52 protein-coding genes and 2 pseudogenes are annotated in these 57,671 nt (G+C 54.0%); 27 read left to right on the forward strand and 27 right to left on the reverse strand.

Annotated elements, in window-relative coordinates; genetic code table 11:
• From ACTHYN_RS00005 to ACTHYN_RS00020, 4 genes are all read right to left on the reverse strand, one after another.
• A partial coding sequence (locus ACTHYN_RS00005; protein ID WP_441810434.1) for a ThiF family adenylyltransferase occupies positions 1-1,411 on the reverse strand: 1,411 nt, incomplete at its 3' end.
• Positions 1,408-2,547 (reverse strand): CBASS cGAMP synthase, encoded by a 1,140-nt coding sequence (locus ACTHYN_RS00010; protein WP_441810435.1) that lies wholly within the window; start codon positions 2,545-2,547, stop codon positions 1,408-1,410. The genes ACTHYN_RS00010 and ACTHYN_RS00005, both read right to left, overlap by 4 nt.
• Complete coding sequence (locus tag ACTHYN_RS00015) at positions 2,541-3,542, reverse strand: CBASS cGAMP-activated phospholipase (RefSeq protein WP_441810436.1); 1,002 nt, start codon at positions 3,540-3,542, stop codon at positions 2,541-2,543. Before ACTHYN_RS00015 ends, ACTHYN_RS00010 begins: the two co-directional genes overlap by 7 nt.
• 6 nt (positions 3,543-3,548) lie before the next feature.
• A complete protein-coding gene (locus ACTHYN_RS00020; RefSeq protein ID WP_441810437.1) occupies positions 3,549-3,773 on the reverse strand; it encodes a DUF2188 domain-containing protein in 225 nt (74 codons plus the stop codon).
• Between the two features lie 279 nt (positions 3,774-4,052).
• Between ACTHYN_RS00020 and ACTHYN_RS00025 the strand changes: the two genes are divergently transcribed.
• Together ACTHYN_RS00025 and ACTHYN_RS00030 are read left to right on the forward strand one after the other, a co-directional pair.
• Positions 4,053-4,445, forward strand: coding sequence for a helix-turn-helix domain-containing protein (locus tag ACTHYN_RS00025; RefSeq protein ID WP_441810438.1), 393 nt, complete (start codon positions 4,053-4,055; stop codon positions 4,443-4,445).
• Positions 4,446-4,447: 2 nt separating this feature from the next.
• Positions 4,448-5,317: an ImmA/IrrE family metallo-endopeptidase gene (locus tag ACTHYN_RS00030; RefSeq protein WP_441810439.1), complete on the forward strand. Its 870-nt coding sequence runs from the start codon at positions 4,448-4,450 to the stop codon at positions 5,315-5,317.
• Between the two features lie 32 nt (positions 5,318-5,349).
• Here the strand turns inward: ACTHYN_RS00030 and ACTHYN_RS00035 are convergent, their stop codons facing one another.
• Both ACTHYN_RS00035 and ACTHYN_RS00040 read right to left on the reverse strand, forming a co-directional pair.
• Positions 5,350-6,519, reverse strand: coding sequence for a PDDEXK nuclease domain-containing protein (locus ACTHYN_RS00035; RefSeq protein ID WP_441810440.1), 1,170 nt, complete (start codon positions 6,517-6,519; stop codon positions 5,350-5,352).
• A complete protein-coding gene (locus tag ACTHYN_RS00040; protein WP_441810441.1) occupies positions 6,516-7,715 on the reverse strand; it encodes a tyrosine-type recombinase/integrase in 1,200 nt (399 codons plus the stop codon). The genes ACTHYN_RS00035 and ACTHYN_RS00040 overlap by 4 nt, the downstream gene beginning before the upstream one ends.
• A gap of 177 nt (positions 7,716-7,892) precedes the next feature.
• Here ACTHYN_RS00040 and ACTHYN_RS00045 point away from each other — a divergent pair.
• From ACTHYN_RS00045 to ACTHYN_RS00075, 7 genes and pseudogenes are all read left to right on the forward strand, one after another.
• A pseudogene (locus tag ACTHYN_RS00045) lies at positions 7,893-8,243 on the forward strand (succinylglutamate desuccinylase/aspartoacylase family protein); the annotation flags it as partial.
• A 201-nt stretch (positions 8,244-8,444) separates the two neighbouring features.
• Positions 8,445-9,533, forward strand: coding sequence for a pyruvate dehydrogenase (acetyl-transferring) E1 component subunit alpha (gene pdhA / locus ACTHYN_RS00050; RefSeq protein ID WP_441810442.1), 1,089 nt, complete (start codon positions 8,445-8,447; stop codon positions 9,531-9,533).
• Positions 9,530-10,510: an alpha-ketoacid dehydrogenase subunit beta gene (locus tag ACTHYN_RS00055; RefSeq protein ID WP_441810443.1), complete on the forward strand. Its 981-nt coding sequence runs from the start codon at positions 9,530-9,532 to the stop codon at positions 10,508-10,510. The genes pdhA and ACTHYN_RS00055 overlap by 4 nt, the downstream gene beginning before the upstream one ends.
• A 25-nt stretch (positions 10,511-10,535) precedes the next feature.
• Complete coding sequence (locus ACTHYN_RS00060) at positions 10,536-11,906, forward strand: dihydrolipoamide acetyltransferase family protein (RefSeq protein ID WP_441810444.1); 1,371 nt, start codon at positions 10,536-10,538, stop codon at positions 11,904-11,906.
• A gap of 43 nt (positions 11,907-11,949) precedes the next feature.
• On the forward strand, positions 11,950-13,242 hold the full coding sequence (locus ACTHYN_RS00065) for a citrate synthase (RefSeq protein WP_441810445.1): 1,293 nt from the start codon (positions 11,950-11,952) through the stop codon (positions 13,240-13,242).
• 31 nt (positions 13,243-13,273) lie between these two features.
• Entirely contained in the window at positions 13,274-13,699 is a 426-nt protein-coding gene (locus tag ACTHYN_RS00070) for a secondary thiamine-phosphate synthase enzyme YjbQ (RefSeq protein ID WP_441810446.1), read from the forward strand.
• A gap of 103 nt (positions 13,700-13,802) precedes the next feature.
• Positions 13,803-14,243 (forward strand): universal stress protein, encoded by a 441-nt coding sequence (locus tag ACTHYN_RS00075; protein WP_441810447.1) that lies wholly within the window; start codon positions 13,803-13,805, stop codon positions 14,241-14,243.
• An 80-nt stretch (positions 14,244-14,323) separates the two neighbouring features.
• Here the strand turns inward: ACTHYN_RS00075 and ACTHYN_RS00080 are convergent, their stop codons facing one another.
• From ACTHYN_RS00080 to betI, 8 genes are all read right to left on the reverse strand, one after another.
• Positions 14,324-15,610: a PQQ-dependent sugar dehydrogenase gene (locus ACTHYN_RS00080; protein WP_441810448.1), complete on the reverse strand. Its 1,287-nt coding sequence runs from the start codon at positions 15,608-15,610 to the stop codon at positions 14,324-14,326.
• A 237-nt stretch (positions 15,611-15,847) separates the two neighbouring features.
• On the reverse strand, positions 15,848-17,467 hold the full coding sequence (locus ACTHYN_RS00085; RefSeq protein WP_441810449.1) for an alkaline phosphatase: 1,620 nt from the start codon (positions 17,465-17,467) through the stop codon (positions 15,848-15,850).
• 57 nt (positions 17,468-17,524) lie between these two features.
• Entirely contained in the window at positions 17,525-18,706 is a 1,182-nt protein-coding gene (gene choV, locus ACTHYN_RS00090; protein WP_441810450.1) for a choline ABC transporter ATP-binding protein, read from the reverse strand.
• Positions 18,703-19,551, reverse strand: coding sequence for a choline ABC transporter permease subunit (gene choW, locus ACTHYN_RS00095; RefSeq protein ID WP_441810451.1), 849 nt, complete (start codon positions 19,549-19,551; stop codon positions 18,703-18,705). Before choW ends, choV begins: the two co-directional genes overlap by 4 nt.
• A gap of 131 nt (positions 19,552-19,682) precedes the next feature.
• A complete protein-coding gene (locus ACTHYN_RS00100; protein WP_441810452.1) occupies positions 19,683-20,612 on the reverse strand; it encodes a choline ABC transporter substrate-binding protein in 930 nt (309 codons plus the stop codon).
• 35 nt (positions 20,613-20,647) lie between these two features.
• Positions 20,648-22,330, reverse strand: coding sequence for a choline dehydrogenase (betA, locus tag ACTHYN_RS00105; protein ID WP_441810453.1), 1,683 nt, complete (start codon positions 22,328-22,330; stop codon positions 20,648-20,650).
• A 48-nt stretch (positions 22,331-22,378) separates the two neighbouring features.
• Entirely contained in the window at positions 22,379-23,842 is a 1,464-nt protein-coding gene (gene betB / locus ACTHYN_RS00110) for a betaine-aldehyde dehydrogenase (protein ID WP_441810454.1), read from the reverse strand.
• On the reverse strand, positions 23,842-24,438 hold the full coding sequence (gene betI / locus ACTHYN_RS00115; protein WP_441810455.1) for a transcriptional regulator BetI: 597 nt from the start codon (positions 24,436-24,438) through the stop codon (positions 23,842-23,844). Before betI ends, betB begins: the two co-directional genes overlap by 1 nt.
• Before the next feature lie 408 nt (positions 24,439-24,846).
• On the opposite strand from betI, the gene ACTHYN_RS00120 reads away from it, so the two are divergent.
• The 4 genes and pseudogenes from ACTHYN_RS00120 to ACTHYN_RS00135 all read left to right on the forward strand — a co-directional run bounded on the left by ACTHYN_RS00120 (position 24,847) and on the right by ACTHYN_RS00135 (position 30,358).
• On the forward strand, positions 24,847-26,769 hold the full coding sequence (locus tag ACTHYN_RS00120; protein WP_441810456.1) for a methyl-accepting chemotaxis protein: 1,923 nt from the start codon (positions 24,847-24,849) through the stop codon (positions 26,767-26,769).
• Positions 26,770-26,841: 72 nt separating this feature from the next.
• Positions 26,842-27,654, forward strand: coding sequence for a substrate-binding periplasmic protein (locus ACTHYN_RS00125; protein ID WP_441810457.1), 813 nt, complete (start codon positions 26,842-26,844; stop codon positions 27,652-27,654).
• Positions 27,655-27,823: 169 nt separating this feature from the next.
• Positions 27,824-28,093 (forward strand): CRISPR-associated endonuclease Cas3'', encoded by a 270-nt coding sequence (locus tag ACTHYN_RS00130; RefSeq protein ID WP_441810458.1) that lies wholly within the window; start codon positions 27,824-27,826, stop codon positions 28,091-28,093.
• A gap of 569 nt (positions 28,094-28,662) precedes the next feature.
• Positions 28,663-30,358, forward strand: a pseudogene (locus ACTHYN_RS00135) (methyl-accepting chemotaxis protein).
• A gap of 53 nt (positions 30,359-30,411) precedes the next feature.
• Here the strand turns inward: ACTHYN_RS00135 and ACTHYN_RS00140 are convergent.
• Positions 30,412-31,767, reverse strand: coding sequence for a PhoH family protein (locus tag ACTHYN_RS00140; RefSeq protein ID WP_441810579.1), 1,356 nt, complete (start codon positions 31,765-31,767; stop codon positions 30,412-30,414).
• A gap of 251 nt (positions 31,768-32,018) precedes the next feature.
• On the reverse strand, positions 32,019-32,759 hold the full coding sequence (locus ACTHYN_RS00145) for an START domain-containing protein (RefSeq protein WP_441810459.1): 741 nt from the start codon (positions 32,757-32,759) through the stop codon (positions 32,019-32,021).
• 138 nt (positions 32,760-32,897) lie between these two features.
• Here ACTHYN_RS00145 and ACTHYN_RS00150 point away from each other — a divergent pair, with 138 nt between their 5' ends.
• Positions 32,898-33,905, forward strand: a complete 1,008-nt coding sequence (locus ACTHYN_RS00150) for a DUF2804 domain-containing protein (RefSeq protein WP_441810460.1) — start codon at positions 32,898-32,900, stop codon at positions 33,903-33,905.
• A 58-nt stretch (positions 33,906-33,963) separates the two neighbouring features.
• Here ACTHYN_RS00150 and minE read toward each other — a convergent pair whose 3' ends face one another.
• The 4 genes from minE to ACTHYN_RS00170 all read right to left on the reverse strand — a co-directional run bounded on the left by minE (position 33,964) and on the right by ACTHYN_RS00170 (position 36,194).
• Complete coding sequence (minE, locus tag ACTHYN_RS00155) at positions 33,964-34,218, reverse strand: cell division topological specificity factor MinE (RefSeq protein WP_441810461.1); 255 nt, start codon at positions 34,216-34,218, stop codon at positions 33,964-33,966.
• A 3-nt stretch (positions 34,219-34,221) separates the two neighbouring features.
• On the reverse strand, positions 34,222-35,034 hold the full coding sequence (gene minD, locus ACTHYN_RS00160) for a septum site-determining protein MinD (protein ID WP_441810462.1): 813 nt from the start codon (positions 35,032-35,034) through the stop codon (positions 34,222-34,224).
• Positions 35,035-35,113: 79 nt separating this feature from the next.
• Positions 35,114-35,875 (reverse strand): septum site-determining protein MinC, encoded by a 762-nt coding sequence (minC, locus tag ACTHYN_RS00165; RefSeq protein ID WP_441810463.1) that lies wholly within the window; start codon positions 35,873-35,875, stop codon positions 35,114-35,116.
• A gap of 40 nt (positions 35,876-35,915) precedes the next feature.
• Complete coding sequence (locus ACTHYN_RS00170) at positions 35,916-36,194, reverse strand: DUF1244 domain-containing protein (RefSeq protein WP_441810464.1); 279 nt, start codon at positions 36,192-36,194, stop codon at positions 35,916-35,918.
• Positions 36,195-36,309: 115 nt separating this feature from the next.
• Here ACTHYN_RS00170 and dinB point away from each other — a divergent pair, with 115 nt between their 5' ends.
• The 7 genes from dinB (at position 36,310) to glpK (ending at position 45,163) form a co-directional block, all read left to right on the forward strand.
• Positions 36,310-37,374 (forward strand): DNA polymerase IV, encoded by a 1,065-nt coding sequence (gene dinB, locus ACTHYN_RS00175; RefSeq protein WP_441810465.1) that lies wholly within the window; start codon positions 36,310-36,312, stop codon positions 37,372-37,374.
• Positions 37,375-37,613: 239 nt separating this feature from the next.
• Complete coding sequence (locus ACTHYN_RS00180; protein WP_441810466.1) at positions 37,614-37,937, forward strand: hypothetical protein; 324 nt, start codon at positions 37,614-37,616, stop codon at positions 37,935-37,937.
• A 214-nt stretch (positions 37,938-38,151) separates the two neighbouring features.
• Positions 38,152-40,362 carry an acetyl-CoA hydrolase/transferase C-terminal domain-containing protein gene (locus ACTHYN_RS00185; RefSeq protein WP_441810467.1) on the forward strand — a complete coding sequence of 737 codons (2,211 nt, stop codon included), beginning with the start codon at positions 38,152-38,154 and terminating at the stop codon, positions 40,360-40,362.
• Positions 40,362-40,832 carry an FKBP-type peptidyl-prolyl cis-trans isomerase gene (locus ACTHYN_RS00190; RefSeq protein ID WP_441810468.1) on the forward strand — a complete coding sequence of 157 codons (471 nt, stop codon included), beginning with the start codon at positions 40,362-40,364 and terminating at the stop codon, positions 40,830-40,832. Before ACTHYN_RS00185 ends, ACTHYN_RS00190 begins: the two co-directional genes overlap by 1 nt.
• 172 nt (positions 40,833-41,004) lie before the next feature.
• Positions 41,005-41,745 (forward strand): response regulator, encoded by a 741-nt coding sequence (locus tag ACTHYN_RS00195; RefSeq protein WP_441810469.1) that lies wholly within the window; start codon positions 41,005-41,007, stop codon positions 41,743-41,745.
• A gap of 64 nt (positions 41,746-41,809) precedes the next feature.
• Positions 41,810-43,375: an ATP-binding protein gene (locus ACTHYN_RS00200; protein WP_441810580.1), complete on the forward strand. Its 1,566-nt coding sequence runs from the start codon at positions 41,810-41,812 to the stop codon at positions 43,373-43,375.
• Positions 43,376-43,681: 306 nt separating this feature from the next.
• Positions 43,682-45,163 carry a glycerol kinase GlpK gene (gene glpK / locus ACTHYN_RS00205; RefSeq protein WP_441810581.1) on the forward strand — a complete coding sequence of 494 codons (1,482 nt, stop codon included), beginning with the start codon at positions 43,682-43,684 and terminating at the stop codon, positions 45,161-45,163.
• Between the two features lie 19 nt (positions 45,164-45,182).
• On the opposite strand, the gene ACTHYN_RS00210 is transcribed toward glpK, so the two are convergent.
• Together ACTHYN_RS00210 and argF are read right to left on the reverse strand one after the other, a co-directional pair.
• Positions 45,183-46,256, reverse strand: coding sequence for an ABC transporter ATP-binding protein (locus ACTHYN_RS00210; protein WP_441810470.1), 1,074 nt, complete (start codon positions 46,254-46,256; stop codon positions 45,183-45,185).
• A 5-nt stretch (positions 46,257-46,261) separates the two neighbouring features.
• Entirely contained in the window at positions 46,262-47,176 is a 915-nt protein-coding gene (gene argF / locus ACTHYN_RS00215; RefSeq protein ID WP_441810471.1) for an ornithine carbamoyltransferase, read from the reverse strand.
• A gap of 232 nt (positions 47,177-47,408) precedes the next feature.
• Here argF and grxD point away from each other — a divergent pair, with 232 nt between their 5' ends.
• On the forward strand, positions 47,409-47,735 hold the full coding sequence (gene grxD / locus ACTHYN_RS00220; protein ID WP_441810472.1) for a Grx4 family monothiol glutaredoxin: 327 nt from the start codon (positions 47,409-47,411) through the stop codon (positions 47,733-47,735).
• Positions 47,736-47,752: 17 nt separating this feature from the next.
• Here grxD and ACTHYN_RS00225 read toward each other — a convergent pair whose 3' ends face one another.
• The 5 genes from ACTHYN_RS00225 to ACTHYN_RS00245 all read right to left on the reverse strand — a co-directional run bounded on the left by ACTHYN_RS00225 (position 47,753) and on the right by ACTHYN_RS00245 (position 53,947).
• Positions 47,753-48,535, reverse strand: a complete 783-nt coding sequence (locus tag ACTHYN_RS00225) for an energy transducer TonB family protein (protein WP_441810473.1) — start codon at positions 48,533-48,535, stop codon at positions 47,753-47,755.
• 81 nt (positions 48,536-48,616) lie between these two features.
• The gene (locus ACTHYN_RS00230) at positions 48,617-50,824 is read right to left on the reverse strand and encodes a DUF1631 domain-containing protein (RefSeq protein WP_441810474.1); all 2,208 of its coding nucleotides are present in this window, start codon (positions 50,822-50,824) and stop codon (positions 48,617-48,619) included.
• Positions 50,825-51,019: 195 nt separating this feature from the next.
• Positions 51,020-51,622 (reverse strand): Yip1 family protein, encoded by a 603-nt coding sequence (locus ACTHYN_RS00235; protein WP_441810475.1) that lies wholly within the window; start codon positions 51,620-51,622, stop codon positions 51,020-51,022.
• 152 nt (positions 51,623-51,774) lie between these two features.
• A complete protein-coding gene (locus ACTHYN_RS00240) occupies positions 51,775-53,058 on the reverse strand; it encodes an HlyC/CorC family transporter (protein ID WP_441810476.1) in 1,284 nt (427 codons plus the stop codon).
• Between the two features lie 82 nt (positions 53,059-53,140).
• The gene (locus ACTHYN_RS00245) at positions 53,141-53,947 is read right to left on the reverse strand and encodes a cytochrome C assembly family protein (RefSeq protein ID WP_441810477.1); all 807 of its coding nucleotides are present in this window, start codon (positions 53,945-53,947) and stop codon (positions 53,141-53,143) included.
• Between the two features lie 181 nt (positions 53,948-54,128).
• Here ACTHYN_RS00245 and ffh point away from each other — a divergent pair, with 181 nt between their 5' ends.
• From ffh to rplS, 5 genes are all read left to right on the forward strand, one after another.
• Positions 54,129-55,517, forward strand: a complete 1,389-nt coding sequence (gene ffh / locus ACTHYN_RS00250; protein ID WP_441810478.1) for a signal recognition particle protein — start codon at positions 54,129-54,131, stop codon at positions 55,515-55,517.
• A 164-nt stretch (positions 55,518-55,681) separates the two neighbouring features.
• Complete coding sequence (gene rpsP / locus ACTHYN_RS00255; protein WP_441810479.1) at positions 55,682-55,921, forward strand: 30S ribosomal protein S16; 240 nt, start codon at positions 55,682-55,684, stop codon at positions 55,919-55,921.
• A gap of 24 nt (positions 55,922-55,945) precedes the next feature.
• Complete coding sequence (gene rimM, locus ACTHYN_RS00260; RefSeq protein WP_441810480.1) at positions 55,946-56,473, forward strand: ribosome maturation factor RimM; 528 nt, start codon at positions 55,946-55,948, stop codon at positions 56,471-56,473.
• Positions 56,474-56,476: 3 nt separating this feature from the next.
• A complete protein-coding gene (gene trmD / locus ACTHYN_RS00265; protein WP_441810481.1) occupies positions 56,477-57,223 on the forward strand; it encodes a tRNA (guanosine(37)-N1)-methyltransferase TrmD in 747 nt (248 codons plus the stop codon).
• A gap of 37 nt (positions 57,224-57,260) precedes the next feature.
• Entirely contained in the window at positions 57,261-57,617 is a 357-nt protein-coding gene (gene rplS, locus ACTHYN_RS00270) for a 50S ribosomal protein L19 (protein WP_441810482.1), read from the forward strand.
• Positions 57,618-57,671: the final 54 nt, after the last annotated feature.

Below are 57,671 nucleotides of genomic sequence, written 5' to 3' on the forward strand. Positions count from 1 at the left end.
AAGAACTACTGGAATGCTCAAAATTCGGTGGCCAAAAACACTTGACCACTACACATCGGTAGCATGCGCCGGAGGCATTCATCCTTAGGAGCGCACGAACAGCCGTTCCCGGCCCCTCGATCCAGACCGAAAGCATGGGCGTCGGAGACGGATAGTGGCCGCACAGCCAATGCCCGAGAGCTTCCTCCCCGGTGGCATCTATGAGCAGATCCAACTCTCCCAATTGAGCTTGCCTAACATCCACGGGCAGCGCACGAATCTCGGCACCTGGGGCCAAACGCTTGAGTTCTTTCGCCATGGCCTCTGCTTTGTTCGACAGCAAGTCCGGGAACCCCAGGCGATGACGCCCAATGTTTTGCGGGAGAAGGCAGTCGAAATCCACCAACGTAAGCTTGCCGCCGCATGTCCCCGCCCCAGCCTTTACCAGCATGTCTGACAGATAGCCGCCGATCGTGCCGCACCCAATGATGGTGATGTTTTTCCCTGCAAGCGTCTTTGAATTCGGTATGTTCCGTTGGGCAAGATATCGATCGTCAATTCTGACCACCGAGACGGGTATCACCTTCAACCCATAGCTCGAATCCCTGCCACCCGTGGGTTTGCTTTTTTGGTCAGGATGCTGGCGGTCATAGAGAACCACAAAACCATACGTCATCAATGGTGACTCAATAACGACCAGAACGCCGCCAGCCTTCTTCCTTTTCCCCTCCTTGATGCGCTTGTGAATCTTGCGCCGACAACGAGAGTCAAGGGTGCTTTGCCACGCCAGGACATCCCCAACTGTTTCGGGAGGCCAATGGCTTGTCATCGGGCGAGGTTGAGCATCAGTTTTTATCCGATAAGTCAGTATCGTGCTATCAGTAATTTGATAACCGAGCGATTTTATCTTCTCGGTTGTGCGATCTTCGTTGTCGGTAATGAACCACAAAGAAAGCTCGTTAGCCTGCGCGACTATACAATGCTGTTGCCCCAGGTTTTCTCCCTGCATGTCCACAAGACAAAACCAGCCACCCCAATACGCAAAGAACTCTTCAGTGAGATCTTCGATCATCTCTCCCTTCACGATTTGCCCAAACACAAAGGACGCTCGCTGCAGGCATGCCAGTGACTGCCCGACAGGGTCGTAGATGTCTAGGATGACAGTGCCCTTGTCGAGATAACAAAGCTCACCACCTGCGCCAAGATGAGGAACCGTTGCAGGTAGCTCCGGGGGAATTTCCAATAGTCGAATGCGAGGCAAGTCGAAGAACGTGGGATCGAGCTGAACTTCGCACCGACAGCCTTTATCCATTTGGGGCGGGCCCAAATTCCCGTGCAACCGGAACCAACCGTCATCCGTTTTGCCAACGAACTCGAAGCCTCGTTGCTTGAAGGCCTCAATTACGTCTGCGACCGCTACGGTATTGTTCATCCTGCCTTTGTTCGTCCTACAAGTTCGCTCGGTCCGGCGGCGGCAGGGGTAGCGGCAATGGTTGCAGCAACGGATACCACCTTGACCCGATTCGGTTCATTCGGAAAGCGCGGGCCGAATTCTCCACGCATCCAGATGCAGGCCTGTGAAGGACTGCCGGCGCCGGTGGCGCCGCGAAGCACCTTCTCAAATTCTTCGAATGCCTTAGCCGCATCTTCAACACCCGCTTGGCCAAGTCGCTCGGTGAGCGATTCGGACTCTTCCACGGGATTCTTCACTTCCCCACGCAAGCGGGCTGGCAGTGCCGCTACGACATCCAGCAGAGCTAGGTCGTCACGCCTATCGCGTTTCTCAAAGAGCGGGGCCGCAGCTGCCATCAGCAGGATCGAGGCAGGTCCTCCGCTGGACCACCTCCAATCACGGAAGGCTTTCAGGTAGCGCACCACACGCCGGAACTGCTCCCCCTTGGCAGCCACTTCTGCCAAGAACCACTCCTTCACTGGCCTAGGATCGGAAGGCATCCAGTCGCATTCACGATGAGCAAGCAGCACCTTGTCAGCGGGAAGCGCTGTCCAGATATCCTGCTCCGCCATGTTTATAGCTTCTGATAACGAATCGAAGCCTCGCTGTTCCATCGACGCCTTTAGAACCGCAAACTCTTCGTCTGGGATGGCATACAGCGGAATATCAATATGGGCATACGCAGCGATGATAATGCGGATGCACGTCGGCTTATCGGTGACAAGCGTCCACCGCTTTTCCTCGACCAACGGCTTTAATGCTTCTTCTACAGCGGCAAAGAACACCGTCGCAGCAGTACTGGGACGCTTCGTCTGTGAAACGAAGCTCATTGGCAGATAGCAGCCATCATCGACATCCGCCTGCTGAGGGCGTTGTGCCGGGGAGTTCAGTGTCCTATATGCCCACGACCCCTGCGTGAAGAAGCGCGGCTGGGGAACGTCATCAGTGTAGCCGCTAGCCCTCAGTACGCGGGGGATACCTGTACGCAGACAATCTCTGGCATCATCGCGTGCGCTGGCGATCTGGGCGCGTTGCTCAGGAGTCAGATCCAACTCGCCGTGCATGCAGGATTCGTCATCAAGAGTAGTGAAGAAGAGCGGACTTAGGTTTAGCATGTGGCCTCCGAAACATTCTTGTGGGGGCCGTGATAGAAGGTGGGAGCGCCGGCCTGGTGCGCTCGAAACGGTTGGAAAAGGGGATCGCCGAGCGCACGCTGCGCTGCATGGCTACCACGATCCTTGAGCGTATTCGTGGCACCAACAGAGACCCGGTCCAGTGCCTTCACGTCTTTGCTCTGATCAGGCGTCGCTTTATCATCGATCTGGAAGTAGTTGCTCCCCAAGGATTGCCGCAGCATATAGTCCACTGACGACTCCTGGGCGGAGATCACCAGATCGAAGAGCCCTCCGCGCCACTTGCCAAATCCGCGGTCAAGGCTGGCGCCGCCACGGACGGTCGCACCGATCGTCATCGTGCCTATGGAGAGAACCCGAATCAGCGCATTTTGATGCGGCGCCAAGAATGTCTTGACTTCGTGCAACCCGAATAAGCCCGGAGCATTGCCCACCAACCCCCCATCTGCGAAAACGCCACGATCATTGCGCGCCAGCGGAAAGTAAACGGGTGCGGCGGCTGTCGCCACCGCAACATCAACGACCCTCATGCGATAATCCAACTCAAAAGACGGATGGTGAGGCGTCTTGAAGAACTGCCCGCGACCTGTTGAGTAGTTAACTGCTGGTATGAGAACACGATGCTTCAGGTCGCCGATCATGGCCTCTTGAAAGCGCTCAGTCAGAACTTCTCTCAGCCCCGCTGAGTTATGCTTCGCGGTCAGCCAAAATCCCAGAAGACGCCGTGGAAGGCTGCGGCAACCAAAGATTCGGCTGCCTTCGTTTTCAAATAGTGCTTTGAGTTCATAGGCCGGAATTTCCGCAGCCAGCCCCAAAGCCAGCATCCCTCCCGCCGATGTACCGCAAATTAGATCAAAGTGCGAAGCAATAGGACGGCCCAGCGTAGATTCGAGTTCTGCAAGGACCGTCGCCGTGTACAGACCTCGATAACCGCCCCCCGATAAAGCGAGCACATGATAGGTAGGGATGTCAGTCATGGCGTTTCACCCCTTCGGAGGAAAGGAGTCGTTACCGTGGCTATCCTTGTCACGGATACGACCATTTGGACGATGGATGACGAGTTCAGACTTCTGGTGGCGTGCAATATCCCGACCTGCGTCTATTGCTTTCTGCTGCGTGTCATGTACAGAGGTCGCCCGCTGGTTGCCAGCACCTTTGACAGCCCAACCCTCTTGATGAGGAACAACATGCTGGTTTTTTCCGGCCATGATGGCTCTCCTACAGTGGAACTTTGGAAATCCCAGCCAGCCGGCCGGGTTGTCAATGGCCGTCCGCTGTAGCACAATACGTTGCCCGCTCAGACAACGGGGAGGCCAAGCCAATCCAACCTGGAACAAGCGTAAAACCTGCGTCCGTTGTCTGGCTAAACAACATCGTATCAGGGCATATGTGCCGGCGCAACATGCGCCTTTGAACTCGACTGGATGTGGGGTTGATGTAACAGGGGACTTATGGCCCTCTTCCCGCAACCGCAAGGACCAGAACTCATGCCGCAAACAGGCTTAGGCGTCGCTATCAAGACGCTACGCGAACGCAGAACCCTTTCCCTGCGTGAAATTGGCCAACTATCGTCAGTGGACCATGCGTATGTCTACCGCCTCGAAACGGGCGAAAAAACAAATCCATCTCAAGATCTAGTTGAAAAGCTATTGAAGGTTCTTAAACCGACAGAGAGGGATGCTGCGCTCGTAACTTGGCTGGTTGACCATGCAGACGCTGATGCGAGCCTTGTCGAGTTTGTACTACAAGATCCTTCTGTCAGTATTGACGTATTTACAGCAGCAGCCGGAGTTAGGCATCGAGGTAATGCAAGGCCTGACCCCGCAACATTGATTGCCCGAATAAAAAGGGCCTTCGAGGATGACGACGAGGACGATTGAATATGGACGAGACGGATGTCAGGCAGAAAGCACGCTCGTTTGTTGCGAAAGTCGATATTTCCAACATCCGAGAGGATCTTTCCCCCTACGTGACCGTAGCTAACGCCAAGATCAAGAAAGATGAGCTTGGCAAGGGGGAGTCTGGCTACACGATTACGAAACCAAACGGGAAGCACATCATCACGGTAAACTCCCTAGAGACTGATGAGCGCCAGCGTTTTACCATCTGCCACGAAATAGCCCATATCGTGCTCGATTTAAAGTCGAGTCACGAGGAAGTCCCGTCCTGGTCATATGCCAAACGACATCCTAACGAGATTGCCTGCGACACATTCGCCGCTGAACTCCTGATGCCCTATCGGCAGTGGCTTTCTGTCGTTCCCAAGGAAGAGCCTTCTCTGGAGTGTATCCAGCACATGGCCGATTTGTTTGGCACTTCGTTCCCCGCCGCTGCGTCGAGATTCGCCAGTCTCAGCGATGTACCGTGTGCCTTCGTCACCATGGAGCACGACGCAGTACGGTATGCCGCACGCTCCATGTCTTTGAGACAAGCCGGGGCCTGGATATCACCCAGATCGGTGATCCCGGCTGGCTCAGTGGCTCATCGAGTCAGATCCTCCAGGAACAGTACAACTGATACGGGGGAAGTCTCTCAGGATATATGGTTCGACAACTGGGAAAAGGGCTTAGATCTCTGGGAACTTTCAAGGCACTACGCACGCACTGATACCACTATTTCATTGCTATGGTTTGACGGCGAAGACTTACCGGAGATTGAGGTGAACCGCTTCGGCGTACGAATCGAAGACGACAGCGGCCTGTCGGAACTTACAGGTGAACTGCCATGGCCAGGGCGCAGCAAGCGTCGCTAGCTACGCCTGACAGCATCAGGCCTTAACTACCTCTATCTTTTGCGCGGTGTATTGGGCCGTATCGCTCCACGGGATTCAAGTAGACGCCGCGTGTCCTCCAACTCTTTTTGCAGCAACTCGGCATCCGGCAGTACCATCCGGTAATTGGCTGCCATCACCTTGTTCGGCAGGCCATCCAGCGCATATCGCGCCAGGGCATGCCCCTTGTCGGCACACAGAATCAGCCCCACTGGTGGGTTCTCACCCAGGTAGGCCCAGTGCTCCTTGGCGTAGTTGCAGTACATGTGCATCTGGCCCACATCAGCATGGGTCAGGCTACCGAGCTTCAGGTCGATAATGACCAGACAACGTAGCTTACGATGGAAGAACAGCAGATCCACCCGATACCATGTCTGGTCGATGCGCATCCGGCGTTGCCGCCCGACGAAGGTAAAGCCTTCGCCCAGTTCGAGCAGGAAGTCCTCCAGCCGCTGGATCAAGCCCGCCTCCAGGTCAGACTCCGAATACTCGTCCTTGAGGTCGAGGAACTCCAGCACGTACGGGTCTTTGATTGCGTCGTTGGGCGTGACGGCATCCTCGGGCTTGGGCACCGCCCCTTTGACCAGCATCGCAGCCTTGTCCTTGGACAACGCCGTGCGCTCGTAGAACTGGCTTCTGATCTGCCGGTCGAGCTGGCGCACGCTCCAGCCACCGCGCAAGGCTTCGATCTCGTAGAACCGGCGGGCATGGTCGTCCTTGACCGACAGCAGCCGGACGTAGGCCGACCACGGCAGCGCGAAGACCTGAGCCAGCTCAGAGAGGTCGAATTTCCGAGACACTGTCTCGGAATTCTCTGCGGGCAGCCCTTCTCCAGATTTTTGAGACAGTGTCTCGGAAATTGCAGCCAGGGGATATGCGAGGAAAAAACGCCGCATGTTCTCCAAGTTGTCCGGGCTGAACCCGCGCCCGAATCGGGCAGTCAGATCGGCTGACAATCGAGCTATCAACTGCTCGCCGTAACCGGCTCGCCGCCTGCCTTTCTGCTCGGCCTCGACAATCCGACGGCCAATCTCCCAATAGCTGGCGGTCATCAAGGCGTTGACACTGCGCGCGGCTGCCTGGCGCGCGGCATCCAACAGCTCCACGATGCCGCCATGAATGCCAGCGTAGCCGGTCGGTAAGGCGGCGGGGTTCCCCGCCGCCACAGGCGCCTTCCTTGTCATGCTGTCACCTCCATAGAACGGGATGCCCCGGTAATCGCCTGCCGCTGGCTCGCCACCAGTTCGGCTGCGTCCCGCACCGGCTTGTCCTCGGTATGGACGTAGTGCATGAACATCGCCACGGTCTTGTGTCCGGTCAGTGCCATGCCAACCTTGATCGGCACCCCCGAATTGGCAATGTCGGTCGTTGAGCGGTGACGGATGCCGTGTGTGCCGACATGCGGCACGCTGGCCGCCTTGAGCACACGCGTCCAGCCGCCATAGTGCTCGCCAAAGGTCAGATGTCGGGTCGGATCATTGGGCGACGGCAGGACGTAGGGACACCCCTCTCGTCGAGGCGCCGTCGAGAACAGCCGATAGGCTTCCTCGCTCATGGGCTTGGAGATGTCGCCGGTCTTGCTATCGGGCCAGATCACCCGGCGCTTCTCTAGGTCAATCCAGTCCCATTCGAGCGGGCAAATTTCGGAGCGACGGGCGGCAAACTCGAATTGCAGGCGGATCGACAGCGGGATGACGTAGTTCTCCAGCCCTTCCGACTCCAGATACTCCAGGTGACGGAATATCCGTACCAATTCATCGTCAATGATGAACCGGGTTTCCTCGCCGGGCGGGTACATCGGGACGTGGCGGCACGGATTCGTGCCGTCGGGGCGCAGTCCCCATACTTCGGCCAGATTGAACATCTTGCGCAGCACGCTAAAGGTACGGTTGGCCTCGGCCGGCTTGTAGGCCAGCTTCTTCATCAGCGCGGCCACGTCCGGGCGCTTCACGTCCTGCACCTTCATCCGGCCCATGATGGGGATGATGTTACGGTTGATGACGCCCCAATAGCCGCGTTGGGTGTTGGGCTTGTTGCGCTGCTTTGAGTAGTCCTCCATGAAGGTGTGGCAATACTCCTTCATGGTCTGCGCCTTGCGAGCGGCGGCCTTGGCCGCGCTCGGGTCGCCGCCCCGGCGCACCTCGGCCAGCCACTCCTGTGCCATGACGCGGGCCTGCTCGACGGTCAGTTCACCGAACTGGCCCAAAGAGGGCTTACGGCGTTCACCGGCGTTTGTGCGGTACTGAAGCATGAACACCTTGCGACCCGCCGGGGTGATCTTACACAGGAAGCCGGGCACCATGGTATCCCGCAGTTCGACAGCCTTAGCCTGGGGTTGCGCCGCATCGACTGCGGTCTTGGTGAGCTTGATCTTTGCCATGATGACTCCTCGGAAAGCCCGGTTTCCAAGAGCCGCATGGGAGCCACGCGAGGGGAAGCCGGGTCAAGTTTCGGAAAGCACCGGCATATGATGAACTCGCTTAAGCAATTGATAAACTTGCTGTATCTAACCTTGGCGTAGTCCAGCGAATTGCGGTACTGGAGTCATCGTGAAACAAAAAAACGCTCGGAAATTGCAGCGAGCTCCCAATGGGTGAGGGCCGAGATAGACGGCATCATGCGGCCGGTGGCCAAACTTGGGCAGAAAGTACGCAAAGGCCAGAAGCTGGCTATGGTGGCAGACCCTTTTGGTGAATCCGAAACGGCGATTGTGTCACCTTGTTCGGGCATCGTGATATGTGTGAATAACCTGCCGCTGGTTAACGAAGGCGAAGCCATTTACCACATAGCCCGATTCGACGAGCTTAACGAAGCCGAAAAAGCCATGGACTACTTTCGTAGCTCTTTTGAGGCGGACGTGGGCGAAGCTGCTGTTCCCATGCACCCGTGGGATGAGCTTCGGAAATAAGCGCAGTGAGCCTGGCGACTAACCATAATTTACGACAGAAAGCCCGATAATGTTTGATACGGCTTCACGATGACGCCGCTTTTTAAATGGTAAATTTACGTGCTGTTACGTACTTCTCCTTATATGATTAACAGAGCCAGCCTTTCAGCCTTTAGTTTGACCAGAAAGGATAACTGTTGTTCATTAGCGAGGTGACACCGTATGCCACGCAACAACCTGGACCCGGAATATTCGGTCGAATACCTATCGATACTGAACGAGAAGGGCGACCTGGACGAGGAGCTCGCGCCGGACATCGATGACGATCTGCTGAAGCGCATGTTTCGCTCCATGTTGCTTTCGCGTCGGTTTGATGAGCAGCAGTTGCAGCTGCAGCGGCAAGGTCGCATTGGTACGTTTGCGCCAGTGAAAGGTCAGGAGGCATGCCAGATTGGAGCCATGGCCGTTCTTCATGACCGAGACTGGTTCGTGCCCGCGTTTCGCGAATTCGCAGCCATGATCTGGCGCGGTTTCCCGCTGACCGATATGCTTCTCCATACCGCCGGTTACAACGAAGGCGGCGCCATTCCCAAAGACAAACACGACCTTCCGATCTCAGTACCCGTGGCTTCTCAGGTGCCGCACGCTGTCGGCCTTGGCTATGCGAGCCAATATCGGGAGCGGGATGAAGTATCCATCGTTTTCTTCGGTGACGGAGCCACCTCGGAAGGCGATTTCCACGAAGGCATGAACTTCGCCAGCTTGCTGCAGACCCCCACTATTTTTCTATGTCAGAACAATCAATGGGCGATTTCTGTTCCTCGGGAGGAGCAAAGTAAATCCAGAACCCTGGCTCAAAAAGGTCTGGCATACGGCATGCCCAGCCTGCAAGTGGATGGGAATGATATTCTGGCTGTTTATGCGGCAGTGAGTGAGGCGGCGCAGAGGGCGCGCGATGGTAAGGGCCCGACAATGATTGAGTGTGTGACATATCGGTTGGGTATTCACACCACCGCCGATGACCCAAGCAAGTACCGTGACAAGAGCGAAGTGGAGAAGTGGGAAAAGCGTGATCCATTGCCCCGCTTCAAGAACTACCTGTTGGGGCGAGATCTGCTTTCTGATGATGAGATCAAGACCATGGAAAGCGAGATCAAGGATCAAGTTGAACAAGCCTGGAAGGACGCAGAAGGCCGGATTGAAAAACTCGCCGGGGCGGACGTGATGTTCGATTACATCTATGCAGAGCGTCCGGCTTATCTTGAAGCACAACGTGAATCGAACCGGAGTGCGGGGGGGGCGAAACGATGACTGAGCTGAACATGGCAGAGGCTATCAACCTGGCACTCACTGAGGAGATGGGAAACGACGACGACATTATTGTCCTCGGCCAGGACGTGGGTGTTGATGGTGGCGTGTTTCGCATTACTGATGGCCTGCTTGATAAATACGGTGAGCGACGTGTGATTGATACGCCAGTCGCCGAGGCCGGCATTGTCGGGCTTTGTGTCGGTATGGCTGCGGGAGGTCTCAGGCCCGTTTGTGAAATGCAGTTTTCGGGGTTTTCATACATGGGGCTGCACCAGCTGGAGATGCACGCAACGCGATTCCGTTGGCGTACCCGCGGGCGCTATCCGATGCCAATAACCGTACGTGTCCCTTTCGGGGCCGGCGTGCATGCGCTGGAGCACCACTCCGAAAGCAAGGAGGTAATCTACGCTCATATCCCCGGGCTCAAGGTGGTTGTCCCGTCTGGGCCCCGCAATGCCCGTGCCCTGATGCTATCCGCCATTCGTGATCCGGACCCGGTCGTATTTCTCGAGCCCAAAGCAAGCTACAGAGCGTTTCGCGAAGAGGTGCCGGACGACGAAGAAACCCTGCCGATCGGTACCTCACAAACTGTGCGCGAAGGCGCCGACCTGACGGTGATCAGTTATGGTGCCATGCTGCCCAGAGCCTTGCAGGCCGCTGAAACCCTTTCCGAGGAGGATGGCGTAGAAGCCGACGTTATTGACCTGCTTAGCCTGTCACCGCTGGATCATGAAGGTTTTGCGGAGTCTGCGAGACGCACCGGCCGAGTGTTGATCGTGCACGAAGCGCACCGCAGCTATGGACCGGCAGGTGAAATTATCGCGCGGTTGAATGAAGAGTCTTTCTGGTACCTGGAGGCGCCGATACGCCGAGTAACAGGTTTTGATACCCCGGTGCCATTTTTTGCGCGTGAACAGGAATATTTGCCCGACGTTGACCGCATTTTGAGTGCGGCGCGCGCCACCATCAACGACTAGCCAACTTATCGGGAGCGAGTGTGCCATGACTGATGAATTCAAATTCAGCGATCCTGGCGAAGGGCTCCAGGAAGCTGAAGTTCTTGAAGTGCTTGTGAGCGACGGCGACACGGTTACCGACGGCGATACGGTGCTAGCCGTGGAAACCGACAAGGCGAACACAGACCTGCCAGCTTCGTTTTCAGGAAAGATAAAACAGGTGAAGGTCGCCGAAGGAGATATGATTGAGGTCGGCGATGTACTGATGACCTATGACGCGGCTGATGACTCGGGCGACGACACGGAAGATAAGAAGGAATCAGAGAAGAGTAAGAAAGCGGGAGACAGTGCAGAAGAGAGCAAGGAAGCAGAAGACGGCAAGGAAAAGGAAACGGAAGACAGCAAGGAAACGGAAGACAGTACTGAGAACGAAAGCCGTTCTGAAAAAAACAGCACCAGTCGCGAGCCGGTACCTGCCGCGCCGAGTACCCGGCGTCTGGCGCGGGAAAAAGGTGTCGATTTACACAACATTGAGCCCAGCGGAAAACATGGCCGTGCCACCGCCGAAGATGTTGAAGCGGCCGCCAGCGTGAGCAAAGGCCAGAAACACAGCAAAAAACAAAACAAAGGCGGCCAGCAAGAGGGCTCGGCGCTCATACCTTCGCAAACCCGATTACCGCCATTGCCGGATCTGAGCCAATGGGGCGAGGTGACGCGCACGCCTCTGCGCTCAATTCGTCGTGCTACAGCCCGGAATATGGCGCTTTCCTGGGGCCAGATTCCCCACGTTTACCATCAGGACATCGCGGATATCACCGAGTTGGAACGCTTCCGCCGTTCCCACGAATCGGCCGCTGAGGCGCAGGGTGGTAAACTCACGCTCACGGTATTGGTCATGAAGGCCCTGGTGGCTGCGCTGAAACAGTTCCCACGCTTCAACGCGAGCCTTGATGTGGAGAAACAGGAACTCGTATACAAGCGCTATTTCCATATGGGCCTCGCGGTCGCGACGGATCGCGGCCTGTTGGTACCGGTCATCCGTGATGCAGACCAGAAAAGTCTGATCGAATTGTCTACGGAATCGGGTGACATCGCCCGCAGGACACGCAACGGCGAGGTATCCCGTGAGGACATGCAAGGCGGCAGCATAACCCTGACCAACCCGGGCGCCATGGGCGGCTCTGCGCTTAGCCCACTGATAAATCATCCGCAGGTAGCAATACTCGGGATGGGCCAGGCCCGATTGGAGCCAGTCGTTCAGGGCGACCTCGATGACTATGAGATCAAACCGCGGCTACGCCTGCCGTTGGTACTTGGTTTCGATCATCGCGTCAACGACGGTGCCGAAGCAGCCCAGTTTGTCTCTACACTGATACACACCTTGGCTGATCCTGAATCTTTGTTGCTGAACATCTAGTCAGGGCGCGATAACCCGCCCCTAACCAAGTCGGGAGAGCATCATGTCAAACGCATACCAACTCAGTCACCCGAAAGACGACCAGAGCACCGAACTCCCCCTTATTGAAGGCAGTATGGGCACTCCTGCGGTGGATGTGCGCGGGCTCCATAACCGGGCCGGCGTGTTCACCTACGATCCGGGATACACCGCCACCTGTAGCTGCGATTCTACTATCACCTTTATTGATGGCGAAAACGGCAAGCTGCTTTACCGTGGTTACTCAATCGAAGATCTTGCCGAGCACTCCAACTTTCTTGAAGTCTGCTTTTTACTGCTTAACGGAGAGTTACCCAATTCGGCCGAGATGGAGAGCTTTAGCGAGACAATCACCCGTCACACCATGCTTAACCAGTCGCTGATCAAATTCTATGACGGCTTTCACCACGACGCCCATCCAATGGCGATATTGCTTGGTGTAGTGGGTTCCTTGTCGGCGTTCTACCATGACACCACTGACATCAGTAACCCGGAGCACCGTCAGATCTTTGCCGAGCGCATGATTGCTAAAATGCCAACCATTGCTGCCGCAGCCTATAAACATGCGATAGGGCAGCCAAAGATCGGCCCGCGTAACAATCTGGATTACACCTCCAATTTACTGCGCATGATGTTCTCAGTGCCGGCGGAGGAATACCAGGTCGACCCGGTGGCCGCTCGCGCAATGGATGTGCTGTTCATGCTGCATGCAGATCACGAACAGAACGCTTCGGCCTCGGCAGTACGCATGGTCGGCTCAACCGGCGCAAATCCTTACGCTGCAATGGCCGGTGGCATAGCAGCACTCTGGGGCCCCGCCCATGGTGGTGCGAATGAAAGCGTTTTGAATATGCTTGAAGAAGTTGGCGATGTTTCGAACGTGGCGAAGTATGTCGACAAAGCTAAAGACAAGAATGACAACTTCCGACTGATGGGGTTCGGTCACCGGGTTTATAAGAACTTCGACCCCAGGGCGAAAGTCGTTCGCAGCTATTGTCACGAGGTGCTCGAACATTACGGCATGAAGGACGATAGACTCTTCGAGATCGCACTGGAACTCGAAAGCAAAGCGCTGGAGGAAGATTATTTCACCGAACGCGGGCTTTACCCGAACGTGGATTTCTATTCCGGTATTATTTACCGTGCGCTTGGTGTGCCGGTCAATATGTTTACGCCCATGTTTGCCATTGCGCGCACCGTAGGCTGGGCCGCACACTGGATGGAAATGATGAACGATCCGGAATTCCGTATCAATCGGCCACGTCAGATTTATCGTGGCTATAAACTGCGTGACTACGTGGGTATCGACAGCCGTTAAGCGGTAACTATACCATCAGAGGCAAAAAAACATGATCTGGGAGCAATCCTTCATAGAGTTGGCGCCCCTCACGCGGGGTTTTCATCTAATAACTAGTGAACTACTCGCACAGGCTCCCGACCTTAAACATTGTGAAGTGGGGCTACTGCACCTGTTTATACAACACACCTCTGCATCGTTGGCAGTGAACGAAAATGCCGACCCGGATGTGCGTGGCGATCTGGAACGCCACTTCAATGTGATGGTGCCAGAGCGCGCGCCGCATTATGAGCATGTTCTGGAAGGCCCTGACGATATGCCAGCCCATATCAAAAACGTTCTTGTTGGCCCGTCACTGACACTGCCCGTGCGTCAAGGACGCTTGGCGCTTGGGACCTGGCAAGGGTTGTATCTGTGTGAGCACAGGGATAACGCCGGTGTCCGTCGTATTGTTGCAACGTTACAGGGGCGCTGGTGATATCTGGCCCTACGAAACCCTTTCCCGGGTTAATTTTAGTCAACTATAAGGTGTGCGCGTCGGTGATACGCTGGCGTTAAACCCATTAGCAAAGGAACGTGTCATGGCTAACGTTACTCAACAAATCGTGGTTGCTTGTGATGGTTCAGCTCAATCGTTACAGGCAGCGAAAATGGCAGCCGATCTGGCAAAAGCCACCGCTCAACCCTTGAAGCTATTAGCCGTATTCCCGCAGTTAACAGTGGAGAGGATGGTTATCAGAGGCGTATCGCCCAGCGATCTTGAGGAAGAACAGAACAAGTATGGGCGCTCAGTTTTCGACGCCGCGAAAGAAGCCGTGAGCGGGATACTTGATCCAACCGAAGAGATTCTGCTTAAAGGTGACCCGGCTCAGGAAATTATTGAATACCTGGAAGCCGATCCGGGTACTCATTTGGTTTTGGGACGGCGCGGCCATTCTACGTTGCGCAGCCTGACCTTGGGCAGTGTCAGTGAAAAGGTGGTCAGGCACGCCACCAGCCCGGTTACCGTTGTAAACGATTAACACCGGCGCACCCGCTTTATCTCATTCGGTGACCGGTCGCATCATCACCCAGCCCGGTTTAAAAAGTTTGAGCCAGGCCCTCACTTAGCGCTAAACCGGTGAACCTGGCCTTCATCAGTCGTCACGTAGAGATCGCCATCCGGACCCGTCACCAAACCACGGAAACGGGCAGAACCCGCCGGCATCGGCATTTCGGTGATGTCCTGAACGGTTGGCCCATCGGCCGCCAGGTCAATCACGTTGATACGCTGACCTACCGGTGTGCCGCCAAAACCGATTCCCATAAAGCTGACCACCAGGCGGCCGTTCCAGTCACCCCACTGTTCACCTTCCAGAAAGGCGGCACTGCTGATGCCCTGGGATTTACTGTTGTTATTCCATAGCGGCTCCATGGCATCCGGATAGGTTTCAAGATCGGTCATGGGCATATAGGCCGATCGCTTCTCCGGGTCCATTCCTTCGTTTTGGTTGGGCTGGTAACCGCAATAATCATCCGGACAATCTCCCCGGCCTGCCATGTTTGGGCGCGGATCCCAGCCGCTGTTGCCGCCGGGCACCAGGGCGTTTACTTCATCCGAATGCCAGGGGCCGTGCTCTGTGATTATTGGCTGGTGGCTTTCCGGGTGAAATGCGATGCCCTGAACGTTGCGATGACCGTAAGTGAAAATGCGCGGATCGAAATCCTCCGGTGTGGCCTCGGCATTGCCAGGAGCCGCATCGCCATTACCATCAACGCGCAGAACCTTGGCGCCTAAATTATCCCCGAATTGCGGCAGGCTGCTGTTGTGGTTGTCGCCGGTGGTTACGTACAGAAAGCCATCATCCGGGCTGAACCGGATGCGCCCCCCGTTGTGAGCGCCGGAGTCACCAAACGGATGGTCTGTGGGAGCCTGTTTGTAAGGAATTTTTGTCACTATGTCTTGGCGATCAGACACGGCGGCCAGGTCATCGCCCACTTTTAGCCGTAACACCCGGTTGGAAGTCGGGTTGTCACCAACACGATACGCGGAGTAGACGTAGATGGTGCGGTTGTCTGCAAAATCCGGATCCAGCGTAACGCCGTTCATACCGGCCTGTCCGGAGCAGAACAAATCGTCGGTGGTCATGGCGTAGCCTTCGGAACCGCTCATGCCCAACAGTTTGTTCACCGTGCCATCGGGCAACTGTACCGAGAGGCCCTTGCATTTTTCAGTGAAGAACATGGTGCCGTCGGGCAGGAAAGCCAGATCCCATGGGCTTTCCAGTCCGTCTGAATACACCTCCTGGCTTACCTCAGGCGCTTTAGCCTGCAGGGCCAGCGGAAAACCCACCAGAACGACCGAAGCCGCCGCCACACGGAGCGAACGAAGGGATGATTTATGACTCATGATGGCCGCCCTTTGATGTTGTTGTCGTGACTTTTTGTTACCCCATGAATTGAGTGTAGATCCTCACTGAAAATGGTCAATTTTTAATCAGATCGGCAAGCTGCAGGAGCACCTGAGCATTTAATGTCGAGCGCAAAAAGCTTTGGGGCAGGATGTGCATCAGGAACCGTCGAATGAGCTCCTTTCAAGCCGGCCGCCGATGTGAATCGGGGCCGGCGCGGTCATCACAGGTGGGAATCAGTCGGTCAACGCTTCAATAGCTTGCTGGCCTACGTCTGTATGGTGCAACACTTTGCCGAAGGGAGCCGTGGTGTCTCCGGGGCCCTGGGTGAATACCAGTACCGGGGTGTTGGTGTGGGTGCCGGTGGCCCAGACCACGTTTTGCTGTTCGGCTACTTCGCGGGCTAGCAGGTTCTGGCGGTTGTCGTCAGTCTGGTAGGCAAAGAAGGCACCGTTAACGTCCATTTTGGGAACGGTTTTGGCGCTCAGATAAGCATGGCCTTCGGTGTAGTAGGGGTTATCTTCGGTTGCAAGCACCCGTGCAGCCTGAGCTTCAGTGATGTTGAAGCCGGTTTCGGCGTTCACAATGCTGGCCAGGTTGGCGGGTGTTTGCTGGTCTGCGTCCAGCGCGTCGAACTGGCTGTAGAAGATGTCGCCGTAGGAGGACTTCTGCTCGTACAGGGTGTCCAGAGTTGCTACGTCGCCGAAGTTAAAGCCGGGCTGAAACTGCTGGTCTTTGAACACATCGCCCGGAAGGTCACGGCTGTGGGGCAGGTTGCTGGCGGAGTAACTGAAGCCAAAGCCTCCGGTTTCGTGATCGGCTGTTACAACAATCAGGGTGTCGTCACGGCCTTCAGCCCAATCGAGCACGTAATTAAGGGTTTCGTTCATCCGCAGCATTTCATGCAGCATGGTGCCTGTGTCGTTGTAGTGCGCGGCCCAGTCGATTTGCCCGGCTTCAATCATCAGGAAAAAGCCTTCGTCGTTCTGTGATAGCGAGCCAATGGCCTTTTCCGACATTTCTTTCAGGGTCGGTATGGTGCGGGCGGGGTCGTTCTTTGTTTGCGTTTCAATAATGCCATTTGGCAGCGCGGAGTAAGCAAACAGCCCAAGAATTTTGCCATCGGCCTCGTTCATCTGTGAGCGGTTGAACGCCAGGTCGTAATTCTTCTGCTGCGCTTCAGTGATCAGGTTGCGGTTGTCTTTACGCTTGGATTTGATGCGCACACTGCCTTCAGATAGCGCTTCCAACTCTTGGCGAGCGGCTGATTGCTTGTTGTTTGCGGATTCGGGTATCCAGTAGCGCAGGCCGCCCGAGAGCATCACGTCTACGTTATTGTTTAGCAGATCGACTGCGATTTCATTTTCCAGGCTACGGTGGCTCTGATGTGCAGCGAAACCGGCGGGAGTTGCATGGGTAATGCGGGTGTCGGAAACCAGGCCGGTGGATTTGCCCATCTTTTTTGCTTTTTCCAGGATGCTCTCGGCGCGGTTGCCGTCTTTATCAGCACCAATCATCTCTGCACCGGCAGACTGGCCGGTGGCCAGTTGTGTGGCGGATGCGGCGGAATCTACCACCAGATTTTTGTTGGCGTGGGTCATGGAAATGCCCAGGTTACCGTTTGCCGCTATCCGGTCAAAAGCGGTGTTGCCATCGGTGATCACCGAGTTTGGCGCCTGCTTGGCGTACGCCAGTAGCAGGCCAATCTGTTGTGGCCCCATGCCGTCGCCCACAATCATGATGACATTTTTTGCCTTTTCCGGCTCTTTTGGTGCGGATTGCATGGGGGCGCATGCCGCCAATATAAGGGAGGATGTTACCAACCCTGCGGCTACAGTGGTTTTGCGGAAGTTCATATGTGCATCCTTTTACTGTCGATATTTTATGATTATTCGGGGTTAACGATTGTTGTTCTAGCTGTCGTCCAGGTGTTTGCCCAGCATGGCGTGATATAGCTCACGGTCGCCGATGGCACCGGTAATCTGGCCATTTTCTTCCACCAACAAGCTATGACCGGTGAAATACCGAATCTCCACGGCGTCCCGCAATGGAGTTTGTGGGGCGATGCGGGTGGGCTGCTGGGCCAGGCTTTCGATGGCTTGGCCTTCTTGCCAGGTTTGGGTCTGGAAGGTTTGGCCACCGCTGGTAACCACGGCTTTTTCCGCCACATTGGGTGTATGCAGCCAGGTGCCATAGCGTTTGTTGAGGCAGCGATTGCCGTTGGCGTCTTCCTGTATTTGCCCAATGGGCAGCGCCAGTGAGCGTGCGGCCAGAACGTTGAGCGGGTTGGTACTGGCCACAAAGCTTTTAACGTAATCGTTCGCCGGTTCCAGCACGATGGATTCTGGCTTGCCATGCTGAACGATTTGGCCGTCTTTCATGATCGCGATGTGTGAGCCCAGCTTCAGTGCCTCATCCAGGTCGTGGCTGACAAACACAATGGTTTTCTGAAGCTCTTCCTGCAGGGTTAGCAGCTCATCCTGCAGTTGGTGACGAATCAACGGGTCAAGGGCGGAGAAGGGCTCATCCATCAGCAGGATTTCCGATTCCGTAGCCAGTGCCCGCGCCAGGCCTACGCGCTGGCGCATACCACCGGATAGCTCATCAGGCCGGGATTTGGCCCAGCCATCCAGGCCAACCAGTTCCAATTGACGCGCAACCTTTTTGCGGCGTTCGGCCTTGCCTATGCCTTGCAGTTCCAGGCCGAAAGCAACGTTGTCTTCCACTGTTAGCCAAGGCATCAGGGCGAAGTTCTGGAACACCATGGAGATGCGACGGGTGCGAATGTCTCGCTGCACTTTCTCGCTGGCTTGAGTGAAATCCATCATCTCGCCATCGTGTTGAACGTGAATGGAACCACTGGTGACTTCATTCAAGCCGTTAACACAGCGCAACAGGCTGGATTTCCCGGAGCCGGACAAGCCCATCAGTACGCAGATCTCACCCTTTTTTACCTTCAGGCTGGCTTCTTGAACACCAACCACAAGCCCGGTCTGATCATGGATTTTCGTCCGGTTCAGGCCTTGCTCAATCAGTGGGAGTGCACGCTTGGGCTGTTTGCCGAATACGACGTTTACATTCTCAAATTCGATCATGATGACGTCTCCTTGGCATCACTTTGGCGGAAGAAACGGTCCATCCAGATAGCCAGCAGTACAATCGCCAGGCCTGCTTCGAAGCCTTTGCCTATATCGACCGTGTTCAGGGCCCTGACCACTGGCACGCCCAGGCCATCGGCACCGACCAAAGCAGCGATAACAACCATTGAAAGCGAGAGCATAATGCACTGGGTAATACCGGCCCCGATGGAGCTCATGGCGGCGGGCAGTTCAACCTTGAACAACAGCTGGCGCTTGGTGCAGCCAAAGGATTTGCCTGCCTCAACCAGTTCTTTGGGTACCTGGGAGATACCAAGATGAGTCAGTCGTACCGGGGCGGCGATGGCGAAAATAACTGTAGAGATTACGCCGGGAACCACGCCCAGGCCGAATAGTGTCAGCGTCGGGATCAGGTACACAAAGGGTGGGATGGTTTGCATCAGGTCGAGCACCGGCTGCAGAAACTTGTACAACCAGTTGCTGTGGGCAGCGTAAATGCCCAGGGGAATGCCGATGGCCACACACATCAGGGTGGCGTACAGCACCAGCGACAGTGTCGCCATGGTGTCTTCCCAGTAACCAATGTTGTAAATCAGTAAAAAGCTGAAGGCGGTAAAGGCGGTCAATCCCCACCGGCGATGACGAAGGTGCGCTGCCACGGTCAAAATTACTACCAGAACGGCGGGCGGTACCCATAAAAGGCCGTCGGTGAGGCCGTGAATCATCCCCCTCAAGGTTTCGGAAACGGCGTCAAAAAAGCCGCTGAAATTGATGACCAGAAAATCAACAACGTCTTCCATGAAGTCGCCGAAAGGCAGTTGATGCTCAGATATCCAGTTCATGGTGTTCAGTCTTTTTGGGTGCGGGCTCAGGCCAGCACTGAAAATGGGAGGTGTTGGTATTCAGAAACAAACACTCCGGGCTGCTCCGCCCAGAGTGTTTGCAAGGTGCTTTTGTCAGCACTTTTCCGGGGCTACTTCAAGGAAGCCTTAACCGCAGGCAGGGCCGCCTCGCCGTTCAGGGTTGTGATGCCTTCCAGCCAGTCTTCCAGTACCGCCGGGTTGTTGGCTAACCAGCTGTGGGCCGCGTCCCGTGGCTCTTCGCCATCATTCAGAATGGCGCCCATTACTTCGTTTTCCATGGTCAGTGAAAACTTCAGGTTGTTCAGCAGGGCGCCCACATTCGGGCATTCGTTCAGATAGTTCTTGCGCACGTTGGTGTGTACGGTTGCGCCGCCGTAGTTAGGGCCGAAAACATCATCGCCACCATCCAGGTAGGCCAGGTCGTGATTCGCGTTCATCGGGTGCGGCTCCCAAGCCAGGAAGACCACCCACTGATTGCGGCGTACCGAGCGGCTAACCTGGGACAACATGCCGGCTTCGCTGGACTCGACAACCCGGAAATCGCCCAGGCCGAATGTGTCCTCATCAACCATGCCCTGAATCAGGCGGTTGCCGTCGTTGCCAGGCTCGATGCCATAAATACGGCTGTTAAACTTGTCGGCGTTCTTGGCGATGTCGGAAAAACTGGTTACGCCCGCGTCGTAGACATACTGGGGTACTGCCAGTGTGTATTTGGCGCCTTCCAGGTTGGTGATCACCTCTTCAACGTCGCCACTTTCCAGGTAAGGGCGCACATCGCCTTCCATAGTGGGCATCCAGTTGCCAAGAAACACGTCTATGTCTTTGTTCTTGAGCGATCTGTAGGTAACAGGCACTGATAGTACTTTCGCCTGTGGCTCGTAGCCCATGCCTGCCAGCACTTCTGAAGCAAGCGCAGTGGTGGCGGTGATGTCGGTCCAGCCGACGTCGGCAAATTTAACGGTTTTACATTCGGTGTTCGGGGCAGCCACGGCGGCGCCACTGATTGCAAGGCCAGCACAGGCCAGAATGAGCTTTTTCATTTTTGGTTCTCCTTTCTCGGTTATCGGTCACAGCGTTAACGTTGTGCGTTCTTCCAGTCAGGGTGCTCCCATACGGGGGCAGATGAAGGTGTTAGCGGCGCCAGGCCACGAATATGATCCGCGCATTTTTCCGCCAGCATAATGGTGGGGGCATTCAGGTTGCCGCTCACTACACTAGGCATGATGGAGGCATCCACTACGCGTAAATTCTGAACGCCATAAACCCGGGCTTGCTCGTCTACCACGGCCATAGGATCGTCTGCTGCACCCATCTTGCAGGTGCAGGAAGGGTGGTAGGCGCTGTCTGCGTATTCACGAACGAAGGCATCGATATCTTCGTCGGAGGTGGCTTTGGCCCCTGGCCGAAGCTCTTCGCCCCGGAACGGATCAAATGCCGATTGGGCAAAAATCTCCCGGGTCAGTTTGATGCTCTCGCGCATTTCCCAGCGGTCCCGCTCGGTGCTGAGCAGGTTGGGCTGAATGATCGGGTGGTCCCCCGGCTTGGCAGATTTCAACTTCAGATAGCCTCGGCTGGTGGGCCGCATGGGGCCAACATGAACCTGAAAGCCGTGGCACTCTGCGTCTTTGCGGCCATGGTCCAACACCTGCGAAGGTAGGAAGTGGAACTGAATATCCGGGTGCTGTACGCCTGCCTCTGAACGGATGAACCCGCCGGCTTCAAGGTGGGCGGTGCGACAGGCACCCCAATCATTGTTCAGGAACCATTTCATCCCGGCGAGAGTCTTGCCCGGTTGAGTGGTGTATTTGTAGAGCGTGACCGGTTGGGTTGATTTGTGTTGAACGTATATCTCCAGGTGGTCTTGCAGATTTTTGCCTACACCAGGGCGGTCCGCCACCACCGGAATATTGTGTTCGGCCAACTCTGCTGCCGCGCCAATGCCAGACAGCATCAAGAGTTGTGGCGAGTTGATGGCGCCACCACTCACAATCACTTCCTTACGGGCCGCCACGCGGACAGTTTTGCCTTTCTGGATGTATTCAACCCCGACCGCCTTATTGCCATCAAACAGGATGCGCGTGGTCATGGCACCGGTTTCGGTGGTCAGGTTGGTACGCTTGAGCACCGGCCGCAGGTACGCCTGGGCCGCACTCCAGCGCTTACCGTTGCGGATGGTCATGTCCATCTCGCCAACGCCTTCCTGCTGAAAGCCATTCATATCTTTGGTGTAGGGGTAGCCGGCCTGTTGGCTGGCTTCCAGAAAAGCACCAAACAGCGGGTTTGGCTCGTCGCCGGTGTGTACATTGAGCGGGCCATCGCCGCCACGATAGTCGTCTGCACCTTTTTCCCGGCTCTCTGCTTTTTGAAAGTAGGGCAGCACATCCTGGTAACGCCAGCCAGTAGCGCCCTCATCGTGCCAGCGGTCATAGTCGTAGGCGTGGCCACGAATATAAACCATGGCATTCAGGGTGGAGCCCCCGCCCCATACCTTGCCGCGAGGCCAGTACAACTTGCGGTTGTTGAGGAACGCCTGCGGCTCGGTGTGGTAATACCAGTTGTACTTCTCGTCCATCAGGTTGAACATCAGTGCCGCCGGCATGTGGATCTTCCAGGTGTCATCCCGGCGCCCGGCTTCCAGCACCAGTACCTGGTCTTGTCCGCTCTCACTCAAACGGTTCGCCAATACACAGCCTGCCGAGCCGGTACCTACAATCACATAGTCAAATTCATGATCAAACTGCAAAACTGTCTCCTTCATACAAGCGCAAGCGAACAATCCGCAGCGACGATGGGTTGAATAGTGCCATCAGAACGGCGACTCGAGTGGTGCCATGCCCACATACACTGATTTGGTCTGGGTATATTGAGCCAGCCCTTCGCGGCCGTTCTCACGGCCAAGCCCCGAGAGCTTGTAACCGCCCACCGGCATTTCGGCGGGAGAAGCACCAAAGCTGTTGATCCAGCAAATACCGGCTTCCAACTGATGAATTACGCGGTGAGCACGGGTGATGTCAGTGGTGAAAACGCCGGCGGCCAGGCCGTATTCTGTGTCATTGGCGCGCTGGATAACTTCGTCGTCGGTATCGAAAGGCAGCACGGCCATCACCGGGCCAAAGATTTCTTCGCGCACAATGGTCATATCATCGGTGCAATCGGCAAACACGGTGGGTGCCACAAAGTAGCCGCCCTCAAAACCAACAGGCTGTAGTGCGCAGCCACCGGTCAGTAAGCGGGCCCCCTCGGTTTTAGCACTGTCGATATACTTCAGAACCAGGTCTCGATGGCCGGCACTGATCAGCGCGCCGAAGTTGGTGTTGGGGTCTACGGGGTCGCCGGCAATGATGTTGTTCTCGGTGCGCTCGGTTAGTTCGGCCAGAAAGGCGTCATAAATGTTGCGCTGGACAAACACCCGGGTGCCGTTGGTGCAGATTTCGCCCTGAGTATAGAAGTTGCCCAGCATCGCGGCTGATACCGCCTGTTCCAGATTGGTATCGTCAAAAATAATCAGTGGCGACTTGCCCCCAAGCTCCATGGTTACGGACTTGAGTGTGCGTGCAGAATCGGCCATCACGGTGCGGCCGGTTTTCGCTTCGCCAGTAAAGGACACTTTGGCGATGGCGGGGTCTGAGGTGAGCATTTGGCCGACCCTGTAATCACCCTGCACCACGTTAAACACACCGGCGGGCACGCCTGCGGCGAGATAGATTTCAGCAAGTTTGATGGCGCCCAGCGGGGTTTCCTCAGACGGTTTGAATATCATGCTGTTGCCGCAGGCCAGCGCCGGTGCCGACTTCCAGCAGGCGATCTGCAAAGGGTAGTTCCAGGCGCCAATGCCGGCGCATACGCCCAGGGGGTCCCTGCGGGTATAGAAAAAGTCTGGCCCGATTTGCTGGCTTTCGCCGACAATGCTGGAGGCCTGGCCAGCACAATACTCGACCGCATCGGCGCCGGTCACTACGTCAACCTCACTGGCTTCTTGCCAGGGTTTGCCGGCATCTTGCACTTCTATCATGGCCAGTGCGTCGTTTTGTTCCCGCAACATGGCAGCAGCTCGGTTGAGGATGCGGCCACGCTCCATGCCCGTCATGGCCGACCAGGCTTTAAAACCTTCCCTGGCGCTTGCCGTGGCGGCCTGCATGATCGAATGATCGGCCTGTTCTACTTGATAAATAACCTGGCCGGTAGCCGGATTCACCACGTCGAATCGCTCACCACTCTGGTTTGCCATGGGTTTGCCGTTGATAAACGATTGATAGATGGGCAGCGTCATTACTTGGCTCCGTTATTCGCGTGAATAGCTTGGTCTATGTAGGTTTTGCACAAGGCAACAGCCTGGTTCGGTTCAATGCGGCCCTCACTCATGGCCGCACGCAGCCAGAACCCGTCGATGAGCGCGGCAATGGTTTGCGCTGTGGCGCGAGCCTGTTCAATGGGCATCAAACGGCGCAGGTGGAACATCAGGTTAGATAAAAGCCGGCGTTCGTTTACTCGCTGCAACCGCATTAAATCCGGGCTGTGCATGGCCTGGGTCCAGAACGCCAGCCAGGTTTTGGCCGATTGGGCGTTGGTTTGGGCGCCAGAGAAGTTGGCATCCACTATGGCCATCAGGCGTTCACGGGGCGCATTGGGGCGCTTTGCCATCAGCGTGGTGACATCCTGCTGCAGCGACGACAACAAATACCGCATGGCTGCCTCCAGCAAGCCCTGTTTGCCGCCAAAGTAGTGGCTGACAATACCAACCGACAGTTCGGATGCGCCTGCGATTTTGCCAATCGTGGCTCCCTGGAAACCGTGTTCTTCAATCACTTTCAGCGTTGCATCGATCAGTTGCTGACGCCGAATGGACTCCACCCCTAATCTTGCCATGCCGTCTCCGAGCCACTCTCTCTTGCTTGAATGAATATTCAATTTATTGAACAGGTATTCAATGAAGCGAAGGTAATGGTTTGAAGACTAAATATCAAATAATCGAAAGAAGCTCGGGCAAGGCGGCTGTGTCGGTGACGACTGCCAGCAGAAGGCAAATAAACGGTAAAATTTGTTTAGAAGACAAAGAAAGAAATAGTTTCAGCCGAAAAACGTGCGCCTGGAAACAGGAGATGTTGGGGTGAGCGGTCGATAAACAAACGTAACAAGTTATACATTGATGTACCAGGTTCAGTTGCTAAGGTGTATACAGTCAATCGCCTTATCGAGTGAGTTCCGAGACATAGTTGCAAGCTCCGAGGAGGTCGGGAATATCAAATATTAAAGGCTTGTTGCGCCGGAGAATTAATGAGCATTCGCTTAAAATTAATAGCAGGAATGGGAGCCGCATTGCTGGCCAGTACGCTGGTTCTGGTTGCGCTTAACATTTTCCAAATGCGGGATCTTGTTAACCGGTACCTACTAAATTCAGCCCTTCCGGCTAGCTTGGAAGCCATTGCAAACTCCGTTGAGCGAGACCTTCAGGTGCCGATCACCATGTCTCGGATGATTGCGGAGAACAGCTACCTGAAAGACTGGCTCCGTAACCAGGAGCCTGAACAGCAACTTGATGCTGTAACCCGCTATCTGGAAGGAGTTCGACAAAGTGAAAATGCTCTCTCAGCGTATGTGGTGTCGGAAAAAACGGGTAAATATTATTACAACAAAGGCATGGATAGAGTTATAAGCCGTGCGGAGGATCCCTGGTTCTTCAATTTTCTGCAAAGTGGCGAAAAAATGGAACTGTCACTGGATGTGGACAATACGACGGGCGTTCTCAGTCTGTTTATAAATATGCGCATGGAAGTGGATGGTCAATCCGCTGCCGTGACAGGGATCGGGCTGCACCTGGATCAACTCGCTGCGCAGATCAGAGACTTCCGCTTCGCAGAAACCGGCATCGTTTACCTTGTGTCTTCCAGCGGTCGGGTCACTATTCACCCGGATGTAGAGAAAACCGATCAGCCCCTATCGAACATTATTCCTGCAACGGTAGCCAAGCCGTTGATGGCAAGCTCCGCCTTTCAGTTGACCGAGTTTGATCGTGATGGAAGCCGTTACATCGCCGCCAGCCTACCCCTATCCGTAGCAGATGAGCGTGTTGTTGTAGAGGTGCCCTACGCCGAAGTATACGGAGGGGTCAGTAAAGCCAACACCCTCTCGCTGCTTGTAGGTGGTTTTGTTGCTCTTGTGTTTTTGGGCATCGTGGCGCTTGTAGCTACCCGCATGACACGGCCAATCACAAGAATTACCAACGCGCTGTCTGACATAGCCAAAGGCGGAGGCGATTTAACGCAGGAACTGGTAATCGACAGAAAAGACGAGCTGGGTCAGTTGGCTGATGGCTTTAACCGCTTTGTGGGATCGCAGCGGGAAATGATTCGAGATCTTCTGGCAACCTCCCTTTTACTTAAGCAGTTCGTCGAACAAACATCGGATGCAATGGCCACAAACACTCACCGGGCCAAAGAAGGCAGTGAGTTGACGGACTCTGTGGCGACCGCCGTATGCGAAATGGAGGCCACCGTGCAGGAAGTGGCCAAAAGCGCGACGGAGACCGCAAGCCAGCTGGAATATGTTGGCAAGGCTACAAATGATATTCGCGAAGGCATGTCCCGCTCGATAACCCAGGTAGGAGGCATGGCAAACGATATCCGTGAATCGGCTTCTGCCATTCAAAAACTGGCGGTGGAAGTGCAGGACATCGGGCAGGTGATTGATGTAATCAATGCCATATCAGACCAAACCAACCTGCTGGCTTTAAACGCGGCAATAGAAGCTGCGCGCGCCGGGGAGCATGGGCGGGGCTTCTCCGTGGTCGCCGATGAAGTGCGTAGCCTTGCGCAGAAGACGCAAACCTCTACCCAGCAAATCCGAAGCATTATTGAACGACTTCAAGACGGGTCGGAGCGGGCAGTTGAGTCAATGGCGGCCAGCGAAAAGGCAACAGAGGAAACTACCCGCACATCCGAGAGCATGGGTGAAGCCCTGGAAGGAATTGTTGAAAGCGTTGACCGGATTGTGGAAATGGGTCACCAGGTGGCGGCCGCGAACGAAGAACAAAGCGCGGTTAGCGAAGATATCAGTGCCAGCGTGCAGACTATTTCCGGTTTGAGCGCGCGCTCAGCTGAAGACATGGTGGCGGCTAGCAGTGGGGTTGAAGAGTTGCGGGCCATGGCCGAGAAACTTGAGGCCCAAATGAAGGCGTTCCGTCTTGACCGTGAGAGTTGAGCACCACCGGGTTTTTCACTTATACAGCGCTACCATGGCGTAGATTTATCGACTGCTATTCAGGAGCAACCAATGAAGCGAATACTCACTTGCATCGCTTTACTTTTTTCATCCTATGCTGCTGCGCAAACCTATACGGTTGGCGTAGAGAAAGATAACTTCATGCCTCACTTTGGTTTTGATGAGCAGGGGCAATACAGCGGTTTTGCCCGCGACGTGCTGGATTTGTTTGCGGAGCATGCCGGTATTGATTTTGTGTATGAGCCGCTTCCAGTGGCCGATCTGGTACCCGCGCTGGCGCAGGACAAGATAGATTTCAAATACCCGGATAACCCCAAGTGGACCCATCCCGAAAGCATTGCTGATGCGATGCATTACAGTCAGCCGGTAGTAGAGTATGTGGATGGTGTTCTGGTTTCACCCAGGCGTAAAGGTCTGGGGCTGGATCATTTGAAGCGGCTTGCTGCAGTAGAGGGGTGGACGCCCCGGGGGTATCAGGAAAAGATTGATGCTTCCCAGATACTTCTGGTGCGTAATGAAAGCTTGCCAGAGATGATTCGCGAAGCGCTGCTCAAAAATAGTGACGGAGCGTATTACAACGTGGTTGTTGCTTTGCACTATATTAACAATATACGGGCAAGGCCGAGTGTTCTTGTGTTTGACCCGGACCTCCCTTATATCCGCGGTAATTTTCGACTTTCAACGCTCAAATACCCCGAGCTGATCGAGCGGTTTGATGACTTTCTGATCGAATACCAATCAGAAATAGAGGCGCTCAAGACTGAATATCAGATAGAGGCACACATTAATTCTGAGTACCTTGGCCTTGAGCAGTGGAAAATCGATTTTCTTAAGCGGCAGAAAGAAAAAGAGGCAAGTCAGTGATTTGCTAGTTTGGCTTTCCTGGCCGTCAAGACCGTTAACGGCCTCGCGTGATAACCGGGTGAAAGGGCGCGGGTAACGTTATGTAAAATAACAGTACATACGGTAGCTTTTTGGGGGATAAGTGGTAGTGTTTGCTGGTACTGGATAGGGATTACAGTAAGGGAAAGTTGTGACCCGAGAAAGCATCTACGTCGCCCACGCTGCACAGGATGCAAATGGCACTTGGCTTGAGCCACATTTGCTTCATGAGCACCTAGAGAAAGTAGCCCGAATAAGCGCACGTTTTGCAAGGCAGTATGAATCACAAGGCTGGGCATTTGCTGCAGGGCTTTGGCATGATCTGGGCAAGTATCGTCATGGTTTCCAGGCATACATTCGTGACGCTTCCGGTTTTGAACGAGAGAATGCGCGTCGCACCCCACGCGGGTGCGTGGATTGAAACACCTGGCTTTGCAGTGGGTGCGGTATCATTTCCTGTCGCACCCCACGCGGGTGCGTGGTTTTAGGCAACCACGTGAATTGTGGCGATAGGTGTGCGGATAAAAAATTCAGACCGGTATAGTCCTAACAACCATTCGCAGATAGCGCTTGTTTTTATTGGCGGAATCCAGCCCATATGCCCCTATTAATGGGTGAAAAATACACCCATTTTCCTGCATTAAATCCCCAGATTTTTAGAAAGTCTCTGTATTATAAGAACTTTTTCTATTTGGCCCACTCCTTGCCTTCTCCCTTTTCATCGAAGCCCTCCGGGCTCCGTTGAGCACCCAATAAACAAAATGAATCAGGGAGCAATTCCGTTTGTTGCCCAGGATAAGGGGGGGATGGCCGGATAACTTTACCGTGGGAACGGCCAGCCAGGAGTCTATGGATTACAGTTACATTTGATATACAAACTACGCAGTACCCTCAATGATAATTTGCGATAGCACTCTGTAATATCCTATTCCTATGCTACGGGCGGACGCTATCGCCTATCCTCTGTAAAAGATAGAAGACCTACCAGACATGAAAAACCTGACCATTCAAACAGCGAGTGCTGTTGTTGGCACTGGTGCCAGTTATCCTGCTAACGGTATTCCTGACGACTTATAATTTGAATCAAGCCCAGAGCATTGGTGAGGGAGCCGTTGCGGATTTTTCATCGGATATGGAAGCGAGTAAACGCCAGGAGCTGAAGAACTATATCGAGTTGGCGCGTACCTCCATTGCCCATCTTTATAACAAGCCGGGCTCGGCTAATGATCCTGAGGTTCGTGGGCAGGCCTGGGATATCTTGCGACAGTTGCGCTTCGACGATGCTGGCAGTGCCGGTTATATTTTCGCCTACGACACAAGCGGCGTGAATGTAATGCACGGAATGAATCCTGACCTGGAAGGCAAAAACCTTTGGGGATTTCAGGATCCCAATGGCACTTACCTGATCCGCGAACTTTTAGCAGAAGCCCGCAGTGGCGGTGGTTATATTCACTATGACTGGAAAAATGAGAACTCAGGGGAGGTGGCTCCCAAACTTGGTTATGCCGTGATGCTCCCCAAATGGGACATCATGATAGGCACAGGGTTTTGGGTAGATGGTCTGGAAAAGCAGGTTGTCGCCATGGACAAAAAGGTTGGCGACTCTCTGAGTGGTGCAGTAATCGGCTCTGTAACCACCTCTCTGATCGCGCTGGCCGTTATCGTATTTTTAGCCTTGGTTGTTGTACGCAGCATAATCCGGCCGCTGAAATCAGCCGTGTCTGCGATGAACGATATTGCCAGCGGTGATGGCGATCTTACCCGCCGATTGGAGGTGAGCGGCAAGGACGAGTTAAGCCAGTTGGCCGTTGCCTTCAACAGTTTTGCGGATCAGGTGCACGGGTTGGTGGAGCGGGTTCTCTCTTCCACCGGCACGCTTAATTCTGCCTCTGAAGAGTTGAACCAGGTAATGGATGAGGCGGGTCAAGGCGTGGAGCGGCAAAAATCTGAAAGTGATCAGGTGGCAACCGCCATGAACGAAATGACGGCGGCGGCGCAAGAAGTCGCAAACAATGCCAGCGAGGCTTCTGATGCTGCGGATCACGCAAATGCTCAGGTGTGTGATGCCCAGGGCTTGGTGCACCAGACCATTGAGGTGATTGGTGGTTTGTCTGAGCAAGTTGAGCAAGGCGTCAAGGTAATTAAAAAGCTCGGTGCCGATTCTCGCCAGATCGACACGGTATTAGAAGTAATCCGCGAAATTGCTGATCAAACGAACCTGCTGGCCCTTAACGCGGCGATTGAAGCGGCTCGTGCCGGTGAAGCAGGGCGGGGGTTTGCAGTGGTTGCGGACGAAGTTCGCACGCTGGCCAGCCGGACTCAAAAGAGCACTCAGGAAATTCAGGAAACGATAGAGCGGCTGCAATCAGGAGCCGATAACGCGGTAAAGCTGATTGGTTCGATCAGTGAGCACAGCGAAGCCACCATTGCCGAAACCCGTCAGGTGGATGAAGCCCTGCAGCGGATAAACCAAGCGGTTGGCACTATAAACGATATGAACAGCCAAATTGCCAGTGCAGCAGAAGAGCAGACCAGCGTGTCTGAGACCATTAACCAGAATGTTCACGAGATAGTGGCGATCACAGAACAGACTGCTCAGGGAACGCATCGGGCCGGAGCCGCAACACAAAGGCTTAAGGCACTGGCAGGAGACATGTCGGATCAGGTTAGTCGTTATCGCGTTTAATCTGTGGAGCATACAAAAAACCGGGCCTTGGCCCGGTTTTTTGTATGCCTATATCAAAGATTGGCTTCCGCAAATTCTGCCAACGGTGAGCGCGGCACGCCTTGCAGATGAATGTGGCCGCCATGGTTGAAGCTTTTGAAGCGTTCCGTCATGTAAGTTAAGCCCGAACTGAGGGCGCTCAGGTAGGGCGTATCAATCTGTGCCAGGTTGCCCAGACAGATCACTTTGGAGCCGTTACCTGCACGGGTAATGATGGTTTTGATCTGGTGCGGGGTGAGGTTCTGGGATTCATCAATAATAATCAGGCTATGCTGAAAGCTGCGACCCCGAATGTAGTTCATGGATTTAAAGTGCAAAGGCACCTTGCTGAGAATGTAATCCACGCTGGCGGTCATGTTTTCGTCGTCTTCGTGCAAAGCCTCCAGGTTATCCACAATGGCGCCCAGCCAGGGCTCCATTTTCTCCGCTTCGGTGCCAGGCAAAAAGCCGATGTCTTCGTCCAGGCCCTGGGTTGACCGTGTTGCAATAATCCGCTTGTAAAGCTTGCTGGCAACTGTCATCTCGATGCAGGCTGCCAGTGCCAGAATGGTTTTACCGGAGCCAGCTGACCCGGTGAGGTTAACCAAATGAATATCCGGATCAAGCAGCAGGTTCAGCGCCATGGCCTGATAAATATCCCGTGGCACCAGCCCCCAGACTTCTTCGTTCATTAAATCATGCTGGTGCAGGTCCCGGATAACCAACTGGGTGTCGGTGATACGAACCGCTTTGCCCAGGAAGCCCTGCTCATCAAGCACAAACTCGTTGATATTGACCTTTGCCAGCCGGCCTTCGCGTTTGAGGATATGTTCGGTGGCGCCATCCTGCTGCACGGTTTCCACTTTGGCGATGGTGTCCCAGAAGGAGTTCGGGAATTCGTGATAGCCCTTGGGTAGAAGGTCAATGTCGTCAAGCAGTTGATCGTTTTGGTAATCCTGGGCTTCAACGCCAAAACCACGGGCTTTAAGCCGCATGTTGATGTCTTTGCTTACCAGAATAATATCCCGGGAGGGGTGCTGCGCCTGAAGCGCAGCCAGCGAGTTGATGATCTTGTTGTCGTTCAGATGTTCCGGTAAAGAGTGATTGCCGGTATGCTCGGCGCTCATCAAAATAGAGAGCGCGCCCAGAGGCTTTGCCATTTTGGCCCGAACGATGGGTACGCCTTTCTCTATGTCTTTGGGGCTGGCATCGCCAAGCAGTCTGTCGATGGTGCGAATAGCCTGGCGACAATCAGCCGCCACACTTTGCTTGCCGGATTTCAGACTGTCCAGCTCTTCAAGAACAGTCATCGGGATGATGACATCGTGTTCTTCAAAATTGAGGGGGGCGCCAGGGTCGTGGATCAGTACGTTAGTGTCGAGGATATACATTGTTCTTCGAGCTTGCGGTGCACTTTCTGGTGTTCTGGGCATAAGGGGCGCTACCTCTGGGATGGATCAGTTAATACGGGCGCAGCGTTTCGTAAGCTCCTCGTCAGAGACGATTTTCAGCATGTCTTAAGTGGTTACAATACCAGTAATTTTCGACTCCTTCCTGCTGTGTTTCTGCCGTGAGTCTTCTGCCTTTTGGAGTCCTTTCTGTAGAGCTTAGCGTTTCATGTGACGTCAGTCACCTTTCGCCCTCAGGTGTCGGCTGGTTTTCTGACGTCAATCAGTTGTCCGTCCTGGTTGTATATCAGCTGGAAGCCTTGATAGCGCTCCAGACCGGATAGCCTTTCCAATGCCTCCATGGAACTCATCGGTATATCAACCAGGAGTGTATTCACCAGCCAGCCGGGCAGGGAACCGTTGGGGTCTGTATGTTGCAGCCAGATCATTCGGGTTTTACCGTCTTCGGGAATGAGGCGGTAGAAAGTGCTGGAGCGATCAACCCTTACGCGATTGCTGTTTTTTGCCCGCTTGTCTGGCGTGGCGCTCATTTTCATGGTGATTTCGCCAGACGTCTCGTCGCCCTGTGTGCGTATGTGAAGCACATAATCCCGATCTGTTACCGGCCAGGGCATGTCGTTTACGGAGTAGACGTAGCGGTCATTAAAATCGCCTTTGCCCACGCTGTAGGATGCAGAACAATTGAGCACCCATTCCATACAGGATGCTGGATCTGCCATTATGGCCATAACGGCTTCAATGGGGGCGTCAAGAAGGGTTTCGGCTTTGAATACCTGAAAGCTGGAGTCGTCTTGATCCATGGTGTAAATGCGGGTGGCGCCGGACTCTTCACGCAGGCTCCATGCCTCGCTTTCTTCAGCTGGCAATTCAGCGCGGGCGGTGGTAGTCGCCAAAACAGTAACCAGCAGAGCGCAAATCACACCGCTGATGACTGAGGCCCGGCCTTTAAAGCCATGGGCTCCGGTCTTGCTCATAAGCTACACTCCCTCAATGATCGGGGGCCGAGTCTAACATGGGGCGTTGGTCTTTATGGCGCCCGGGAACAGGGGATTGTGAACCAGGTAACCACTTGGTAGGGCAGTTCTTTAAATTGGCCTGATCTGACGAAGACCATGACCACAAAAAAACTGATTAATGCGAAAGGGCGTATCAAGCCGGGTGTGTTGAGCGAGCCGGTCGATGATATCAACTACCTGGATTACGATTTACGAACCGTGATGGACCGGCCGCGTTCCATGTTGGCCAGGCGCTGGCGGTTTAACCAGTTTCAGTTTGTGAGTGCCACTGGCCCCGGGTGGGTGTTTGGTATGGCGTTGGTGGATTTAAAGCTGCTTGGAAGTGGCTTTTTCTACCTCTTCGATTTTGCATCGGGGCAATTGCATGAACGCAGTTTTATCAGCCCTTTGGGGTTAGGCACTCGAATTGAGCCCTACCCGGAACACGGCACTGCCTCGTTTAACAAGGGGGGTGTGTCTATGCGCATTTTGCCTTTTGCCGGTGGTAGAGCACTCTCTGTGACTGCACCTGGAGGCATTCGCATAGAACTGACTTTGAGACAGGATAACGATCCCCTGAGGCTGGTCTGTCCGGCTGGTTACAATGGCTGGGTGTTCACCCGGAAGTCCGCAGGTTTGCCTGTTGAGGGCGAAATTCGCTGGGGACACAGTATCTGGCGGTGCGGGGGCACTGCCCGCGGCGCTATTGATTGGAGTTGCGGGTTTATGCGCCGTGAAACCGCCTGGAACTGGGCGAGCCTGGCCGGCCAGCTGCAGGATGGCCGGTCAATTGGGTTAAATCTGGCGAATGGTGTAAATGAGACAGGCATGACCGAAAATGCGCTGTGGCTGGACGGGCAATGCCATAAGCTGGGTGCGGTTCGTTTTCGCTTTGACCGATATGATGTCGGGGCTGATTGGCACGTAACCACGGAAGATGGCCGGGTTGATTTACACTTTGCGCCGGCAGCGGCCCGTAAGGAAAAGCTCAACGCAGGAATACTGGCATCCAACTTCAGGCAGTACGTGGGCACATACAGCGGAACGGTCAGGGATGAAAGCGGCGCAAAAATTGCCATTCAGGGCTTGCGGGGGTTAGTGGAGGATCATTTCGCGAGATGGTAATGAAAACCGCCTGCCCACTAACACGGGCAGGCGGTTATTAGCCAGGACCAGACTGGCTCTAGCGCTCGGGCAGGGTGACGTTCAGTTCCAGCACGGAGCAACTGTCGTTGCGATCCACCTCTACCTGAACCATGTCGTCACTGATTTGCACGTATTTCCGGATCACTGCCAGAATTTCCTGCTGCATTTGCGGCAGGTAATCTGGCTGCTCACGCTGGCCGCGCTCGTGAGCCACAATAATTTGTAGACGTTCTTTCGCCACAGTGGCGGAGGAACCTGATTTTTTACCTCTGAAATAATCGAGGAAACTCATCCGTCAGCCTCCCTTAAACATCCGTGAGAAAAAGCCCTTTTTCTGGGCGTTCATGAAGCGGTGTTCCCGTTCCTCGCCAAGCAGTCGCGCAACTGCGTCGTCGTAAGCCTGGCCGGCATCACTCTGTTCTTCGAGGATAACCGGCAAGCCCTGGTTGGACGCGTTGAGAACAATCTGGCTTTCCGGAATAACGCCCAGTAGAGGCACGGCAAGAATCTCTTCGACATCGGCTACCGAAAGCATTTCACCGCGCTCAACCCGCTCCGGGTTGTACCGGGTTACCAACAGGTGTTCCTTTGCCGGGTCCTGGCCCATTTCCACGCGGCGGGACTTGCTTTGCAGAATGCCGAGAATCCGGTCGGAATCCCGCACTGAGGACACCTCCGGGTTGGTCACCACAATAGCCTCATCTGCATAATAAAGGGCCATCAGAGCCCCGTGCTCTATGCCCGCAGGGGAGTCGCAGATAATATAGTCGAAGGTTTCAGACAGGTCGTTGATAACCTTTTCAACGCCTTCTTTGGTCAGAGCTTCTTTTTCCCGGGTTTGGGACGCCGGGAGGATATAAAGCGTATCAACCCGTTTGTCCCGGATCAGCGCCTGGTTTAACGATGCCTCGCCCTGTATGACGTTTACAAAGTCATACACCACGCGGCGCTCGCAGTTCATGATTAAATCAAGGTTGCGCAGGCCCACGTCGAAATCTACCACCACGGTTTTATGGCCGCGCCTGGCAAGCCCGGTGCTGATGGAGGCGCTGGTGGTGGTTTTGCCAACGCCGCCTTTTCCTGAGGTAACGACAATAATTCTAGCCAAGGTGTTTTTCCTGTGTCTCGATGGATTCGTCGTGTCTGCCGGATATAGCCCGGTCACATTATTTTATTCGATTCCAGTATCAGGCCTTGTCTAGTGGCGAGACCACTAGCAGGTCTTCCCTGAGCTGAATCTGCACAGCACTTTTCCAGCCATTGTCCTGAAGGTCCTCGGAGATTTTATAGTGTCCGGCGATGGACACAAGCTCTGCCTCAAGAGATTGGCAGAAAATTCTTGCAGATTCGGCTCCATGTATGCCGGCCAGCGCCCTGCCTCGCAATGGGCCATATACGTGGATATTGCCTGCAGCCAATACTTCTGCGCCAGCCTGAACCGGTGCCAGAATAATCAGGTCGCCCTCCGGGGCGTGCACTTGCTGGCCAGACCTGACTGGCTGGCTGATAATTTTGGCTGGTTTGGGCTCCTGTGCTGGCGGGGGTGTTGGAGCAGCTTCAGCGGGCGATTCTGTTTTTTCGGCAGCGGTTTGAGCTTCGTGGGACCGGTCCCGTTGATTGCCACCGGGCATCAGGGCCAAAGCGGCCCCGCGGGCAAGGCGCCGCTGATCGTCGTTGCCGCCGCGAACGCCGACAACGTGAATTTTATTACGCCGACAAGTGCCAATAATCTGGAAAAAATCCAGTTCGCTATCGAGGCCTTCGTACTTTTCCAGGCTGATAATAAGCGGGATGTCCCGAAAAAAGCCCGGCGCCTGACTTATTTTATTCCTTAATGTTTCTTCAAAGGCATCGCTGTCGAAATAGTAAAGCTCCAGCGCGGTCATGGAGACGCTGGCGCTTTTCAGCTGGAATACTTGCTGTACGCCTGAGGTGGCTGTGTCGCTCATGAAAGGGTCTCTTCCCTGATGTCTGCTTCGTTGACGTTCACTACTTGTGGTCCTGCTTCGGACCCGCCTGGTGTCGCGCCTTCCACTCTTCGTATGGCATGCCGTAAATCTCTTCCCGGGCGGCTGGGTCGGATATGTCGTGGCCCCGTTCGCTGGCCTCCGCTCGGTACCATTTGGAAAGGCAGTTGCGGCAAAATCCAGCCAAATTCATCAGGTCAATGTTCTGAACGTCGGGGTTGTCGCCCAGGTGTTTAACCAGGCGACGAAAAGCCGCAGCTTCGATTTCGGTGCGTTCAGAGTCTGGAATGGGGTTCGTCATGGGGCCTCATCATTGTGCTCGGTGGTTGTTATGCAGGTTCCTGACATTTTCAGCATCTTACTTTAAGATACAAGGCTGTATAAATGTACAGAAACCCGACGCGAGCTCAATGATTATGCCCCAACGCAAGATCATCCACGTGGATTGCGACTGCTTTTATGCCGCCGTTGAGATGCGTGATGACCCAACACTGCGCAATGTGCCGCTGGCAGTTGGCGGTGAGGGTGGTCGGGGTGTGGTGACTACCTGCAACTATAAGGCCCGGGCTTATGGGGTGCGCTCGGCTATGCCCGGCAGCGAAGCCCGACGACTATGTCCTGGTCTGGTTACCGTGCCAACGGATATGGCGCGTTACAGGGTTGCCTCGCAAAAGGTTATGAGCATTCTCCGGGAACTGACCGATCTGGTTGAACCCTTGTCTTTGGATGAAGCCTTTCTTGATGTGTCTGATATTACTGATCACCGGGGCAGTGCCACTCTCATGGCTCGCTACTTGCGAGAGCGGGTAGAAAAAGAGGTGGGTATTACTATTTCTGCCGGGGTTGCCCCCAATAAATTTCTTGCCAAGATTGCCAGCGATTGGCAGAAGCCTGACGGGTTGTTTGTGGTGAAGCCTGGCGAAGTGGATGGCTTTGTTCGCGAACTTAAAGTGGAAAAGCTGTTTGGTGTTGGACAGGTAACGGCGGCAAAGCTGCATTCACTTGGGGTTCAAACCTGTGGAGACTTGCAGGCACTGGGTGTGGATGTGTTGATTGATCGTTTCGGCAAGCAGGGTTATCGCCTGTACGAAATGGCCCATGGTCGGGATGAGCGACCGGTTGTTGTTTCGCGGATTGCTAAATCGGTGAGTGTGGAACGCACGTTTTCTCAGGATCTGCCAGATATAGCGGCCTGTGAAACCGTGCTGGCATCACTGGCGGCGGACCTCAACCTGCGCCTTACCCGTAAGGCACGAGAAAAACCCGTCCACAAACTGTTTATCAAGGTACGTTACAGCGATTTTTCGACCCACACACTTGAGCGGGTGCGTGAAAATATAAAAGAGCCGGGCTTCGATGATTTCCTGCCATTGCTTACAGAATTGGTGACCAATCGCGAGCGGCCTGTGCGATTACTGGGCCTGGGCGTGCGTTTTCGTAACGACGAAGCGCCTGTTACCCAGCTAAGGTTGTTTGAATGATAAGGTTGCGACATTGTTAATTCTAAGGTATTGATCCAAAAGGGATTAGTTTGCTGATTGCCTGGCTCTGTTACGTTTTGAAACATTCAGGATCATTTTTTGACAAAAAGAAGGCAGTCTGGTGACAAAAAAGCGGCGCAACTGTGTGCGATTTCATATCTTTTCGGCTCTCAGAGGTTAGACTTTGGCCTAAGGTGTCAGTAAACTTTTTCTCCGGTCAAAAGGTCTTCGTACGTATCATGATCATCCGTATATTTGTCGCTTTGCTTGTTCTCAACGTTGCCGCGTTTGTGGTTCGCGCAGATGCGTCCGAGCGCTCACGTGATGAGCTGAGCGACATTACCACCACAGAAGATGTATACCAGCTTCAGAGGCAGAGGTCTGGTGATTTTGACCAGGACGACACCTATGCCGTTACTGAAATCGGTTCGCGATTGTTGAGCCTTTCTCTGGTTCGCAGTGATAACACCGGCAAACGGTACGCCTCTCAGTCTGCACAGGCAGATCACGGCATTGCACTGCTAAATGAGGGTGCCTGTCTGAACCTGAAGTGGAATTTCTGATTTATTAATCTGTAATACCGCACATCACGCCTGACCTGCTTTAATTTCCGGTTTTATCCGATTTCCCTCTGTAGAGTCTGCACCTGCCATCTTTCTTTTTCTGACGATTCTTGTTTAACGCGGAAATCACCCTCGGGTGCATTGTGTGCACGCGCACGTCATGTGATGATTCTTTTGCAGTTTTTACAGCTGATGAATCAACAAGGAACCTCGTATGGCGGTAAATGAAAGGCAGCGTCTGAGTGACGCAGAGCGCTGCGTGGATGAAATCATCCGCCGGGTTGGCAAGACTGTTTCACTGGGCCTGCCCCTGGGTTTGGGCAAGCCCGTTCGCTTGGTGAACGCCTTGTATCAAAGGGCAAAAGACGACCCGGAAATCAATCTGCATATATTTACCGCGTTATCGCTGCTGGCACCGGCAGGTGGGTCTGCACTTGAGCAGCGCTTTATGGGGCCGTTTGCGGAACGTCTTTATGGCGATATTCCTGAATTGGAGTATGCCCGCGATGCGGCTCAAAAACGTTTGCCCTCCAACGTTAAGGTATCTGAGTTCTTCTTCAAGGCGGGTAGCTATCTTGGCAATCGCGATCAGCAACAAAATTACGTATCTACCAATTACACCCACGCCGTTCGCGATCTGATGAATTTAGGGGTGAATGTGGTGGCACAGATGATCTCTCCAGGGGAGCGGCACGGCGCACCGGGGATGGTAAGCCTGAGCTGCAATCCGGATTTGAGTCTTGATCTGTTACCAATGTTACGAGAGCGAGAGAGCGCCGGAACACCAGTGGCGATTGTAGGCGAGATTAATGGCCAGCTACCCTGGTTTGGCCGCCACTCAGCGGTGGCGGAAGACGATTTTGATATAGTGCTTGAGCATCAGGCTTCAGAGTACCCATTATTTTCTGCACCCCAGATGGCCATCAGTCCCGCAGATCATTTGATTGGCTTTTTCGCCAGCACACTATTAAAAGATGGCGGTACGCTGCAGGTGGGCATAGGTTCCCTGGGTGCGGCGCTTGTACACAGTGCCATTCTACGCCATAAAAATAATGAGGCCTGGCGTGCAGTATATGATTATTTACAGATTGCCGAGCGTTTTCCCCTGGCGGCGACTGATGGCGGAACCGGGGTATTTGAAAAAGGGCTATACGGTTGCAGTGAGATGATGGTTGACGGCTTCCTCTACCTTATGGAAGCAGGCATTCTGCGACGTGAGGTGCACGATCATGCCGATCTACAAACACTGATCAACCGTGGTGAAATTAACGAGCAGGTTTCTCTGGCCACTCTGGATGTACTGCGCCGGGAGGGACTTGTTGATTCCCCGATGCGGGCCCGGGATGTGGCTTGGCTGAAACGCCACGGAATTTTGCGGGATGAGGTTGAGTTCAAGGGTGGCCGACTGCTGGTCGCAGAGCATTCACTTGCTGCTGATCTGGATGACCCTGAGGCCCGCGAGGCAATTGAAACGTTAACGCTGGGAAGCCGGCTTTCTGGCGGTGTGGTCATGCATGGCGGGTTTTATCTGGGCCCACGGGCATTTTACCAGTCGCTACGGGCACTTTCTGATGCCGATCGTGACCGTATCTGCATGACCAGTGTCAGCTTTATCAATCATCTTTACGATCACCGCTTTGGTGATCAGCGCCTTAAAGCGGCTCAGCGGGTACACAGCCGGTTTATTAACACCGCCATGATGTACACATTGAGTGGCGCAGCGGTTTCTGACGGGCTTGAGGACGGCCGCGTAATAAGTGGCGTGGGCGGCCAATACAACTTTGTTTCCATGGCCCATGAACTGCCCGATGCCCGGTCTATTATTACCTTGCGCAGTACCCGTGAAACCAGGGGTGCGGCGGTGTCGAACATTGTGTTCAATTACGGCCACTGCACCATTCCACGCCATCTGCGGGATGTGGTGGTTACCGAATACGGCATTGCAGACCTGCGTGGCCAGCCAGATGAACAGGTGTACCTGCGCTTGATTCGTATTGCAGATTCCCGTTTTCAGCAAGGGCTGCTAAGCCAGGCTCAGAAGGCCGGTAAGGTTGATGCGGCGTTTCGGTTGCCGGGCAGCTGGCGGAGCAATACGCCAGAAAACATTGCCAGGGCGTTTGCAGAGGCGGGTGGCGACGAGTGGTTTCCCGCGTTTCCCTTTGGGCGAGATTTTACAGACCATGAGCTGGTACTGGGTAAAGCCCTGAACAAGCTCAAAACTGAAACAGCGACTCGCCGTGGTAAAGTATGGACCATATTACAGGCTATTCGGGCCAAAGATGAGCAGGGCCGGTTTGCCGAATTGTTACAACGAATGGGCCTGGAAAAACCTTCCGGGCTGCGTGAAAAAATGAATCAGCGCCTCCTGATTTATGGCCTGCAATTGACAGAAAATCCACCAGATACAGGAAACTCGAAAGACTGATGGAAACTTCCCAAGAAAAACCTGACGTTTTTACGGTTCATTACGTACTGAAGAACAAGATTGGCGAACTGGTCGATACTTCAGAAGGTAGTGAGCCTTTGCACTTTCTATATGGCAGCCCCGGGGTTATCGAGGGTATTCAGGAGGCAGTAAAAGATCGCAATGTTGGCGATTGCCTGGAGGTGACCGTGCCACCAGCCATGGCCTACGGCGAGCATAGGGCAGACCTGGTGCGAAAGGTGCCCCGTTCAATGTTTGAAGGCGTGGAAAATCTGCATGTTGGCATGAAGTTCCAGACCAATACCGGCGATAACGCTCAGGTTGTTCAGGTGATGGGTATTGACGGAAATCTCATCAGAATAGACGCCAACCACCCATTGGCCGGTTTTACCCTGTATTTTGATCTGGAAATCATTGAGCGCCGTGAGGCAACCCCTGAAGAGATTGATCAGGGTCAGCCGCTATCTTAAACAAGTTGGCGTTGTCGCTGCCTGGGTACTAGAGTTCAGTCAACGTGACTCGGCGTAACAACTAAGTGGTTTCATGTATATTTCTGAATAGCATGTATAATTGCTGTTACATCACGTTGCCTGTATCGTCTTGATCAGGCAAAAAACTGAACTTGGGAAAACAAAATCAGAGATGGACCGCGTGGAACAGACAAACGAAAGTTGGCGAATTCTTATTGTCGAAGATGACGAGCGGCTGGCTGAGCTGACCCGTGAATACCTCGAGAGCAACGGCATGGTTGTGTCTCTTGAAACGCATGGAAGCCCTGCCGTAGAGCGGATCCGTAAGGAGCAGCCAGATCTTGTGGTGCTGGATCTGATGTTACCCGGGGAAGACGGCCTCTCCATTTGTCGCCGTGTGCGGCCGTATTATTCCGGACCTATTATCATGCTCACTGCGCGCACAGATGATCTGGATCAGGTGCTTGGCTTGGAAATGGGTGCGGATGATTACATCAGTAAACCCGTGAAGCCTCGCGTTCTGCTTGCCCGCATCCGTGCCATGCTGCGTCGAGTGACGGAGAATGCTCAAAACAATGGTGCAGATGAAGTAGGCGGTGAACAGCCTTCGCGCTTGCAATTTAACGATCTGGTAGTGGATCGCTCCATGCGTGAAGCCTGGTTAAGTGATGAAAGCATCGACCTGACCAGTGCGGAGTTTGATCTGCTCTGGCTCCTGTCCAGCAACGCCGGTCGGGTGTTGAGCCGGGAAGAGATATTTACCGCTTTGCGAGGTATCGAATACGACGGACAGGATAGGTCCATTGATGTTCGGGTTTCCCGGATTCGCCCAAAAATCGGCGACGACCCCGTTCATCCCCGCAGGATTAAAACGGTGCGAAGTAAAGGTTATCTATTTGTAAAAGAGGCCTGAACATTAGGTCTTTGGCGCCGGCATGGATGGTCCGGCCGGCGTTTTCCTGCCAGGGTTTGTCGACATGCCCCTGAAGTTTTTCCTCAAGCTATACGCCCGCCTCGCTGGCCTCGCAGCGGTTGTAATACTGTTTTGCATTTTTCTCTTTTCGGGTGTCAATTCTGTACGTTCACAATTCTGGCATGAGCGCTTTTCCGAGCCGCTGATGCGTTGGCTTGTGCATTCGCCTGCACCCGGTCAGCAGTACCATTGGCTCTTCTCCCAGTATGATTTCAGCGTCACACAGGCTGGCCAGCAACCACTTTTGCCGGTTATCAGGGAGCGTCTCGGGTATGGACAGGTAGTGGCCGTTGAGGACAGTCTCGGTTACCGGTTTTTGGTTGCCGGGTTTCACGGCGACCCCGTTCAACTCACGCTGTCTCAACCCTATCGTGATATTGCTGTCGTTTCCGCTCAGATCATGCGCCAACATCTGGAGGCGGCTTCTTCGGACTCGCGTGGCGAGATGGTCGAGCGGCTGGCCGCAGGTTTGAACCTGGATATAAAAACCCAGGACCAGGTGGTCTTGCCGGATGATGAGGTGCTGGCGCGGGTTTACAGGCGGGGATTGGCTTTTTATTTTGACAACGAGCAGGGCCGGGTACTGGCTCAGTTGGCAGACGGTGAACTGGTTCAGGTGGTTTTGCCTCCGCCATTTAACCCTTGGGCATGGCCGGTTGTTCTGTTGTTGCTGATGGTATCCGGGAGTATTTTGGCGCTGTCTCTGGTTCTTGTGCTTAGAGGTCTGGACAGCAACCTCCGTAGAGTTGAATCAGTGGCTGTGCGCATTGCCCGGGGTGAAATGGGCGCACGGGTAGAGGCGGGCGAAGGTACGAATGTCTCCCGGTTGGCGGCGGCATTTAATGGCATGGCCGAACACATACAACGGCTGGTCAATGTGCAAAGTGAGATGATTCATGCAGTTTCCCACGAATTGAGGACGCCGGTGGCCCGTATTCGCTTTGGCGTACAAATGATTGAGGATTGCCAGGGCCAGGAGGCCCTGCAAAAACAGCTTGATGGTATTGATGGTGATATTCAGGAACTGGATGAGCTGATTGATGAGATTCTGACCTATGCCCGGCTTGAGCAGGGCGGGCCGGTTTTTGCCCTTGAGGAAGCGTCTGTAACCAACATAGTCAGACAGGTGGTTACCGAGCAGCAGCTTGTGCGCCCGGCTTTGAGCATTGAGAGTGAAATCGACGGGGCAACTGAGCACTTTGCGCTCGCTGATGTGGAGCCGCGTTATCTTCACCGGGCTATCCAGAACCTTGTGGGAAACGCCGGGCGTTATGCGTCGGGCAGCGTGCTTGTTCGTTGCCATATTGATGAAGATCACTGTCGCGTTGATGTAGAGGACGATGGCCCGGGCATTCCTGAAGATGAATGGGAAAAGGTGTTTACTGCGTTTTCCCGGCTCGACGACAGTCGCACCCGAACGTCTGGCGGCTATGGGCTGGGTTTGTCTATTGTGCGGCGTATTCTGTATTGGCATAACGGACAGGCTTTTGTAAGCCGGAGCGAGGGGCTTGGCGGGGCGCGCTTCAGCTTGGTCTGGCCGCGCAAAAAGCCGCTGGAGCCCGAGTTGTGAGAAGGCTGTGAGCCCAATCTCAACCCCTCACCTGATGTAACAAAGTGACTACACAACCATTACTGAAAGTTCTGCTATCGGCGTAGATAATTAAAACCGTAAGAGATGAACTTGCTAGGTTGTAGCTCTTGCGAACTTTCCTTGTTTCATTCGTCATTTTGGGGGTCGGGTTTCCGGCCCTTTTTTTGTCTTTTTTGAACGTTTTTGAATTTCCCCTCGGCATTTCCCCTCTAATGCCCCTCAACGTTCTTCTTCCGGGGAACCTGCTGGTAGAATCCGGTAAACGACCGGACACCAGGATTTATGATGACCCGATATCTGCTTGCCATCGATCAGGGAACTACCAGCTCCCGAGCCATTGTTTTCGACCAGAGCGGCACCAGCGTTGCCACCGATCAACGGGAGTTCAGTCAGTATTTTCCTCGTGATGGCTGGGTAGAACATGATGCTGAAGAAATATGGGAGAGCACTTTGGCAGTGTGCCGTAATGCTCTTGATAAAGCGGCTATTGCGGCCTCAGAACTGGCGGGGGTTGGTATTACCAATCAACGGGAAACGACGGTTATCTGGGAGAGAGCCACGGGTAAACCGATTCATCGCGCGATTGTTTGGCAGGACAGGCGCACGGCCTCGTTATGTACCAAACTGAAAACGGATGGCCATGAGAGTAATGTTGTTGAGCGTACTGGTCTATTGATAGACCCTTACTTTTCAGCCACCAAGATTGCCTGGATACTGGATAATGTAGAAGGTGCCCGCGCTCGCGCAGAAGCGGGTGAGCTGGCGTTTGGCACTATAGATAGCTGGCTGCTCTGGAACCTCACATGTGGCCACTCACATTTTACCGATGCCACTAACGCTTCCCGAACGGCACTGTTCAATATTCACGAGCAAACCTGGGACGATGAGCTGCTATCACTGTTTCGGGTGCCCAAAGCATTGTTGCCAGAGGTTCTCGACAGTGCTGCAAATTATGGCCAAACCGATGCCAAATGGCTTGGCGCGCCGGTTATGGTGGCGGGTATTGCGGGCGATCAGCAGGCCGCACTTATTGGCCAGGCCTGTTTTGAGCCGGGCATGGCCAAGAGCACCTATGGCACTGGATGCTTTTTGATGGTTAATACTGGCCCCAAAGCTGTGCGGTCTGAAAACCGCCTGCTTACAACGGTGGCGTATCGCCTGAATGGCAAACCCTGTTACGCGGTGGAAGGCAGTATTTTTGTGGCAGGCGCAGCCATGCAATGGTTACGTGATGGTTTGAAGCTGATTGAGCATGCCAATGAATCTGCCGCCCATGCGGAAACAGTGGGTGTAGATAACCCGGTGTATTTGGTGCCTGCGTTCACCGGATTGGGTGCGCCCCACTGGGATCCCCATGCCCGGGGAGCCATTATGGGGCTAACCCGGGATACGGGTATCGGTGAAATTGTCACCGCAGGGTTGCAATCGGTGTGCTATCAAACCAAGGATTTGGTTCGGGCAATTCAGAATGACGGTGCGGCTCTGGCTTCGCTTCGTGTAGACGGCGGTATGGCGGTTAACGACTGGCTGATGCAGTTCCTGGCAGATATTCTGAACGTGACCGTTGATCGCCCCCGGATAACTGAAACGACGGCGCTGGGCGCCGCTTATCTTGCCGGTTTGCAAACCGGAGTTTATGACAACCTGGAGCAGGTTGCAGAGCTTTGGGGGTGCGAGAGGCAGTTTCACGCCAGCATGCGGCCAGCGCTACGCGAGTCGCTTTATGCGGGGTGGCTAGACGCTATCGAGCGTGTCTGTAACAACTGAAGAGCCTTTGTGCTGGCCTTCAGTTATTGCGTTCAAAGGCAATAAGGTGATCGGCTTCGACTCTTACCGGCACCGTTTCGCCCAGGTGGAAGTCCAGATGGCTGCGAAACAGCGTCTCGAATTCTGTATCTTCGGAACAGCGGAAGCGGTAAAGCGTGGAGGTACCGGCAAATGTTTTCTCAACGACTTTCGGGCGTAGGTCTGAATCTGCATCGTAGACAATATCGTCGGGGCGTATGAGCACGTCCACCAGGGTGCCCGGGGACCAGTTATAGGCTCGGTTACCGTGAAGAACGCCCAGTTCGGATTCTATAATGTCTGGTCCCACGGCCTTTCCTGGAACAAACCCGCCTTGCCCCACAAAACTGGCCACAAATCGGTTGGCTGGTTCGTGGTACAGGTTGTAGGGTACATCCCATTGTTGGATTTTACCGCTTTGAAGCACTGCCACCTGGTCACACATGGCAAAGGCTTCTTGCTGATCGTGGGTGACCAGAATGGCGCTAATGCCGAGCGTTTTCAGGATGTCGCGAACGTCCAGGCTAAGCCTGCGACGCAGGTCGGCATCCAGGTTGGAGAACGGCTCGTCCAGAAGAATCAGCGTTGGCTCCGGAGCAAGGGCCCGCGCCAGTGCTACCCGCTGCTGTTGCCCTCCGGAGAGTTGGTGGGGGTAGCTGTCTGCCAAATCCTGCAAGTGAACCACGTGCAGCAGCTCCATAACCTTGCTGCGTTTCTCGGCTTTGTTCAGCCCGCGTAATCCGAAGCCCACGTTATCCGCAATGCTCAGGTGCGGGAACAGGGCGTAATCCTGGAATACCATGCCAATGCGACGTTTTTCGGGGGCAAGTGTGCGGCCGGGCAGGCTGATTTGTTGAGATTGCAGGCTGATCTCGCCTCCCGTCAGGGGGAGAAATCCGGCCAGAGCCCGCAAAATGGTGCTTTTACCGCAACCGCTTGGCCCAAGCAGGCAGCCAATATCGCCGTGACTGAGTGCAAAGTTGACATCTTTTACAACGTCTACTCCGCCATAGCCACAAGTGAGTTTGCTTACTTCAAGCAACCAGTTATCGATGGTCGTTTCAGAGGCGCTCATAAAACCTAGTCCTGGCGGTTCAGAATCAAGAATTCCAGCAGAGCTTTCTGGGCATGAAGCCGATTTTCAGCCTCGTCCCAAATGACGGAGCCGGGGTGCTCGATCATGTCTGCAGAGATTTCCTCGCCACGGTGGGCGGGCAAACAATGCATGAGTAGCGCGTCTTTATCAGCTACATCCATCAAGCCTTGGTTGATTTGATAGTTGCTAAAGGCTTTCTCCCGGGCTTTTTGCTCGTCTTCCTGGCCCATGGAGGCCCAAACATCGGTAACCAGCAGGTTTGCATGGCGGGCCGCTTCTTCAGGTTCGCGCATGAGTGTGATGTGGGAGCCATGGGTTTTTGCCAGTTCTGCATCCGGCTCGTAGCCCTCGGGAGTGGCTATGTTCAAGTGAAAACCGAACTGCTTGGCGGCGTTGATATAGGAATGGCACATGTTGTTGCCATCGCCAATCCAGGCCACCGTAGCCCCCCGAATACTGCCGCGATGTTCGCGGTAGGTTTGCATATCTGCCAGCAGCTGGCAGGGGTGGAAATCGTCCGTCAAGGCGTTGATGACTGGCGCCTGTGAGGCCTTGGCAAATGTCTCGACCGTCTTATGGGCGAAGGTGCGGATCATCACCGCATCTACCATGCTGGAAATCACAATAGCGGAGTCTTCTATGGGTTCGCCACGGCCGAGCTGTGTGTCCCTGGGGGAGAGAAACAGGGCAGAGCCACCAAGCTGGGCCATGCCGGCTTCAAAAGAGACCCGGGTGCGAGTTGACGACTTTTCAAAAATCATCGCCAACACGCGATTTTTCAATGAATCTCTGGTTATGCCCTGGCGCCATTCGGTCCGGAGCTTGGCGCCATGATCTACCAAGTCTTCCAGCTCGGTTGTGGTCATATCATTCAGTGTCAGAAAATGCCTTGCTGCCATAGGATGGCCCTTACCTTGGTGAAGCCCAGGATGAGTATAAATACTGGTGAAAAAAAGGGGGCATCAAGTCTAGCCCTTCGCGCTAATGAAGACAACGCTGCGGGCACCGGCCTTGCCTTGTGTCAAATTACGAGGTTTGTTGAGCGGCTCGCCCGACGTGTACAATGATTGCCAGTGAGCATAGTTGCAACAGCGCAAATAAGCGGTTCCTTTTAACCAGAGGTGAATGTTTATGGACATTAACGAAACCATTAAAACCCAGCTGTCAGAGAATCCAATCATTCTGTACATGAAAGGGTCGCCCCAGGCGCCACAATGTGGCTTTTCGTCTAAAACGTCACAAGCGTTGATGGCGTGTGGCGAGCGCTTTGCGTTCGTGAATATTCTGGATAATCAAGAGCTGCGTGAAGGCCTGAAAGTGTATTCAAGCTGGCCGACCTATCCGCAACTCTATGTTAACGGTGAGTTGGTTGGTGGTTGCGATATCATCATGGAGATGTCAGAAAACGGCGAGTTGGCGACGCTTGTAAAAGAAGCTGCCAAACAAGCTGAGGCTTGATTCGCCTTCCGTACTGATTAAAGCCGAGACGGAGAGAATACCAGCTTTACTGCGAAACGGTTTTTTCCGCCCTGATCAGGCGGCGGCTCCGGGTAGGGGCTGGCTGATAGCGCGGCCCGGTGGGCAGCGCTATCTATTTGCTCATTGCCTGTCGATGTAATCACTTTCGCTCTGGTCAGCGCGCCATTACCCATTAACTGAAGCTCAATCTCCATGGATTTGGTGTCGGTAAGTGCGCCGATTGCCGGTATTCTCTGGGTTTCGAGCTGTGTGGCCAAATGCATGGCTAACTTGACCAGGTAAGGGTCCTGCTCAACGGGTGACTGCGTAATTCTTGTGACTTCCTCTGCGACCTCTTCCCCCGAAACCTGCGTGCGAGAGCCTGATTTTGATGGAGAACTGGCAGCGCGTGACGGTGTCACTGGCTCGGTTTGATTTTTCTTTTGTCTGGTTTTCGAAACTTGTGGCTCTTTGCTGTTAGCTGTCTTCTGATTCGAACGACGGCTGGAAAGCACAGGTTCTGCGGGTTTAGAGTCGCTTTGGTCCGGTGTTATCTCAAATTGTGGATTGCGAACGGGGCTTTTTTCGCCCGAAACCGGGGCGTGGGCTGTTGGTGTGCTATGGCTGTTTTTTGCCCCCACCAACTCAAGGTTTAACTGTTGACGGTGTTGTACCGGAACGTTCTGCACAATGGCAGGAACGCTGGACAGCAGTAATGTGTGGATCAGGAACGCAGTTGATAAGGTCAGGGCGATCCGATACTTGGCCGGAAGGCTATTATGGCTGCCATGCTCCAGCATCTATCTCTGGTTGCTCCATTTATGGCTAGGTGACCGCTGCCCTGGCCATGGCCCGCAGGTTAGCTGCGAGCCCGGGCCGATTCAGGCAGTTTTGCTGCGTAGAGAGCCGACCACGGCATTCAGCGCCCGGTCGATGAATGCCCCTTGTTCCAGCAGTGTTAATCTTCCGCGCCGCATCTCATGGGCGAGCTCCACGCGAGGCTTTTCAATAACCTTCAGGCCCATGCGATTCACAAAAACAAAGCAGTCTGCTTCTTCAATGATTGCCGAAAGTTTGCACCGGAAACTGGCGCCGTTCACCAACCGGAATTCCACCCAGTTCCCTATTTCTATGCTGTCTATCTGAACCATAAACTCGGCAATGGCGGCATCTTCAGGCTGAAGGGCAGCTTTGTTTCTGGCTTCATCCGGGTCTTCATGCTGAATTTCGGGCTTTTCCCTCATGTCCATGCTGGAACTTGCGCGAAATGCTTCCGCCAGTTCGTATTTGAGCTGGCTCATGGTGTCGTCAAGTTTTGAGGTGTTGTAGGAAACCTCTTCCAGCCCGGCACGAAGTGATTTAAGCAAGCTGGGAACAACGCGAACCCACTGATCTCTCTCGGTATCTTCATAGTGTGGATGAAGGCACCAGATCAGATCATCGACAACTTTTACACTGTCCTGCCAGCGATGCTCAACATCGTCCCTCAAATAGGCCAGAAACATGAACCGGCTCCAGCCATTAACGAGAACGTTATAGACAGGCTCGGGAAGCTGCTGGTACCGGGATACTCTCTCATGAATAACTCTATCGACCAATTCTTGCGCTTTTTGGGATTTGATACGGCCCCGTTCGGACTCGCGAGTACGTTGTTCTACCAGCGATGCCTTGCGATTCTCCCGGGCAAGGAACTCTTCAAACTCATCGTTCAGTGTTTCAAACAGGGTTATGTCACCATCGAACTCACTGAGAATTCTCTGCACAATGCCGTGAATCCTCTCGTACAGCTTATCCCGGGTTTTCTCATCGCTATTGCTCCAGCCAATGCCAGCCCTGGCAAGCGCGTTAAGGAGTTTGCGTGCAGGGTGTGTGGTTTTGCTGAAAAAGCTTTTATCCTTGATGACAACTTTCAGGATTGGTATCTGCAACCGGCTGATCAGGACCTGTATCGGGGCAGAGAGGTTGTAATCATCTAGAATGAATTCGAAAAGCATGGATACAAGGTTGATCAGGTCCTCGTCCATTTCCTTGAGCGCTGGCTTTTTTCCATCGCTGGGGCTGGTCTGGGACAGTATTTTTTGAATCGTATCGCGAATATCAACCGTAAGCGGCTCACCCGCACTCAGGTTGTTTCCGGTGTTGGCCTGGGTGTTGAAAGGTAGCGAGGCTAATAAACTTGCCAGTTCATTGCCGCCAATAATCCGAATGCCGGGATCATGCTGTCGCGATGGTATACCCGCGTTGGCCCTCTGCTGTGCCAGTAGCTGGTGTATTTGCTCGAATACGGCATTATTGGCCTGGCTGCCAGCCTGGTGGTTTTCACCTGAGGCTGCGGTGCCCTCAGGGCTTCCGGTTTCGGCCTGATCACCCGGGGTGCTGTGTTGCTGGCCGCTTGTTCCGCGATACCGGAAGTGGGGGATGATGCCTGCCTGAATGAGGATCCGGTTTGCCTCATCTAACAGCATGCCCAGGTTGGATATTACATAGCGATCAAACTGCTTGAGCAGAATTAATCGTTCACGGATCTGAATTTCCAGCGCTTGAATAGCACCGGTGAATGCGCTGCAAAGATGTTCCGGCGCCATAGGGTTAACGGGCGATTCGTTTGAAGCACCGTCGTAAACCTCATTAAAGCGGGTCTGCAATTGTAGCAATGGGCCCTGGAAGTGAATTTTGGCCTTGGTGACCATGGCATTCAGGGCAACCTGCTCTTCCAGATCGTCATTACCGACCAGTGCCAGGTTGTCCGCATTGGTTTGCTGCCCCAAAGCGTCATTCTGCGTGGGGCCTGTGTGGGGAGGGTTAGCAAAAAAATGCACAATGGTATTTTGAAATTGGCGCTCTACGCCTTTGCGCTTGATGCGGATTTCCCGCATAGCTTCAAAAAAGCGGTTTTGTTCGTTATTGCTGCGAGCATTGTTGGCCAGTTCAAATAAAGAATCGTCAACGGCATCAAATGCGCCCTGCAGCAGATCTCCTAACCCGGCGACAACTGTGTCGCGAATGCGGGTAACCTCCACTGGAAGCGGTTTGCTGTTGCCCGCTTCTCTGTGTTCATGAAGGTAATGTATGCCGGACGGCTTGTTCATGGCCGACTCCTGTTTGCGGCTCAACCGGGTATGTAACCGAGCTTGACTGACTGTTTTTGATTATAGGATGAATTTACCGCATTTTCGGCTGTGTTAATATGCATAAAATCAGATATTGAACGAAAACAAAAAGAAAGGGTGCTCCTTGGGAGCACCCTTTGGCTTTTTGTTGGCATGCATGTGGAATTCTGGTATTCAGGTCACATATATTGGACCCACACCCATACTCCAGATCACTACGCTCATTGCAAGTAATGCAACGAACATAACCAGCCCGACGGTCAGCACTGCGGTGGCAAACATGAAGCCACGGCTTTCCGGAATCTTCATCAGGATGGGGAGCCCTTCATACAGCAGATATACCGCGTAGGCGATCGCAACCAGCCCGGCCAGCATATTCACCCAGATGTTGGGGTACACCGCGATCACACCGATCAGAAAAATAGGTGTGGCGGTGTAAGCCGCCATGGTAACCCCCCGAGGCGTCCTGTCGACAGCATCGTAAGTGGCTGCGAAGAAATCAATAAATTTACCGAGAATGAATATGCCCGCGAGCATGACGGCATAAAAGAGTACTGACAGAGTGAATGCGCTGCCGACTGACAGGCGGGTAACCTGCCCGTCGCCTATTTGCCAGCCAATCTGTGAGGTGCCAACGAAACCAGCTACGGCCGGTATCAGTGCAAGAAGCAGGACATGCCCCGTATACAGGCGAGCGACTGATTCAGATTCTTTCCGGATGGATTCCCACGCCTGGTCGGGATTGGTCAGAAGGCCAAAGGTATTTGTCAGACTCATGAATAAACTCCCACTGATTGTTGTTGTGTCGAGCTTATCCTTAGTGTTGTCAGAGGATTGATAAGCGTCAAGGTGCCGCTTAAACTTTGATGTTCTATGGGATTGAACAGGCTATAACCCAATCGCCTATGCGCGGGCGCCGGCCATCCGTGTCAGGTTATGGAGAGTGGCCGTTTCTTGCGTTTTACCGGGTGCACAATGGCAGCTTTTACCACATTGTCCTTGATTTGGAGAACTTCCACCCGGTGGCCGTCTACTTTCAGGCAGACGTTGGTATCCGGGATGTTCTCCAGGGTTTCCGTGATCAGGCCGTTGAGAGTCTTGGGGCCGTCTGTAGGCAGGTTCCAGCCCAGGGTTTTGTTGATAGTGCGCACGGCGGCTGTGCCGTCAATAATGAAGGTGCCGTTTTCCTGGGGGATAATGTCGGGGCTGGTGGCGGCATAGTCTGTTGTGAACTCGCCAACAATTTCTTCGAGAATGTCTTCCAGGGTAGCCAGTCCGAGAACATCGCCATACTCGTCTACCACAATACCGAACCTGCGTTTCTCTTTTTGAAAGTTGATGAGCTGGGTATTGAGTGGTGTGCTCTCAGGCACGAAGTAGGGCTCCTGACAAAGCTGCATAATCATCGCCTTGTTTATTTCGTCCTGCTGCAGCAATTTGGCTATGCTGCGCATATGCAAGATGCCCCTAATGTCGTTTATATCGCCTTTCAGTACCGGTAATCGTGTGTGTTGGCTGTTTCTCAGTTGTCGGAGAATCGTGTCGGTGTCGTCTTCCAGGTCTATGCCTGAGACTTCGTTGCGCGGCACCATAATGTCATTTACGGTTACTTTCTCCAGATCCAGAATGCTTACAAGCATATCCTTGTGCTTGGCGGGTATCAGTGCGCCGGCTTCATTCACCAGGGTTCTCAGTTCTTCCCGGCTGAGGTGGTCGCGGGCGGCGTCGCTCGCAGAAATTCTGAGAATTCTGAGAATAGCGCCTGTAAACAGATTGACCGCCCAGACAATGGGGTAAAGTATTTTAAGTAGCGGCCCTAATATATAGCTTGCCGGAAAGGCGATTTTTTCTGGAAACAGGGCTGCCAGGGTCTTTGGCGTTACCTCGGCAAAAATCAGAATAACGATGGTTAGTAGCAATGTGGCAATGGCAATGCCTGCATCACCCCAGATGCGAATGGCTATAACCGTGGCGATGGAGGACGCCAGAATGTTTACAAAGTTGTTGCCTATGAGGATGATGCCGATTAGCTGATCCGTGCGCTGCAACAATCCCTGCGCCCGCTTTGCGCCTTTGTGGCCCGTTTTCGCCATATGTTTGAGGCGATATTTGTTGAGCGACATCATGCCGGTTTCGGAACTGGAAAAAAACGCCGACAGCATGATCAGCCCGACCAGAATAATCGACAGCGCAGTAAGCGATGTACCGTCCAAACCAAGGGTGTCCTTATGTTGCTTACAAGTAGCGAAAGTAGGTTGTGATTGTGCCTGGTGTCAAGAGTGTGCGAGCAGCGGGCTAGCCACCTTTGTTGAAGACAAGTTCAAGAGCGAACTTGCTGCCGTAAAAGGCCACCATCAGGAGGGCGCAGCCAGCTAGTGTCCAGCGGCTTGCAGTCATGCCGCGCCAGCCTTTCGTATAGCGCCCGACAAGTAGCGCGACGAATACCAGCAGCGAAAGCAGTGAAAATACAGTTTTGTGTGCCAGGTGTTGCGCGAACAGGTTTTCTATAAACAAGGCGCCGGTCACAATGGCGAGGATGAGTATAACGACGCCGGCCCACACCATTTCGAAAAGCAGGGATTCCATGGTTTGCAGTGGCGGCAGATTGCGCACCAGCGCACTGTTGTAATTTTGTTTCAGTTGCCGGTTCTGGAAGTAAAGCAGTGTCGCCTGTATAGCCGCCAGGGAAAACAGGCTGTAGGCTGTGACTGACAACGCGATGTGAGAAAGGACACCATAGCTCTCATCAGAGACCACGCGGGAGGGCGTCTGCGTGATCAAGGTTGTAACAATGGTGAAAGCGGCCAGGGGGTATACGCCCAGGAAAAGGCTCTGAACCGGCTTTTTCAGGTTGAGCCCCAGCAGAAGAAAAACGATCAGCCAGGAAATTAATACGGAGCTTTTGAAGAGGCCAAAGTCTACACCACCATCATGGTGTACGGTTTGGGTAATCAGAAGCCCATGGGCGGCGAGCGCCAACATGCCTATAACTGTGGTGATCGCAATGTTACTGTGCACGCGTCCACGAAAGTGAAGCACCTGCAAAGCGGTGCCGATGCTGTACAGAAAAAGTGAGGTGACCGCGAGAATCAGCGTTCCCATGACTTCCTTATTAACCGCTGTGCTGGCTGGAGATCGACAGGCCTGGCTGTCGATTTGACCGGGTTGGTCGTTTCAGAACGATAGTCTGGTTATAATGTCCCTATTATGCAATAGGAATCAAGGAGCCAACGCTGGCTCTGAGGTATACGCACTCAATTTATCCGGGGTACGGAAGAGCAACATGTTTGAGAACCTCCAAGACCGACTTTCCGGCAGCTTGCGCAAGATTTCGGGTCAGGCGCGGCTTACCGACGACAATATAAAGGACACTCTCCGCGAAGTACGCAAGGCGCTGTTGGAGGCCGACGTAGCCCTTCCGGTAGTGAAAGATTTTGTTGAGGGTGTTCGTCAGCGAGCTATCGGGCAGGAAGTTCAGCGCAGTCTTTCCCCGGGCCAGGTGTTTGTAAAGGTTGTTCAGCAGGAACTTGAGCGGGTGATGGGCGAGGGCAATGAAACCCTCAATCTTGCCGTTCAGCCACCTGCGGTGATTATGATGGCCGGCCTTCAGGGGGCGGGTAAAACCACAACAGTAGCGAAACTGTCGCGTTTTCTGAAAGAGCGCCAGAAAAAATCCGTTATGGTGGTGAGTGCTGATGTTTACCGACCAGCTGCGATTCAGCAACTGGAGACGCTGGCTGGCGAAGTGGGCGTTGAGTTTTTCCCCAGTACGGCTGATCAGGACCCTGTCGCTATTGCTGAGGGTGCCGTTATGGCGGCCCGCAAGAAGCACATAGATGTTGTGATCCTCGACACCGCAGGCCGGCTGCACGTTGATGAACAAATGATGGGTGAGATTGGCCGTTTGAACAAAGCGGTCAAACCGATCGAGACGCTGTTTGTGGTTGATGCCATGACAGGGCAAGACGCCGCCAATACCGCCAAGGCCTTTAACGACGCCTTGCCGCTGACGGGCGTGGTCCTCACAAAGACGGATGGCGATGCCCGTGGCGGTGCCGCGCTTTCAGTGAGACATATCACTGGCAAGCCGATCAAGTTTTTGGGTGTGGGTGAGAAGTCCGATGCCCTGGAACCGTTTTATCCGGACCGGGTTGCTTCCCGGATCCTTGGTATGGGCGATGTGCTTTCCCTTATAGAGGATGCAGAGCGCAAGCTGGATCAGAAGAAGGCCCAGAAGCTCACCAAGAAGATCAAAAAAGGTAAGAGTTTTGACCTTGAGGATTTTCGCGACCAGCTTCAACAGATGAAGAGCATGGGTGGTATCGGTGGTTTAATGGATAAGTTGCCGGGCATGGGGCAAATGGCGCAGGTAGCTCAGCAGCAGGTCAATGACAAGTCCATGGGTCAGTTGGAGGCGATCATCTGTTCAATGACGTCAAAAGAGCGCCGTCACCCGGATGTGATTAATAATTCTCGTAAGCGCCGCATCGCAACTGGCTCTGGTACGCAGATACAGGATGTGAACCGTCTGCTCAAGCAGCACAAGCAAATGCAGAAAATGATGAAAAAATTTGGCAAAAAAGGCGGTATGGCGAATATGATGCGCGGTCTTGGTGGTATGATGCCGCCAGGCGGTGGCGGCGGTGGAATGCCGCCTATGGGTCGTATGTAAAAGGCCTTACATGGAAAACCTGGAAACAGTGGGTTTTCCTGTTTTCTTTGGCGCGTATTTAGCATAGAATAGCGCCCCTTTCGAGTATGGGTCTTCGCGTTAGCTACTATTGTGGTCGGCGTGGAACGTACAAAGTTCGTATAACAGAACAGGATATTGGTTAAATGGTAACAATCCGTTTGGCTCGCGGCGGCTCCAAGAAGCGCCCGTTCTATCATCTAACAGTCACCGACAGCCGCAAATCACGTGATGGCAGCTTCATCGAGCGTGTTGGCTTCTTTAACCCGGTTGCACAGGGCCAGGAAGAGCGTCTGCGCGTTGATCGTGATCGTGTAAATTTCTGGATTGGTCGCGGTGCACAGCCCAGCGATCGCGTTACGCAGCTGCTAAAGGCTGCTGAGTAAGTTTTACTGCCGCCGGGGGGTTGTATGACGCAGAATTCGCAGGAAACTGTGATCGGTCGAATCACCTCGGTATTTGGGGTCAAAGGGTGGTTAAAGGTTTATTCCTTCACCGACCCCAAAGAAGGAATACTTAACTATACCAACTGGATTCTGGATCTGGATGGTAAGCGTATTCCGGTAAAGTTTGAGGAAGGTCGTCGCCAAGGGCAGGCGATCGTTGTCAGGCTTAAAGGTATTAGCGATCGTGAACTTGCGCGCACTTATTGTGGTGCAGAAGTCAAGGTTCCAACAGCTGAGTTGCCCGAGCTCCCTGAAGGTGAGTTCTATTGGCGGCAGCTGCAGGGTCTTGATGTGTTTACGGTGGAGGGTGAATGCCTCGGGCATGTGGATCACCTGATAGAGACGGGTTCCAATGATGTGCTGGTGGTACATGCAACGCCAGGCTCCATAGATCAACGCGAGCGCCTGATCCCTTATCGACCTGACGAAGTTGTCCGGGAGATTAATCTGGCAGAGCACAAGCTGGTCGTAGACTGGGATCCGGAGTTCTGACGGATGTGGATTGGCGCAGTTAGCCTGTTTCCGGACATGTTCCAGGCGGTAACGGATTACGGGATAACGGGCAGGGCAGTGCGCGATGGTCTTCTGACCTTTGGCAGCTGGAATCCTCGTGACTTCACTCACGATCGTCACCGCACCGTTGATGACCGTCCCTATGGGGGTGGCCCCGGCATGCTGATGAAAATTCAGCCGCTCAGGGATGCCATTCACGCAGCGCGGGAAACGGCGCCAGGAAAAGCTTGCGTGGTTTATCTTTCACCCCAGGGTGAAGCGCTGAACCAGGCTGTGGTTGAGTCGCTTGCGGCGGAAGAACATTTGATTCTGGTAGCGGGTCGTTATGAAGGCGTTGATGAACGTCTGATAGCGGCAGAAGTCGACCGGGAAATATCACTGGGAGACTTTGTGCTCTCTGGTGGCGAAGTGGCAGCTATGGCTGTGATTGATGCGGTTACACGCCTCATCCCCGGAGCGCTGGGTCATGCGCAGTCGGCAGAGCAGGATTCTTTTGCTGACGGTTTGCTGGATTGTCCGCACTACACCCGGCCCGAAGTTTACGAAGGTCAGGCGGTGCCGGATATTTTGTTAGGCGGTCACCATGGTCAGATCCGGCGTTGGCGACTAAAACAGTCGCTGAGGCGAACCCGGGAGCGACGCCCCGACCTGTTGGAAAAACGGGTGCTTACGGACGAAGAGCGTGAGCTGCTGGGTGAGATTTTAAACGAACCGTGTGCCTCTGAATAATCAGGGCATTAAAAGATTAGGTATCAGGAGCATTACGATGAGCGGCAAGAACAACATCATCAATCAACTCGAAACAGAACAGATGACCAAGGAAACTCCTGCGTTCGCGCCGGGTGATACCGTGGTTATTCAGGTTCGTGTAACGGAAGGTGCCCGTGAGCGTCTGCAGGCGTTCGAAGGCGTTGTCATTGGTAAGCGTAACCGTGGCATGAACTCCTCGTTCACCGTACGGAAAATTTCTTACGGCGTAGGCGTTGAGCGTACTTTCCAGACCTTCTCCAAGCTGATCGATAGCATTACAGTGAAGCGTCGTGGTGATGTTCGCCAGGCCAAGCTTTACTACTTGCGCGAGCTTTCTGGTAAGGCAGCACGCATCAAGGAAAAGCTGAGCTGATCAGCAATTTACTGACCAGTTTTGCAGAAAAAAGGCAGCCCCAGGGCTGCCTTT

Origin of the sequence: Marinobacter sp. (assembly GCF_052091845.1) — a bacterium.
GTDB lineage: Bacteria > Pseudomonadota > Gammaproteobacteria > Pseudomonadales > Oleiphilaceae > Marinobacter.

Coding starts and splice junctions, on each gene's coding strand:
- glpK (WP_441810581.1), top strand. CDS start 43,682: ATGACCCGATATCTGCTTGCCATCGATCAGGGAACTACCAGCTCCCGA.
- rimM (WP_441810480.1), top strand. CDS start 55,946: ATGACGCAGAATTCGCAGGAAACTGTGATCGGTCGAATCACCTCGGTA.
- ACTHYN_RS00020 (WP_441810437.1), bottom strand. CDS start 3,773: ATGGCCGGAAAAAACCAGCATGTTGTTCCTCATCAAGAGGGTTGGGCT.
- grxD (WP_441810472.1), top strand. CDS start 47,409: ATGGACATTAACGAAACCATTAAAACCCAGCTGTCAGAGAATCCAATC.
- ACTHYN_RS00120 (WP_441810456.1), top strand. CDS start 24,847: ATGAGCATTCGCTTAAAATTAATAGCAGGAATGGGAGCCGCATTGCTG.
- ffh (WP_441810478.1), top strand. CDS start 54,129: ATGTTTGAGAACCTCCAAGACCGACTTTCCGGCAGCTTGCGCAAGATT.
- ACTHYN_RS00145 (WP_441810459.1), bottom strand. CDS start 32,759: ATGAGCAAGACCGGAGCCCATGGCTTTAAAGGCCGGGCCTCAGTCATC.
- ACTHYN_RS00235 (WP_441810475.1), bottom strand. CDS start 51,622: ATGAGTCTGACAAATACCTTTGGCCTTCTGACCAATCCCGACCAGGCG.
- betB (WP_441810454.1), bottom strand. CDS start 23,842: ATGACGCTGCCCATCTATCAATCGTTTATCAACGGCAAACCCATGGCA.
- ACTHYN_RS00150 (WP_441810460.1), top strand. CDS start 32,898: ATGACCACAAAAAAACTGATTAATGCGAAAGGGCGTATCAAGCCGGGT.
- ACTHYN_RS00025 (WP_441810438.1), top strand. CDS start 4,053: ATGCCGCAAACAGGCTTAGGCGTCGCTATCAAGACGCTACGCGAACGC.
- ACTHYN_RS00195 (WP_441810469.1), top strand. CDS start 41,005: ATGGACCGCGTGGAACAGACAAACGAAAGTTGGCGAATTCTTATTGTC.
- ACTHYN_RS00055 (WP_441810443.1), top strand. CDS start 9,530: ATGACTGAGCTGAACATGGCAGAGGCTATCAACCTGGCACTCACTGAG.
- rpsP (WP_441810479.1), top strand. CDS start 55,682: ATGGTAACAATCCGTTTGGCTCGCGGCGGCTCCAAGAAGCGCCCGTTC.
- ACTHYN_RS00075 (WP_441810447.1), top strand. CDS start 13,803: ATGGCTAACGTTACTCAACAAATCGTGGTTGCTTGTGATGGTTCAGCT.
- ACTHYN_RS00225 (WP_441810473.1), bottom strand. CDS start 48,535: ATGCTGGAGCATGGCAGCCATAATAGCCTTCCGGCCAAGTATCGGATC.
- ACTHYN_RS00230 (WP_441810474.1), bottom strand. CDS start 50,824: ATGAACAAGCCGTCCGGCATACATTACCTTCATGAACACAGAGAAGCG.
- ACTHYN_RS00185 (WP_441810467.1), top strand. CDS start 38,152: ATGGCGGTAAATGAAAGGCAGCGTCTGAGTGACGCAGAGCGCTGCGTG.
- ACTHYN_RS00085 (WP_441810449.1), bottom strand. CDS start 17,467: ATGAACTTCCGCAAAACCACTGTAGCCGCAGGGTTGGTAACATCCTCC.
- minC (WP_441810463.1), bottom strand. CDS start 35,875: ATGAGCGACACAGCCACCTCAGGCGTACAGCAAGTATTCCAGCTGAAA.
- ACTHYN_RS00210 (WP_441810470.1), bottom strand. CDS start 46,256: ATGAGCGCCTCTGAAACGACCATCGATAACTGGTTGCTTGAAGTAAGC.
- betA (WP_441810453.1), bottom strand. CDS start 22,330: ATGAAGGAGACAGTTTTGCAGTTTGATCATGAATTTGACTATGTGATT.
- minE (WP_441810461.1), bottom strand. CDS start 34,218: ATGAGTTTCCTCGATTATTTCAGAGGTAAAAAATCAGGTTCCTCCGCC.
- ACTHYN_RS00170 (WP_441810464.1), bottom strand. CDS start 36,194: ATGACGAACCCCATTCCAGACTCTGAACGCACCGAAATCGAAGCTGCG.
- choV (WP_441810450.1), bottom strand. CDS start 18,706: ATGATCGAATTTGAGAATGTAAACGTCGTATTCGGCAAACAGCCCAAG.
- ACTHYN_RS00190 (WP_441810468.1), top strand. CDS start 40,362: ATGGAAACTTCCCAAGAAAAACCTGACGTTTTTACGGTTCATTACGTA.
- ACTHYN_RS00030 (WP_441810439.1), top strand. CDS start 4,448: ATGGACGAGACGGATGTCAGGCAGAAAGCACGCTCGTTTGTTGCGAAA.
- rplS (WP_441810482.1), top strand. CDS start 57,261: ATGAGCGGCAAGAACAACATCATCAATCAACTCGAAACAGAACAGATG.
- ACTHYN_RS00065 (WP_441810445.1), top strand. CDS start 11,950: ATGTCAAACGCATACCAACTCAGTCACCCGAAAGACGACCAGAGCACC.
- ACTHYN_RS00140 (WP_441810579.1), bottom strand. CDS start 31,767: ATGTATATCCTCGACACTAACGTACTGATCCACGACCCTGGCGCCCCC.
- ACTHYN_RS00080 (WP_441810448.1), bottom strand. CDS start 15,610: ATGAGTCATAAATCATCCCTTCGTTCGCTCCGTGTGGCGGCGGCTTCG.
- ACTHYN_RS00180 (WP_441810466.1), top strand. CDS start 37,614: ATGATCATCCGTATATTTGTCGCTTTGCTTGTTCTCAACGTTGCCGCG.
- ACTHYN_RS00010 (WP_441810435.1), bottom strand. CDS start 2,547: ATGCTAAACCTAAGTCCGCTCTTCTTCACTACTCTTGATGACGAATCC.
- dinB (WP_441810465.1), top strand. CDS start 36,310: ATGCCCCAACGCAAGATCATCCACGTGGATTGCGACTGCTTTTATGCC.
- ACTHYN_RS00070 (WP_441810446.1), top strand. CDS start 13,274: ATGATCTGGGAGCAATCCTTCATAGAGTTGGCGCCCCTCACGCGGGGT.
- ACTHYN_RS00125 (WP_441810457.1), top strand. CDS start 26,842: ATGAAGCGAATACTCACTTGCATCGCTTTACTTTTTTCATCCTATGCT.
- betI (WP_441810455.1), bottom strand. CDS start 24,438: ATGGCAAGATTAGGGGTGGAGTCCATTCGGCGTCAGCAACTGATCGAT.
- choW (WP_441810451.1), bottom strand. CDS start 19,551: ATGAACTGGATATCTGAGCATCAACTGCCTTTCGGCGACTTCATGGAA.
- ACTHYN_RS00245 (WP_441810477.1), bottom strand. CDS start 53,947: ATGGGAACGCTGATTCTCGCGGTCACCTCACTTTTTCTGTACAGCATC.
- ACTHYN_RS00040 (WP_441810441.1), bottom strand. CDS start 7,715: ATGGCAAAGATCAAGCTCACCAAGACCGCAGTCGATGCGGCGCAACCC.
- ACTHYN_RS00015 (WP_441810436.1), bottom strand. CDS start 3,542: ATGACTGACATCCCTACCTATCATGTGCTCGCTTTATCGGGGGGCGGT.
- ACTHYN_RS00200 (WP_441810580.1), top strand. CDS start 41,810: ATGCCCCTGAAGTTTTTCCTCAAGCTATACGCCCGCCTCGCTGGCCTC.
- pdhA (WP_441810442.1), top strand. CDS start 8,445: ATGCCACGCAACAACCTGGACCCGGAATATTCGGTCGAATACCTATCG.
- ACTHYN_RS00035 (WP_441810440.1), bottom strand. CDS start 6,519: ATGACAAGGAAGGCGCCTGTGGCGGCGGGGAACCCCGCCGCCTTACCG.
- ACTHYN_RS00060 (WP_441810444.1), top strand. CDS start 10,536: ATGACTGATGAATTCAAATTCAGCGATCCTGGCGAAGGGCTCCAGGAA.
- argF (WP_441810471.1), bottom strand. CDS start 47,176: ATGGCAGCAAGGCATTTTCTGACACTGAATGATATGACCACAACCGAG.
- trmD (WP_441810481.1), top strand. CDS start 56,477: ATGTGGATTGGCGCAGTTAGCCTGTTTCCGGACATGTTCCAGGCGGTA.
- ACTHYN_RS00100 (WP_441810452.1), bottom strand. CDS start 20,612: ATGAAAAAGCTCATTCTGGCCTGTGCTGGCCTTGCAATCAGTGGCGCC.